The sequence below is a fragment of the Microbacterium sp. SCPM-O-B-15248 (M128) genome (assembly GCF_058214835.1).
On sequence record NZ_JBYQLI010000010.1, the window covers coordinates 111,801 to 157,648 of the forward strand.

Genomic DNA, 45,848 nt, shown 5'->3' on the forward strand with positions numbered 1-45,848 from the left:
TGATCCGCGTGCTGATCGTCGACGACGATGCCCTCGCCCTCGAACTGCACTCCGCCTACGTCGAGCGGCTGCCGGGGTTCGCGGTAGCGGGCCAGGCCGCGGGCGCTCGCGCGGCGCTGACCGCGATCGCCGACCCCCACCGCCCCATCGACCTCGTGCTGCTGGACATGACGATGCCGGACGGCGGCGGGCTCGACGTCGCCCGGCGCGTGCGCGCGATGGGCGCGGGCGTCGACATCATCGCGGTGACGGCGGTCCGGGATGCCGCGACCGTCCGCGCCGCGGTGTCGACCGGCGTCGTGCAGTACCTCATCAAGCCGTTCACGTTCGCCGCCTTCCGCGAGCGACTCGAGGCCTACCGCGCCTACGTCGAGGGGCTCGACCGCGCCGCCGGCGAAGCGACCCAGTCCGAGGTCGACGCCCTGCTGGGGACGCTCCGCACCGTCGCGCCGACGCTTCCGAAAGGCCTGAGCGACGAGACGCTGCAGGCCGTCGCCGAGCGTGTCCGCACCGCCGCTGCGGCGGTGTCCTCGACCGAGGTCGGCGAGCGCGAGGGCATGTCGCGTGTGACCGCACGCCGCTACCTCGAGCACTTGGCCGACGTGGGCCGCGTGCGCCGCGAACCTCGCTACGGCGGCCCCGGCCGCCCCGAGATCACGTACGCCTGGGTCCGCGGCTGACGCCGGGGACACGGCATCCCTCGCCCCCGCCCCCGCCCCGCGTCCAGATCACGTGAACTGGCCGACCGTACATGCGATGGCGTGCAACGCCGCGTCACTTCGTCCAGATCACGTGAACTGGCGGCGCCCCGCCCCCGCGCGACCCCGCGTCAGAGGTCGAACGCGGCGCGCACGCCCTCGTTCACGACGACGCCCGCACGCACATTCAGGCCGCGGGCGAGCGCCGGATCGGCGGATGCCGCGGCCTCCCAGCCCGCGTCCGCGATGCGGGTGATGTACGGCAGCGTCGCGTTGGAGAGGGCGCGCGTGGAGGTGTGGGGCACCGCCCCGGGCATGTTCGCGACGCAGTAGTAGAGGGAGTCGTGGACGCGGAACGTCGGGGCGTCGTGCGTCGTGGCGCGCGAGCCCTCGAAGCAGCCACCCTGGTCGATCGCGATGTCCACGAGCACCGAGCCCGGCTTCATCGCCGCGACCATGTCGTCGGTGACGAGCTGGGGTGCCGCCGCCCCCGGGATCAGCACCGACCCGATGACGAGATCGGCGTCGGCGAGCTGTTCGGCGATCTCGAGTCGGGTCGACGCGCGCGTCTGGATCGCGCCGCCGAAACGCTCTTCGAGCTGACGGAGCTTGGGCAGCGAGATGTCGATGACGGTGACGTCCGCCCCGAGTCCGAGCGCGTTGGCGGCGGCGTGCTCGCCGGCGACACCACCGCCGATGACCACGACCTTCGCCTTGGGAGTGCCGGGGACGCCACCGGGGAGGAGTCCCCGGCCGCCCGAGGCGCGGAGCAGATGATGGGCGCCCTCGATGATCGACAGGCGACCGGCGACTTCGCTCATCGGCGCGAGAAGGGGAAGCGCCCGATCGGCCGTCTGCACCGTCTCGTACGCGACCGCCGTCGTCCCGGCCGCCATGAGGGCGTCGGTGAGCGGTCGGTCGGCGGCCAGGTGCAGGTAGGTGAAGAGCGTGAGGTCGGCGCGGAGGAAGCCGTACTCGGGGGCGATCGGCTCCTTGACCTTGACCAGCAGCTCGGCGCGCGCCCATGTCTCGTCGGCGGTGGCGACGATCTCGGCGCCGGCGGCGCGGTACTGCTCGTCCGAGAACCCGCTGCCCTCGCCGGCGCCGGCCTGGACGAGCACTTCGTGCCCGCGCCGCGCCAGAGCATCGACACCGGCGGGCGTCATGGCGACGCGGTTCTCGTTGTTCTTGATCTCGGTGGGCACGGCGACGCGCATGAGTCTCTCCTCGGAGTGGGGGTGGCAGGAAGAATCGCAGAAAGTTGTGTTTCCGTGGCGTAAATCCGCAGAATCTTCGTTACGGATGCCATTCACCTCGGTATCGTCGGCATTCGAACGATTCTGCAGCCGAGAGACCCGAAGGATCTGCGATGGCCGACGACGATCTCCATCCGCTCGACGCGCGGATCATCGAGCTGCTCTCCGCCGATGCGCGCATGACCAATGCCGCCCTCGCCGACGCGCTCGGGGTCGCGGCATCCACCGCGCACACCCGCGTGCGGGGCCTCGTCGATCGGGGCCTCATCACCGGCTTCCACGCCGCGGTCGACCAGAGCCGGCTCGGGCGCGGTCTCCAGGCGATCGTCGGGGTCACCCTGCGACCCGGCCAGCGGCACGAGAGCATCCGCGCGTTCGCCCAGGACGTGCGGCAGCACCCCGACGTCATCCAACTCTTCTTCCTCGGCGGGGCCGACGATTTCCTCGTGCACATCGCGGTGGACGACTCCTCCGCCGTGCGCCGCTTCGTCGTCGATCAACTCTCAGCCCGGCACAGCGTGGCATCCACCCGCACGAGCATCATCTTCGAGTACCACCGCAACGGCCTGGCCGCCGATTTCACCTGACCTCGCGTCCCGTCGGGCTGCGGTTCTGCACGCGGAGCCGCAACGATGAGCACGGCAACGCCGCCGCGGCGGGCGACCGCGGACCGCGACTCCCGGCCGATAAGGTGGCGGAACCGTGCACCGCCGCTCGGGGAGGGGGAGAGCGATGCTGCTGACGATCGGCCTCGCCGCCATGTGCATCGGCGTCGCCGTCAGCGTGGTGGGTATCGCCCTGCCCCGCGCGTCCGCGCCCGTCCCGTTCACGACTTTCCTGCAGTACGCGACCATGGCCGGCATCCTCTCCATCGGTTCGACCGTGATGTACGTCGTGCACAGGTACGACGGCGCGCGGCTGGCCCTGTCCGTCGGGGACGCCGGCATGGTGCTCGCCGCCGGAACGATGACCGTCGCCGTCGCGGCGCTGTCGACGCGACGCCGACGTGCCGCCCTCGGCGTCGTCACGGCGATCGCGATCACCACGGCGATCGTCACGGCGAGCACCAGCGAGGACACGTCTCTCGTGATCAAGGCCGCGGTCCTCACGGTGGTGAGCGGCGCCTGCGCGCTCGCCGCCGCTCGTTCCCCGGTGGTTCCGCACACGCCCGCACGCCTGCTCGCCACCGCGATGGGTCTCTATGCCGTGTACTCGGCGGCGCGCGCCGTCGTAGGGGTGACGACCGGGTGGGCGGGTCCGGTGGGGGCGGTGTTCCGCTCCTTGGAGATCGGCGCGGCGATCGCCATCGCCACTGTTCTGGTCTGCGGGCTGACCGTCATCCTGTCCCTCGGGTCGGCGACACGACTGTCCGACAGCGATCCGCAGGAGCTCACGGTCATCGCGATCAGCGACGCGCGCCTCGTGGCGGCCGCGTACGGTCCCGACCGCCTGAGGTCGCTCGTGGACGAGCTGCGGGTCGCGGCCCACGCTCTCGATGACCGCGCCGTCGACGTCCGGCATGGCGTGGCGACGGCCCTGCCGTCGGCACTCTCGACCCTCGGCGACCAGATGCAGAACGCGTTCGGATGGAACCCTGAGGAGATCGCGCTCCTGAGCGAACGCGGCGGTCGGCGCGGCCGGATCGATCAGCGCTGAGGGTGCCGCGTCGGGTCGCGGCTCAGCTCAGAGCAGCGGCGAACGCGGCGATGTCCGCCGGAGTCGAGCGGCAGCAGCCGCCCACCAGCCGCGCGCCGGCGGCCACCCGCCGTCGAGGACGAGCGGCCGTGCGTCGAGGTCGATTACGCCTCGTGGGTCTCGCCGGCGGCGAGCACCCGCAGCACGCGCGCCAGCATCGCCTGATCGGCGCGATTCACGTCGCGGAGGGCGTCGGCTTCGAGCCGCACGAGTTCGGTCATCGCCGCGTCGACGCGTTCGATGCCCTCGGGAGTGATGGCCACGAGGATCGCCCGCCCATCCGAGGGGTTGGGGCGACGGTGCACGAGCCCGCGGTCCGCGAGCTTGTCGAGGCGATTGGTCATCGCCGCGCTGCCGATCATCGTCGCCGAGATCAGCCGCGTGGCGCTGAGCTCGGTGTCTGCGCGGCGGAGGACGGCGAGCACGTCGAACTCCCACACGGCGATGTCGGCGCTCGCGAAGGCGCGCGCGCGCAGCTTCGACAGGTGGAAAGCGGCACGGCGCAGCCGCGACATGACGTCGAGGGGGGTCAGATCGACGTCGGGCAGCAACTGCGACCACGCGTCGATGAGGAGATCGACCTCGTCGTCTTTGCTGCTGGACACGGTGGACACACCTCGACGGTACCGGAGCCGCGGGGGGCGACGGCTCCACCGCCCGCGAGTCGGGGGGCGATTCGGCGATCGTGCCGCGTCAGTCCCGCGTCGGAGCACCGCTGCGCGCCCCGAACCCGCGCGCCAGGGTCGCGCCGGCAGCGGTGAGCCACGCGCCCGGGGCCGACAGGGCCGCCTCGGGCGAACCGGCAAGGTCGGCGAGGGCGACCGCGTCGCGGAACGCCGAGGTGTCGGCATCCGGAGCGATGCGCCCGGCCACGAGCAGCGCGGGGCACGCCGACGCGCGAGCCAGGGCCGCCACCCGCTCGGGCACCTTGCCCGCACCGGAGCTCGCGTCGAAGGATCCCTCGCCCGTGATGACGACGTCGGAGGCGGTGATGGCGTCCGCGAGGCCGACGAGGTCGGCGATCCGCTCGGCCCCCGGCACCAGCTCGGCGCCCCACGCGAGCAACGCCGCGCCGGTGCCGCCGGCCGCGCCGCCACCGGGCTCGGTCGCATCGACGCCCAGGAGCGCCGCCGCCCGGGCGAGCGCCGCGTCGGCGTCGGCGATCTCGTCGGGCCCGAGGCCTTTCTGCGGCCCGAACACCGCCGCCGCGCCGCGCGGGCCGGTGAGGGGACTCCGCACGTCCGTCAGGACGAGCGCCCCGGAGGGTGGGAGCGGGCGCAGCCCGGAGCGGTCGAGGCGGGCGGCGTCGCGCATCCCCCGCAGCCCGGCGGCGACCTCGACGCCCGCGGCATCCGTGATCCTCGCCCCGAGCGCGGAAAGCGCACCGAAGCCGGCGTCGGTCGAGGCGCTCGACCCGATCGCCAGCACGAGCCGCGAGACGCCGTGATCCAGGGCCGCGGTGATCGCCTGTCCGAACCCGTGCGTACCGGCATCGAGCGGGCGCAGGGTGTCGCCGAGCAGCTCGATGCCCGAGGTCGAGGCCAACTCCACGACCCCCGTGCCGCGCGGGGCGTCCCCCGTCGCGGGGAGGAGGACCCAGGATGCCGCGACCTCGCGGCCGTGCGGACCCGTGACGTGCACCGGCATCCGGCGCGCCCCCGGCACGGCGACGAGGAAGGCATCGAGGGTTCCCTCGCCGCCGTCGGCCATCGGGAGCTCGACGATACGGTCGTCGCCCCGGACGCTCCGCCACCCCGCGGCGAGCGACGCGGCGGCATCGGCCGCGGAGATCGAGCCCTTGAACCCGTCGGGGGCGAGAAGCACAACGGTCACGCCGCGACCCTAGCCGCTCGGCATCCGGAGCACGACGCCGGTGGCGCGGCGACCGAACTCCTGAGGAACCGCACGTCGGACCGTTCCGCCACCGGGCTTCCCGCCGCCACGGCCGAGAACTCCGGAGTTCGGTCCGGCCGCGCGGCGCGCCGCCCCGCCGCGGCCGTGTCAGCGGGACGTCCGGCCGCCGCCCCGCCGCGGCCGTGTCAGCGGGACGGCGGGGCGGCGGTCGTGGCGCGGACGACGAGTCGAGTGGGCAGCTGAACGTGGGTCTCGGGCAGCTCTTCCCCCGCCATGAGGGCCAGCACGATCCGCACCGCCTCGGCGCCGAGGCGCTTCATCGGCTGCCGCACGGTGGTCAGCCCCGGCTGAGCGCGCGCGGCCTCGGGCACGTCGTCGAACCCGACCACCGAGAGATCGTCGGGCACCCGGAGCCCGCGTTCCCCGGCGACCTCGATGATCGACAGGGCCGACAGGTCGTTCGCGGCGAACACGGCCGTCGGCCGGTCGGGCAGGGCGAGCATGGTGTGCGCGGCTTCCCGGGCGACGTCCTGCTCGTAACGCCCGACCCCCACGAGGACCGGATCGAACGGGATGCCGGCCGCCGCGAGCCCCGCACGGTAACCGGAGGCGCGCGCCACCGCCGACCGCAGATCGGGGCGGCCGGCGATGAAGCCGATGCGGCGGTGTCCGAGCTGAGCGAGATAGTGGACGGCCTGCTGTGCACCGGTGTAGCTGTCGGATTCGACCGTGGGGAGGTCGGCCCGGCCGGTGTGCGGGTCGACCGCGACGATCGGCACCTCGCTGACGACGTTGACCACCGTGGGGGTCACGATGATCGCCGCATCGATGAGGGTGCCACTGAGCCGGCTGAGCGATCGCCGCTCCCAGCCCTCGCCGTCACGACGCGAACCGCTGTACGCCAACAGGTCGTAGCCGGTGCCGGACAACGCTCCGCCCACGCCCTTGAGGATCTCGGCCGAGAACGGTTCGATGTCGGCCACCAGGACGCCGATCACCCCGGTGCGGCGAGAGCGCATGCTGCTGGCGACCAAGCTGGACTCGTACCCGAGCGCCTCGACGGCGTCGAGGACGCGCGCCACGGTCTCGGGCGAGACACCGTACCGACCGTTGACGGCTTTGGACACGGTCGCCACCGAGACGCCCGCGGCCGTGGCGACGTCGTGGATGGTGGCGCGTCTGTTCACGGCTCGAGACTAGTCGTGGAAATCATTTTCGAAAACGTTTGACGATGGTCATCCCGCGGGTGACACTTCTGACACCCCGGACCGCACATCCGGGCGTGAACGACCGGCATCGCAGCCGAAAACCGGAGCATCCCGCGAGGGACGCACCTCGACGAAGAGAAACGGGAATCACATGAAAACGCGGAAGATCATCGCCGCAGCGGCCATCGCCGTCGCCGGCACCCTCGCCCTCGGCGGTTGCGCGGGCGGAGGCGGAGGACAGAACGCCGACGGCAGCGTCACCCTGACGTTCTGGCACAACTCCACCACGGGCGACGGCAAGAAGTACTGGGAAGACACCGCCGCCGCCTTCGAAGCGGCCAACCCCGGTGTCACCATCGAGATCCAGTCCCTGCAGAACGAGGAGATGGACGGCAAGCTCCAGACCGCACTGAACTCCGGAGACGCGCCCGACATCTTCATGGCGCGCGGAGGCGGCAAGCTCGCCGACATCGTCAAGGCCGGCCAGGCGATGGACCTCACCGACAAGATCTCGGCCGACGTCAAGACCGCGCTCGGCGGCTCGCTCGGTGCGTTCGAGGTCGACGGCAAGAACTACGGCATGCCCGTCGCCGTCCTCCCCTCGGGCATCTTCACCTCGCAGGACCTCCTCGCCGCCGCCGGCGTCACCGAAGCCCCCGCGACGATCGCCGACCTCGAGGCCGCCGACGAGAAGATCAAGGCCACCGGCGTCGCCCCGATCGCCGTGGGCGCCAAGGATGCGTGGCCCGCCGCGCACTGGTACTACAACTTCGCCCTCCGCGCCTGCGCCGAGAACGTGCTCACCGATGCCGCCGAGAGCCGCAGCTTCGACGACCCGTGCTGGCTGGAAGCGGGCGAGAACCTGCAGTCCTTCCTCGCCACGAAGCCGTTCAACGAGGGCTTCCTCACCACCGCCGCCCAGCAGGGCGCGGGGTCGTCGGCGGGTCTGCTCGCCAACCACCAGGCCGCCATGGAGCTCATGGGCGCCTGGAACCCGGGCGTCATCGCCTCGCTGACCCCCGACGAGCAGCCGCTCGCCGACCTGGGCTGGTTCCCCTTCCCCGAGGTCCCCGGCGGTGACGGAGAGCCCGGCGCCATCATGGGCGGTGTCGACGGCTACGCGTGCTGGGTCAACGCTCCCGCACAGTGCACCGACTTCCTGAACTTCATGGTGACCCAGGAGAACCAGGAGCGGTACGCCGACGCCTTCCAGACGATCCCCGCCTCCAGCGAGGCCACGAGCGCGGTCACCACGCCGGCTCTGCAGTCGGCCCTGGCCGCCTACACCGACGCCCCCTACGTGTCGGTGTGGCTCGACACCCTCTACGGCCAGAACGTCGGCAACGCGCTGAACGTCGCCGTCGTCGACATGTTCGCCGGCAAGGGCAGCCCGCAGGGCATCGTCGACGCCGTCAACGCGGCTGCATCGCGCTCCTGAGGAAGCTCCCGATGACCACCGTGCGTCACCCCGTCGCCACCGCGTCGGACGACGCCGCCGGTCGCCGCCTGGCCGAGGAGGGTGCCACCCGCACCCCCTCGGCCGGGCCGGCCTCCGTTCGGCGGCGCCGCGAGAACTGGCGCATCCGCGGCGAGCTCGCGATCCTCCTGGGGCCTGCCCTGGTGGTTTTCGTCTCGTTCGTCATCCTGCCGGTGGCCCTCGCCGCCTTCTACGGCTTCTACAGCTGGTCGGGATTTGGGGCCCCCACCGACTTCGTCGGCTTCCGCAACTACCTCACGATCCTCACCGACCCCGCCTTCCACGAGGCGCTCGGGCACAACGTCTTCATCGTGGTCGGCTCGCTCGTGCTGCAGGGACCGCTCGCCCTCGGGCTCGCGCTGCTGCTGAACCGCAAGATGCGGGCGCAGTCGCTCATCCGCGTGCTGATCTTCGTGCCCTACGTCATCTCCGAGGTCGTCGTCGGCCTCGGCTGGGGCCTGATGCTGCAGTCCGGCGGAGCGCTCAACGGGGCGCTGGAGAAGATCGGCCTGTCTTCCCTCCAGGCCGACTGGATCTCCGACCCCGCGCTGGCGATCTGGACCCTGCTGATCATCATCACGTGGAAGTACATCGGCTTCGCCGTCATCCTCTTCCTCGCCGGGCTCCAGGGAATCCCCGAAGAACTCTCGGAGGCCGCCGCCATCGACGGCGCCTCGTTCTGGCAGATCCAGCGCCACATCGTCCTGCCGCTGATGGGACCCACGATCCGCATCTGGGCGTTCTTGTCGATCATCGGCTCGCTGCAGCTGTTCGACCTCGTCTGGATCATCTGGGGCCAGTACGTCGCCTCGACGGCAGGGACCTCGACCATGGCCACCTACATGGTCGCCAACGGCCGCAACGCCGGCAGCTTCGGCTACGGCAGCGCCGTGGCCGTGGTGATGTTCCTCATCTCGCTCGCCGTCGCCCTCATCTACCAGCGCTTCGTGCTCCGTCGTGACACGGCCGGCGCCCTCACGGGAGACACCAAGTGACTGCCACCGCCACCCTCGTCGCGCCGAAGGCGCCGCGTTCCGTCCGCCGCGCCCCCGCGGGCCGCAACCGCTCGAGCTCTGTGATCGTGGGCTTCGTCGCGCTGCTCCTGATCGGCCTGATGCTCGCCCCCGTGGTGTACATCATCCTCGGCGGCTTCCGCTCGAACGCCGAGATCACGGTCGACCCGTCGGGCTTCCCCACCCAGTGGAACTGGCAGAACTACGCCGACGTGCTCGTCAGCGGCGTGTTCTGGGGACAGGTCGGGAACTCCGCGATCGCCGCGATCGCCACGACCGTCTTCGTCGTGGCCCTGGGGCTGATGGCGGCGTACGCCCTCTCGCGCTACCGCTTCCGCGGACGTGGGGCCCTGTACGCGCTGTTCACCGCCGGGCTCATGTTCCCCATGACCGTCGCGATCACGCCGCTGTACATCCTCGTGCGCAACATCGGACTGACGAACTCCCTCGCGGGGGTCATCATCCCGCAGATCGCGTTCGCGCTGCCCCTGACGGTCATCATCCTGTCGCCCTTCCTCGCGGCGATCCCCAAGGAGCTGCAGGAAGCCGCGTCGATCGACGGACTCGGACGCCTCGGGTTCTTCTGGCGCATGGTGCTGCCGCTGGCCGTTCCCGCGGTCGTCACCGTCGGCATCCTGGCCTTCGTGAACAGCTGGAACTCCTACATGCTCCCGCTGTTCATCCTCAACAACGAGGCCGCGTACACGCTGCCCCTGGGCACGCAGGCGTTCGCCTCGCAGTACTCCGTCGACACCGCCCGCGTGCTCGCATTCACCTCGCTGTCGATGATCCCCGCTCTGCTGTTCTTCAGCGTGTTCGAGCGTCGGATCGTCGGTGGCCTCACCGGCGCTGTGAAGGGCTGATCCCACATGACCATCCAGAACACCGATGTCGGCTCGGCGCTCACCCCGGGGATCTCGGACCGCGTCCAGGCGCTCGTGGCCGAGATGACCCTCGACGAGAAGCTCGCGCAGCTCGTGGGCTACTGGGTTGACCAGGGCGACGAGGTCGTGGCGCCTCTCTCGGGCGAGAAGGTCACCTCCACCGACTACGTGGATGCCACGGCGCACGGCCTCGGCCACCTCACGCGCGTCTACGGCACCCGGCCGGTCGACCCCGTCGAGCGCGCCGCGTGGCTGTGGGGCGAGCAGCGCCGGCTCAAGACCGAGACGCGTCTGGGCATCCCCGCCCTCGTGCACGAGGAGTGCCTGACGGGCTTCGCCGCGTGGAAGGCCGCGACCTTCCCCACCCCGCTCGCGTGGGGCGCCTCGTTCGATCCCGAGGCCGTCGAGCTCATGGCATCCGCGATCGGTCGATCGATGCGCGACGTCGGCGTGCACCAGGGCCTCGCGCCGGTGCTCGACGTCATCCGCGATCCGCGCTGGGGACGCGTCGACGAGTGCATCGCCGAGGACCCGTACGTCGTGGGCACGATCGGGACCGCGTACGTGCGCGGTCTGCAGTCCGCCGGGGTGCACGCCACCCTGAAGCACTTCGTGGGCTACTCGGCCTCGCAAGCGGGCCGCAACCACGCTCCCGTGCACGCCGGACCGCGCGAGATGCAGGACGTGTTCCTGCCGCCGTTCGAGATGGCGGTGCGCGACGGTGGCGTCCGTTCGGTCATGAACTCCTACGCCGAGATCGACGGGGTGCCCGTGGCCTCCACCCCCGAGCTGCTCACCGATCTCCTCCGCCGACGGTGGGGCTTCGACGGCACGGTGGTCTCGGACTACTTCGCCGTGGAGTTCCTCCGTTCCATGCACGGGGTCGCCGGCTCGCTCGGCGAAGCCGCCCAGCTCGCACTCGAAGCCGGGATCGACGTCGAGCTCCCCGGGCCCGACGCGTACCCGCACCTCGCCGAGCGGGTGGCATCCGGGGATCTGCTCGAGGCCGTCGTCGACCGCGCGGTCGCCCGCGTGCTCGCCGAGAAGGAGGACCTGGGACTCCTGGATGCCGACTTCGACGACGCCCCGACCGCGGTCGACCTCGACGATGCCGAGCACCGTGCGCTGGCGTACCGCCTCGCGATCGAGAGCGCGGTGCTGCTGCGCAACGACGGCGTGCTCCCGCTGGCCGCGCCCGGCCGGATCGCGGTGCTCGGCCCCAACGCCGACAGCGCCGAGGGCCTCATGGGCTGCTACTCGTTCGCCAACCACGTGCTCGCCCACCACCCCGGCACGCCGATGGGATTCGAGATCCCGACGGTGCGCGAGGCGCTCTCCGCGCGCTTCGGCGACGTCACCTTCTCCGAAGGGTGCGCGGTCGAGGGCGACGACGACTCCGGTATCGCCGCCGCCGTCGAGGTCGCTCAGGCGGCCGATGTCGCGATCGTCGTCGTCGGCGACCGCGCGGGCCTGTTCGGCCGCGGAACCGTGGGCGAGGGGAACGACGCCGATTCGCTCGAGCTCCCCGGACTGCAGCGTCGCCTGGTCGAGGAGGTCGTGGCCACGGGGACCCCCGTGATCATGGTGCTGCTCACCGGACGCCCGTACGCGATCGGGTGGGCCCTGGACGAGGCCGCGGGCCCCGCCGCCGTCGTGCAGGCCTTCTTCCCGGGCGAGGAGGGCGGACCTGCCCTCGCCGCGCTGCTGGCGGGGGATGCCGCCCCCTCGGGTCGCCTGCCGGTCTCGCTCCCCCGCGCCGCCGGCGCGCAGCCGTACTCCTACCTGCACCCGCTCCTCGGCGGCCCCTCGGGGGTGACGAGCACCGACCCGACCCCCGTGCGTCCCTTCGGCTTCGGGCTGTCGTACACGACGTTCCGTCGCGAGGGTCTCGCCGTGGACGGCGAGGTGCGCGCCGGCGACGCCTTCTCGGCGCGCGTGCGGGTGACCAACACCGGCGAACGCCGCGGTGCCGACGTGGTGCAGCTGTACGCGCACCGCGCGGTGGCGAGCGTGACCCGTCCGGTCGCGCAGCTCGTGGCCTATGCCCGCGTCGAGCTCGAGCCCGGCGAGAGCGCGGACGTGCGGTTCACAGTTCCGGCCTCCCGCCTGGCCTACAGCGACCGGGCGCTGCGCCGGGTCGTGGAGCCGGGTGAGGTCGAGCTGCGCGTCGGGCCGTCGTGCGCCGAGACCGACGCTTCGGCGCCGCTGCACATCACGGGCCCGACGTACGAGCTGCGGCCCGAGGACGCGCGCGTCGTCGGCATCGAGGTCGTCCGGGGCTGAGGCGCCGCATCACTCTCACGCCTCCTTTCCCGCGAGACTGCATCCGGCTGACGTCTCCACTGCACGCTGCTGTGGGTTTGTCAGTCGGCTGCAGTCTCGCGGCCGGTAGCGTGGACGGATGACGCTCTCCGCCGCGCCCACGGCCGCCTCGCGCGCGTACGACGAACGCGAGACCGTCGGCGCCGATCCGTGGTCGATCGACCTGGAGCGCATCCAGTTCTCGCCGTACTTCTCGCGTCTGTCGGCGGTGACGCAAGTGGTGTCGCCGTCGATCTCCGGCGCCCCCGTCCACAACCGCCTCACGCACTCGCTGAAGGTGAGTGCGATCGCACGCGTCGTCGCGTTGCAGTTGAACACGCGCGCCGGAGCCGACGTGTGCGACCCGACCGTCGTCGAGGCGGCGGCGTACGCCCACGACCTCGGCCACCCGCCCTTCGGTCACCTCGGCGAGACGACCCTCGACCGTCTGGCCCGCACCGAGCTCGGCCTGACCGACGGGTTCGAGGGCAACGCCCAGACCTACCGCATCCTCACCGCGCTCGACGTCGTCGAGAACGCCCCGCGCGGACTCAACCTCACCGCCGCGGTCCGCGCCGCCTCGGCGAAGTACCCGTGGTCGCCGTCGGTGTCGGCCGCCGAGATCGAGCGCATCGGGCCGCCCCGCGGCATCCGTCGGTCCCCCGACGGCGCGTACCGCGTGCACAAGTACTCGGTGTACGACATCGACCTCGCCGACCTCGAGCAGGCCCGCGCGGGGCTCGACGTGGAGCCGCTGCGGCAGAGCATCGAGGGCGCCGTGATGGACCTCGCCGACGACATCGCGTACTCGGTGCACGACGTCGACGACTTCTACCGCGCCGGGATCCTCGACCACGCCCCCATCGCGGCCGAGTTCCGCGGCTGGCTCGACGACGTGATCGAGTGGCGCTCCCGCGACGACGCCGAGGTGCGCGCCGAGCTCGTCCCGGGCGCCGCCCTCGAGCGCCTGCGCCGGAAGATGCGCCGCGACGACCCGTGGATCGCCGACGACGAGGCGTTCCTGGACGCGGTGAGCGACGTGGATGCCGAACTGGTCACCGACCTGCTCGCCCGCCCGTTCGACGGGTCGCTGTCGGCCGAACGACGTCTGGCCGCGTTCACCGACCGGTGGATCCGGCGCTTTCAGGAGTCCGTGCGGCTGCGGACCCTCGACACGCCCCGCTCGGGACCCGTGGCGCTGTCACCGTCGGCCTGGCACCACGTCGAGGTGCTGAAGTTCGTGCACAAGCGCTTCGTGCTCAGCCGCCCCGACCTGGCGATCCAGCAGCGCGGCATGAGCCGCATCCTCGCGCGGTCGGTGCGCGCCCTCGGCGAGTGGCTCGAGGACGATCTCGACCGCGCGCGGACCCCGCGCCGCCTGCGCGAACTCATCGCGCTCGCTCGCGAGCAGTACGCGCTCCTTCCAGCGGAACGTCGTCCGTCGGATGCCGAGGCCGAGACGCTCGCGCGCTCCCGCGGAATCGTCGATTACGTGGCATCCCTCACCGACGCCCAGGCGTTCACGCTGTCGGAGGCGATCTCCGGACGCGCCGACCGCCTGTGGTCGCTGGGACAGCGGCTGTAGCGGCGCCTCAGCACGGTTTGGGGCGCGTTCTTCCGGTTGGGGCGTGAAATTCCGCGCCCCGAACGCAAAACCGCGCCCCGAACCGGGATGCCACGAGCCCCGACGCCGAGGGCGTCGTGATGGAGTTCGCCTCGGCACCTGTGCACCTGGACGCCGCATCGGCCGAACTCGTCGGCGACACCTTGCTCGTGCAGCGCCCGTGACCCCCCTCGTGTCGTAGCGCTCGACGCCCGCCCCGAACGCGAGAATGCCCCGGATCCGCGGGCGTCCCACCACCGACGCGGATCCGGGGCACGGTTCGTGCCGGAGAACCGGAGCACGGTTCGTGGCCCCGGGGCCACATCTGTCGCCCCGGGGCCACGGGACGCGACCCGAACGGGACGCGTACGTGCCGCACCGCCCCGGGGCCGTGAGGCAACCCGGGGCGGCGGGGATCAGATGCCCTGGGCCAGGCGGTAGTACGCCTGGTTCCAGCGCAGCTCGCTCTGGAAGCCGCGGACCGTGGTGTCCTCGTCGATGACGACGAGCTCGGTCTTGGCGATCTCGGCGAAGTCGCGGAACACCTCGATGCCCACGGCCGTCGTCATGACGGTGTGGTGGGCGGCGCCGGCGGCGAGCCAGCACGCGGCCGAGGTCGCGAAGTCCGGCGCCGGCTTCCACACGGCGCGGCCGACGGGGAGCTTCGGCAGGTCGGGGGCGTCGACGTTCTCGACGACGGTGGCCACGAGCCGGAAGCGGTCGCGCATGTCGCTCATCGCGACGACGAGCGCGGCGCCGGGGTCGGCGGTAAAGACCAGGCGCACCGGGTCCTCCTTGCCGCCGATGCCGAGCTCGTGGATCTCCAGGCGCGGCTTGGCCGACGTGAGCGAGGGCGAGACCTCGAGCATGTGGGCGCCGAGGATGCGCTCGTTGCCGGGCACGAGGTCGTAGGTGTAGTCCTCCATGAGCGACGCGCCGCCGGCCAGGCCCGCGCCCATGACGTTCGCGACGCGGACGAGGATCGCCGTCTTCCAGTCGCCCTCCGCGCCGAAGCCGTAGCCCTCCGCCATGAGGCGCTGCACCGCGAGACCCGGGAGCTGCTTCAACGCACCGAGGTCTTCGAACGACGTCGTGAAGGCGCCGAAGCCGCCCTCCTCGAGGAACGAGCGGAGACCGAGCTCGATCGCGGCGCCGTCGCGGAGCGACTGGTGGCGCGCGCCCCCGGGGAGGAGCTCCTCCACGACGTCGTAGCTGTCGACGTACTCCTGCACGAGCGCGTCGATCTCGGCATCCGTGGCCTTCTCGACGGCTTCGACGAGTTCGTTGACGCCCCACGTGTTGACCTGCACGCCGAAGCGCAGCTCGGCCTCGGTCTTGTCGCCCTCGGTGACGGCGACGAAGCGCATGTTGTCGCCGAAACGCGCGAGCTTGAGGGTGCGGGCCGCGGTCCAGCCGGCGGCGGCGCGCTCCCAGTCCTCGATCTGCTGGCGCACGGCGGGGTTGGAGACGTGACCGACGACGGTCTTGCGGGCGACGCCGAGGCGCGTCTGGATGTACCCGAACTCGCGGTCGCCGTGCGCGGCCTGGTTGAGGTTCATGAAGTCGAAGTCGATGTCGTTCCACGGCAGTTCGACGTTGGCCTGCGTGTGCAGGTGCAGCAGCGGCTTCTGCAGGGCGTCGAGCCCGGCGATCCACATCTTGGCGGGGCTGAAGGTGTGCATCCACGCGATGACGCCGATGACGTCGTCGCGGCCGTTGACCTCGAGGGCCATGCGACGGATGCTGTCGGAGTCCTTCAGCACGGGCTTCCAGACGACCTTGACGGGCAGGCCGTCGAGGCCGGCGACGACGCCCTGCGACTGCTCGGCGACCTGCTGCAGGGTCTCCTCGCCGTAAAGGTTCTGGCTGCCGGTGACGAACCAGACCTCGTAGCCGTCGAGGTCGTTCTTGAGCTTCGTGCGGGTCATGACTGTTCCTTTTCGGGTGATCAGAGGGATGCCACGGCGGCCGCCTCGACGGCGAGTCCGGCGCGGTAGCGGTCGAGGTAGGACGAGAAGCCGGCGACGTCCGCCGGGTCGGGGTCGACGGTGACGATCGGCGCGTCGGCGAAGACCACCTCGGCGAGGTAGGTGTCGAGGTCGCGGCCCGCGCCGTCGGCGGCGTAGGCCGCCAGCACGGCCATGCCCCACGCCCCGCCCTCCGACGCGGTCTCGGCGACGGCGACCGGGGCGTCGAGCGCGGCCGCGAGGAACCGCTGGGCGACCCCGGCGGTCCGGAACATGCCGCCGTGGGCGTACATCTTGTCGAGGGCGACGCCTTCGCCGTGCAGCACGCTCATGCCGAGCGCCAGAGTGCCGAACACGCCGTACAGTTGCGCGCGCATGAAGTTCGGCAGGGTCAGGCGGCTGTCCGGCGTGCGCACGACGAGCGGGCGACCCTCGTCGAGACCCGCGATGGGCTCACCGGCGAGGTGGTTGTAGACCAGCAGCCCGCCGGCGTCGGCTTCGCCCGACAGAGCCGCGGTGAAGAGCGCCGCGTACGTGGCATCCGGAGTCGCGGGGGTGCCGGCCGCGGCGGCGAACGCCGTGAACATGTTCGCCCACGCCGCGAGCTCGCTCGCGCCGTTGTTGCAGTGCACCATCGCCACGGCGTCGCCCGAGGGCGTCGTCACGAGGTCGAGCTCGTGGTGCACCTCGGTCAGCGGCCGCTCGAGCACGACCATCGCGAAGATGCTCGTGCCGGCGCTGACGTTGCCCGTGCGCGGAGCGACCGCACCGGTGGCGACCATTCCGGTTCCGGCGTCGCCCTCGGGCGGAGCGAACGGGATGCCGGGACGCAGCGCCCCACTCGGGTCGAGCAACACCGCGCCCGAGGGGGTCAGCTCCCCGGCGTCGGCGCCGGCGACGAGCACGCGGGGCAGCAGGTCGGCGAGCGCGGGCACACGACCGGCGGCGAGGGCGTCGTAGCGCGCGACGAGGTCGGCGTCGTAGTCACGGGTCGCCGAGTCGATCGGGAACATGCCCGAGGCATCGCCCACGCCGAGCACCTTCTCGCCCGTGAGCGCCCAGTGCACGTATCCGGCGAGGGTCGTGAGGAAGCGGATCTCGGGAACGTGCGGCTCGGCGTCGACGACGGCCTGGTGCAGGTGCGCGATCGACCAGCGCAGCGGGATGTTCACGCCCAGGAGCTCGGTGAGCTCGGCCGCCGCCACACCGGTGTTGGTGTTGCGCCACGTGCGGAAGGGGGCGAGCAGCTCCCCGTCGGCGTCGAACGCGAGGTAGCCGTGCATCATCGCGGACACGCCCATCGCGGCGTACCGCTCGGGGGTGACACCGTACTTCTGCCCCACGTCGGCGACGAGGTCGGCGTACGCCGCCTGGAGGCCCGACCACACGGCATCCAGGGAGTAGGTCCACAGCTTGTCGGCGTAGACGTTCTCCCACTCGTGGGAGCCGACGGCGAGCACCTCGGCGTCGGGGCCGATGAGGCAGGCCTTGATGCGGGTCGAGCCGAGCTCGATGCCGAGCGAGGCCCGGCCTTCGGTGATGTGCGCGTTCATCGGCGGTCGTCCGTGCTCTGTCCGTAGACGTTCTGGTAGCGGTTGTAGAGGGCGTCGATCTTGTCCTGCGGGATCGGGATGAGAGGGCCCGCCTCGCGCGCGATGTGCACGGTGCGGGCGACGTCTTCGAGCATGACGGCGGCCTTCACGGCATCCTTCGCGTTCGTTCCGATCGTGAAGGGACCGTGGTTCTGCATGATGACGCCGCGCGAACGGTGTCCGCGGAGGGTCTCGACGATGCCGCGGCCGATCGAGTCGTCGCCGATGATCGCGAAGGGGCCGACCGGGATGGGGCCGCCGAACTCGTCGGCCATCGCGGTGATGACGCAGGGGATCTCCTCGCCGCGGGCCGCCCACGCGACGCCGTAGGTGGAGTGGGTGTGCACGACACCGCCGACCTCGGGCATGTTGCGATACACGTACGCGTGCGCGGCGGTGTCGCTCGAGGGGCTGCGCTCGCTGCCCGGCGTGCCGGGGATCGCGTTGCCGTCGAGGTCGCAGAGGATCATGTTCTCCGGCGCGAGGTCGTCGTAGGAGACGCCGGACGGCTTGATGACGAACAGCTCGGCCCCGGGGACACGGCCCGAGACGTTGCCGCCGGTCCAGACGATGAGGTTGTAGCGCACGAGCTCGGCGTGCAGTTTCGCGACGTCGGCGCGGACGGCGTCGATGGCCTCCTGCACCTCGGGGGTGAACGTCGGTGCGGCGTCGGACACTCGGGTCTCCTTCGACTCAGTCGGGTGGGGGTGCGGTCAGCCCCTTGGACGCGATGTTACCGGTAACATCGCGGGACCGCGACCCCCTGCCGACACCGGCTTACGGCCGGACGGCCGCCCAACTCCTGCAGTTTCGGCGGCGCGGGCCGGCCGCATGGCGTCATTCCGCGAGGCTCACCGGGCCGGATCCCCGAAGTGCAGGACTTGTGCTCGGCGGACCGCCGCCACCCGGTATCCGGGACCGCCCTGGCACCCGCCGCCCCGACATCCGGGACCGGACCGTCGGCCGTGGCATCGGCATCCGTACGGTCGGGGGACGGATGCCGCGGCCCCGACGCTGCCGTATCGCGTCGACGCGGTGCACCCCGGCCCTCAGCCGCGGCGGGGAGGCGCGGTCGACGCGCGCACGACCAGCACGGGGTCCGCGGGGCGCACCGGCGCCTCCCCCAGGACCGAGGCGACGGCCTCTTCGGCCTCGCCCTCGACGTCGAGGCGCACCGTCGTGAGCGCGGGCGTGTAGAAGGCGGCATCCGGGTTGTCGTCGAAACCCGTGACCGAGACGTCGCCCGGCACCGACAATCCCCGGGCGAGCAGCCCCGAGACGAGGCCGAGGGCCATCTGGTCGTTCGCGACGGCGACGGCACTGACGCCCTCGCGCACGGCCCGGGCGACCGCGTCGGCGCGCGCCTCGCCCGAACCCGCGCTCCAGTCCCCCGCCCCGCGCCACGCGACTTCGACTCCGCGCGCCCGGGCGGCGGATGCCACCCCCGCCGAGCGGGCGCGGGCCTCCCGCCAGTCCGCGGGGCCGGCCACCTCGGCGATGCGCCGGTGCCCGAGATCGGCGAGGTGCCCGACGACGAGGGCGACCGCGGCGCGCTGCTGATCGCCCGACTCGCCGTACAGCGGCACGATCGGCACGTCGTACCCGCTCAGGGGCGTCTGCGCGTGGGACGCGACGAGCACGATGCCGTCGACGCCCTGCGCGAGCAGGTGACGCACGGCTGCGTCGACATCGGACGGGTCGTCGGACGCGCTGTAGGCCGTCGTGATCCAGCGGCCGCGGGCGCGCGCCGCGCGCTCGAGCGCGGCGATGCCGGCGGACGGCCCGTGCAGCGACGCATCGGATGCCACGACCCCCACGGTCCGTGTGCGGCTGGTGCCGAGCGCGCGGGCGGCGTTGTTCACGCGGTAGTCGAGCGCGGCGACCGCGGCGAGGACGCGCTCGCGCGTGGCATCCCGGATACCGGGGTAGTCGTTGAGGACGCGCGACACGGTCTGGGTGGAGACCCCGGCGCGGGCGGCGACCTCGCGGACGCCCACGCGCTTGGGTCCTCCGGCGTCGCTCATGGTCCCTCACAGTAGCGGCGCGCGCGGCCCCCGGCGTCCGCCGCCCGCGCCCCACCCCCGCCCGACACGCCGAGACCGCACCCGGCCGACGAACCCACGGCAGCGTGCAGTGGGGTTGTCGGCGGAGTGCGGTCTCGGCGGTCAGCGACCGGGTCGGGTCACTCGAAATTGCGGTGGCGCGCCACGAGGTCTTCGAACTTCGCGCCGGTGCGGCGCACCAGCATGAGGTAGAGCACATCCCAGAAGATCCAGAGCGACTGCTCGAAGAGGCTCCCCATCGCCTGAATGGTCGGCACGAGGCCGGTCGGGTCGTCGGCGCCGTACGTGTGCGCCGGGACCGTCAGCACGATGTCGGCGAGCTGCGCGGTCGGTCCGTCCGGGACGGCCGTGGCCACGAGCAGCGTCGCGCCGGTCTTCTTCACCTGTTCTGCGATGTAGTGCAGGTGCGGGATGTTCGCCGGGCCCGAGGGCATGATGAACAGGTCGTCGGCGGTGACCGCGGGGGTGGTGTCGTCCCAGCCCCAGTGCACGGTCTTGCCGAAGTGCGTCAACCGCATGGCGAACGCCTTCGAACCCAGGCCCTCGCGGCCGATGCCGAGGACGAAGATGCGCTGATGCTTCTCGAGCGCGTCGAGGGCGGCGTCGATATTGTCGAGCGGAACCCGACGGAACACCTCCCCCAGCTCCTCGACGACGGTCGAGCTGATCTCGCGGAACTCCGACATGGGCGGTCCTTTCTGTGTCGGTGAGGTCAGCGGCCGGTGGTGCGGCCGCCCCAGCGGCCGACCAGCAGCGCGAGGAGGATGACCGCGCCGTAGACGGCGTTGATCCAGAAGGTGGGGACGCCGGCGAGCGTCAGCACGTTGGTCAGGGTACCCAGCAACAGGACCCCCATGAGCGCTCCGACGATCCGGCCCTGTCCGCCGTTGAGCTGCACGCCGCCGATGACGGCCGCCGCCAGGGCGCTGAAGATCAGGTTGTCGCCCATGCCACTGGTGACGGAGGCGAGACGACCGGCGAGCATCATGCCGGCGAAGGCGGCGAGGGCGCTGGCCACGACGAAGGCCGTGATGAGCACGGCATCCACGCGGATACCGGCGGCGCGGGCCGCGTCGGCGTTGCCGCCGATGGCGTAAAGCGCACGACCCCACGCGGTGTAACGCAGAACGAGACCGGCGATGAGGAACAGGATGCCGGTGATCCAGATCGCGGCGGGGATGCCCACCCAGCGGGCCGAGCCGACGTAGCGGAACGCCTCGGGGAGGCCCGCGAGCGTCTTGCCCTGGCTGACGCCGAGCGTGATGCCGCGCAGCAGGATGAGCATCGCGAGCGTGACGATGAACGGATCGAGCTTGACCTTCACGACGAGGAAGCCGTTGATCAACCCGATGACGACGCCGGTCGCGAGGGTGACCATGATCGCGACGCCGGGACCGATCTCGGACCCGAGACCACCCATCGCGGCGGGGACCATGAGCCACGCGGCGACCATCGGCGCCAAGCCCACGGTGGACTCGAGCGAGATGTCGAGCTTGCCGGTGATGAGGATGAAGGTCAGGCCGATGACGACGATCCCCAGCTCGGCGGACTGCCGCAGGATCAGGGTCAGGTTCGCCGCCGACAGGAACGCGGGGCTGACGACGGCCCCGACGATGGCGACGATGATGAGGCCCGGCAGGACGCTCAGCTCACGCACGTTCTTCACGACGGTGCGCACCACGGGGTTGGTCGTGGGGTCGGGGGTTCGGACGACGGTGGTACGCACGATGTTCACTCCAGGCCTTCGATGGCTCGAACGATGTCTTCTTCGGTAGGGTCGGCGAGCTCGGCCGACATCCGGCCCTCGCGCATGATGAGGACGCGGGAGCTGACGAGCAGCTCCTCCACGTCGTCGGAGATGAGGATCACGGCCACGCCGTCGGCGAGCGCGCGCAGCATGAGGCCGTAGATCGCGTCCTTCGCGGCGATGTCGACGCCGGCGGTGGGCGAGATCAGCACCAGGACGCGGGGCTTGCGAGCGAGGGCCCGAGCGAGAACCACCTTCTGCTGGTTGCCGCCGCTGAGGCCGGACACCGCCAGCGACGGATCCGCCGGCACGAGCGCGACGTCGGAGATGAGCTCGCGCGAGAGCGCGGTCTGCCGGCGCGGTGAGAACACGCCCGCCGGCGCGAGCTGGTCCATGATGCCCATGGTCATGTTCTCGGCGACGCTCAGCTGCGGGACGTAGCCGTCGCGGTGGCGGTCGGCGGGGACGAACCCGACCCCGGCGCGCTGGCTGGCCTTGACGTCACCGCTACGGATCGCGGCCCCGGCGACGACGACCTCGCCCGAGGACACGTCACGCAGACCCGCGATGGCTTCGCCGACGGAGTACTTGCCCGAGCCTCCGACACCGCCGATGGCGACGAGTTCGCCCGGGGCCACCGAGAGCGAGACGTCGGTGAACGCCCCATCCTTCGCCGTCGCCCCCCGCAGCTCCACGGCGGGCGCCGCATCCGGATCCGAAGCGAGGCTCTCGGCACGGTGCCGACGCTGCTCCTGCCCGGCGAGCAGTGCCTCGACGAGGTCGTCGGAGCGGATGTCGTCGCCGAGGCGCGACCACAGCAGCTTTCCGTCCCGCAGGACCGTCGCCGAATCGCAGATCGCCGTGACCTCGCGCAGGAAGTGCGAGACGAACACGAACGTCACGCCCGACTGCTGCAACTCCTGCACCTTGTCGAACAGACGGCGGATCGCCGCGCCCTCCAGCTGCACGGTCGGCTCGTCGAGCAGAACGATGCGCGTGCCGGACTCCAGCGCCTTGGCGATCGTGAGCATCTGGCGCTCCTCGATCGGGGCGTCCGAGAGCAGCATCTTCGGGTCGAGGCGGATGTTCCAGTCCGAGAGGATGCGCTCAGACTCGGACTGCATCTTCTTCCACGACACCCGCGCCCCCGAGGTGGGCAGGCGTCCCGCGAAGAGGTTCTCAGCGATGGTGAGGTTGGCGAACACCGAGGGGCGCTGGTAGACGCACGCCACGCGCTGCTGCCAGGCCTTGGGATCGGATGCCGGGGGCGCGGCCTCGCCGAAGAAGCTCACTGTTCCGGTGTCCGGCGTCTCCAGACCCGTGATCATGCGCAGGAGCGTGGACTTGCCGGCGCCGTTGCGCCCGATCAGCCCGTGCACCTGCCCGGGGAGGATCGAGACGGAGACGTCCTGAAGCGCCTTCGTCGCACCGTAGGTCTTGCTGACGCCGTCGATCTGGATGGCGGGCACGGTGGTCGATGGGGTGGTCATGACGTCTCCGTCTCGGGGGTGTCGTGGTGCGGCCGGATTACTTGGTGGCGCCGAACGCGTCGAGGGCGAACTGCTTGTTGCCCCAGAGGTTCGGGTCCTCCACGTTGTCCTTGGTCACGACCGGGGTGGGCAGCAGGTCGACGAGGTTGCCATTGCGCTCCTCGATGACGCTGCCGTGGTCGGTGTTGCCGGCCTTGAACGTCTCGCCCTTGATCGCGCGCGTGAGGTAGTCCACGCCGTAGTCGATGTAGTCGGTCATCGGCTGCGCGACAGCGGCATCCAGCCATCCGTCCCGGATAGCGGTCATGGCCATGGGGCTGGCGTCGACGGAGACCTGGACGATGTGGCCCGGCTGACCGGCGGCGACGAGCTTGCCCGCGGACTTGAGGGTGTCGAGGATCGTCGGGAAGAACGTCGCGTCGCTCTGGTTGTAGATGCCCGCGACGTTGCCGTACTGGTTGAGCGCGGTCTCGATTCCGGCTGCCGCCTTCGCGGGGTCCCACTCAGTGGCGACGTTGACGAGCTTGACGTTCGGGTACTTCTGCTTCATGCAGTCGTTGAATCCGTTGGTGCGGTCACGGCCGTTGGAGGTGACCGGGTCGCCGTCGAGGGTGATGACGACGGCGTCCGCGGCGACGCGCTTGCCCATCTCCTCGCACGCGAGCTCGCCCATCTTGACGTTGTCGGCGCGGACGATCATGGCGATCTTGCCCGAGGCGGGCGCCTCGTCGATCGCGACGATCGGGACGCTCGAGTCGTTGGCGTACTCGATGGCCGGGACGATGGCGTCGGCGTCGCCGACGGAGATCACGAGGCCCTTGGCGCCCTTGTTGATGAGCGTCTGGATGTCGGTGATCTGCTGCGCGGCGTCGCGGTCGGCGTTCGTCGCCGGGATCGTGGCGTAGCCGAGCTCGGCGAAGCGCTCCATGGAGCCGACGTTCTCGGCGTTCTGGAACGGGTCCGTGTGCGGCTGCGAGTAGCTCAGCGGAGTGTCGGCCGGGCTCAGGTCGCCGCCGCCGGCTCCCGAGCCGGTGGATGCCGCGCCGGAGCAGCCGGCGAGGAGCAGGGCGCTCGCGCCCAGGAGCGCGAGTCCGGTGATGGGTGAAGTTCGCATGCGTACTTCCTCTCTGAAGTGCAGAAGCCTCTGGGGCCGGTGACGATTCGGGATGCAGGACCAAAGCCCTGCACGTATCGTACGTGTTGTACGTACAGAATGTACACCGTAAATCGCAAAAGTGATCCATCGAGGCCTCGGGCCGCGACGATGCGGGTCGGGTATCCGCACCGTCTGTACAGTCGGAACCAAACGTACGACGAACGCGCGATGATGCGCACGACGACGAGGAGTATCACGTGGCGCACACCATCGAGCGGGTCTCCCCCGTTCCGTACTACGAGCAGCTCTTCGAGATCCTGCGCGACCGCATCGCCCAGGGCGACATTGCCGAGGAGGAACGCCTGCCCAGCGAACTCGAGCTGTGCCGCGAGTTCGGCCTTTCGCGCGCGACCGTCCGCCAGACCCTGACAAAGCTCGAGAACGAGGGCTACGCTCATCGGATCCCGCGCCGCGGGGTCTTCGCCAGCGTCCCGGGGCAGACCGCCGGGTGGACGGTGCAGGAAGGATTCCTCGAGTCGCAGCTGCGGCACGGCCGCACCGGGATCACCACCGAGGTCGTCGGTCAGGGCTACGTCACCCCCGACAGCCACGTCGCCGACGCGCTCCGCGTCGGCACCGACGACGTCTTCGCCCTGGAACGCATCCGGTCCCTGGACGGCACGAAGGCCATGTTCAGCACCAACTGGTTCCCGCGCGAGGTGGGGCGCACGATCGAGGCCGAAGCGGGCGTGCTCGATGGCTCCGCTTCGCTGAACAGCCACCTCCGCGCGGCCGGATTCGTCAGCAGCGGCGCGCAGCGCATCATCCACGCCCTCCCCGCCCCACCCGAGGTCGCCGCCCACCTCGGCGTCGGCGTCGATCACCCGGTGCTGCGCGTGCGCTCGCTGTCGTGGGCGGCAGACGGCACGCGCTTCGATTACTACGAGACGTGGGTCCTGACCGACGTCATCCCGCTCGAGGTCAGCGTCGCCGCGAGCTGACCCGCGTCAGCCCAGCATTCCGGTCGCGAATCCGCCGAGAGCGTCGATCGGGTCGGGATGCCAGCCCCGCGCCGTCGCGGCCAGCAGCGCCGCACCCACGGCAGTGACCTCCGGCTCGAGCACCGGCACCGCGGGCCCGCCGTTGACCGCCGATTTCAGCGCGATCCAGCCCGGCGAACGCACCCATCCGCCCGCGACCCGCACCGGGGCCGTCCCGCCGACGTCGTGCCGCACGGCATCCACCGCGTCGCGCCCGGCGACGGCGAGCGCCCCCAGCACCGCGGACGCGCGGACGATGGGATCGGCGGGCGCCTCCGCGGCGTAGGCCGGTTCTCCGCCACCCCGTTCCCCCGGGACGAACCAGCCCGAGTCCCACAGGTCGAGGGGCTCGGCGCGTCCGATGAGCAGATGGCGGATGCCGCGGGCCACATCGGGATCGCGTGAGGCCCACTGGACATTGCGGGCGAGCTCCTCGACGCGCAGGAGCGTGCTGCCGTCCGAGCGGATGCCGGGCGCCAGGTCCACGTGATCGTCACCGCGCCGCCGCTGAACGGGCGACTGCGCCACGACGACCTCGGCGGTGCCCATCGAGTCGAGGACTGCACCGGGGACCATGAGATCGACGCCCCATCCGCCGATCGGGTGATCGTGCCCGCCCGCCACGACCACGGCATCCGGAGCGAGGATCCCGGCCGCGCGCAGAGCGGCGGAGCGGATCGACCCGACGATCCCGCCGGTGCGCACGACGGGAGGGAGCAGTCGCTCGTCGCCGAGGGTCAGGGCGACCCGCTCGGCGTCCCAGGCACGGTCGCGGCTGCGCCACGCGGCGGTTCGCGGCGCAAGCGTGTCGCTGAGGAACGGACGCCCGGTCCACAGCACGGCGGGCAGGTCGGTGAGGGCTATCCACGCCGCTGCGCGGTCGGCGCCGAGTTGCTCCCGCGCCCAGCTCCAGCCGACGAGGGTGCGGACGGCATCCGTGTCGACGTCGAAGGTCGCGTCTGCGCGGAGGTCGGCGCGCAGACGCCGGAAGTACTCGTGGCGGAGTGGGTCGAACCACGCCAGGGCCGGAGTGAGGGGGACGAGGTCCTCGTCCACGAGCACGCCGTCCTCGCCGATGCCAGCGACGCTGAGGGCGTGCAGTTCACGGCCGCCCGCGCAGACCTCGATCACCATGTCCTCGATGGACGCGACGAGCGCCGCGGCGTCGATGGCGAGGTCTCCGCCCGCGCGACGGGTGGGTCTGCTCGCCCGGGCGACGACAGCGCCCTCTTCCGCGATCGCGACGACCTTGGTGTTCGTGCTGCCGACATCGACGCCCACGGCGACCGGCACGCGCGAACGAATGGTCACCGTCGAATCCTCCCCCGCGAAAAAAGGGCCGTCCGCGGTCCTCCTTCCGACCCTAGCGAACCTCCGGTTCAGACCGACGCGGGCACCGCGACACCGTCCGGGGCGGGGACGACGTACCCGAGCGCGACCTGCGCGTCGTGCTGTTGGCGTCGGACGTGGGGAGCCGCCGGGGCCGCCGGGATCCGATCGACCTCCACCGGCCATGCGGGGAAGTCCCCGGTCAACGCCATGGCGGCCTGCATCGCGGCTCCCTTCGCCACATACTCGTCGGGCGAGGGGACGAGAATCGGCAGGTCCACGAGTTCGGCGAGCACGCGCTGGACGGCGGCGTTCTTGGCCGCACCCCCGATCACCAGGAGGCGACGCGAGCGGATCCCGCACGCGTCCAACGCGTCGAGCATCGCGACTTGACTCGCCACCGTGCCCTCGACGATCGCGCGCGCCAGGTGCGGGCGGGTGAAGTTCGACAGTGTCGCGCCGATCACGGCGCCGCGAGCGTGCGGGAGGTCAGGGGTGCGCTCGCCCTCGAAGTACGGCAGCAGCGTCAGGCCGTCGGCTCCGGGTGGGGCCGACAGCGCGAGCGCGGCGAGCTCGTCGTGCGTGCAGCCCAGCATCTCGGCGCCGACCTGCAGATTGCGGGCGGCATTGAGCGTCGCGACGAGCGGCAGATGATCACCGGTGGCGTCGGCGTAGTTGCAGACGTATCCCGCGTAGTCGTGCACCGGGTGGGACGTGCGCGCGTAGACCACCCCCGAGGTGCCGAGGCTCAGCACCGCGTCGCCCTCGACGAGTCCGAGGGCGAGGGCGGCCGCGGCGTTGTCTCCGCTGCCCACGCCGATCGGGATGCCCGCCGGGATGCCCGGGAGTCCGGATGCCGTGCGGCCCGCCGTCGCGCGGGGCCCGAGAACGGTCGGCAGGACGACATCGTGCCCGAGTGCGTGCGCCACGAGATCGCGCTCGTACTCCCCCGTCTCCGGCGACCAGTACCCGGTGCCGGAGGCCTCGGACCGATCGGTGACCAACTGGTCGATCCCGCCGGCTCCGGAGCCGTATCCGCGCAGGCGCCACGTGAGCCAGTCGTGCACCACGGCGATTGCGGCGGTGCGAGCGGCGGCATCCGGATGCTCGTCACGGAGCCATCGGGCTTTGACGACCGTGTCCGAAACGGTCAGAGGCAGACCCGTGCGGCGGATCCAGGTGTCGCGGCCCAGCTCGGCGTTGAGTGCAACCATGTGCGGGTGCGAGCCGAGGTCGTTCCACAGCGGCGACAGCGTTGTGGGGGTGCCCTCGGCATCGAGGAAGATCGGCGTGTGCTGCTGGCCGCTCACCGAGACAGCGGCGACGTCGTCGAGGCCGCCCGCCGCGGCGACGGCCTCGAGGAGAGCCTCCCACCAGACCTCGGGGTCGACGACCGTCTGCGGCGGATGGGAGGCCGCGCCCTCGCGGACGGAGAGCCCCGTGTCGAGGTCGCGCACGGTGACCTTGCAGCTCTGGGTGGAGGAGTCGATTCCCGCGACGAGCGTCATCGCTGCGCCTTTCGTGAGGGGACGGAGAGGCGCCGAGCGACGTCGGTGATCATGAGGGCATCTCCGCGAGATGCGTCCAGCGCGCCGCGGTCCGCTCCCGCCAGTCGGCGAGGGCGGCGGTGCGACCGGCATCCGGCGGCACCTCCCGCGGTTCCGACGCGCTCCAGGGCGACCGGATGCCGTGCGCGAGAGCCTGCGCCCCGCGCGAGACCACTTCGGGGAAACCCGACACGCTCAACGGCACGCCCAGGTCGTCGGCCTTCAGCTGCAGCCACAGGGGGTTGGCGCTCGCCGGTCCGATGACCTTGACCCGGTCGAGCTCGAGACCGAACAGCGACCACACGTCGGCGACCTGCCGGACCATACCGAGGAAGCACGCGAGCACGAGTTCGACGGTCGTGGTGTCGGTGGACAGCCCGGCGATGGCGCCGCGCGCTGCGGCGTCCTTGCGCGGCGGAGGGCTGCCGCGGAACTGCGGGAGCACGAGCGGCAGCCGGTCGAGGTCGACGGCTCCCGTGATCCAGTCGCGGTGCGCCTGCGCGACGAGCGCGCCGAGCGCGGCGGCGTCCCGGTCCAGAAGGGTGCCCAGCGTCGCGAACGCCGAGCCGCCCGTGGGGATCGAGGCGAACAGCGTATAGGCGTCGCCGTCGCAGGCGAGGCCTCCCGCCACCTTTGTGGCGGCGGTCACGGAATCCAGGCGCGGGGCGTCCAGGAGCGCGAGCACGCCCTCGGTCGTACCGGTGGAGTCGAGCATCTCGCCGCGCCGCAGGTCGGCCCCGGCACCCCCGACCATGTGGTCGTGTCCGGCGACGTGCACCGTGGCCTCGTCGAGGCCCCACTCCCGCGCGGTCGCCGGCGTCATCGCGACACCCTCCGAAGCCGCCCGAAGCGGGGGGAAGACGCTCGGGTCGACGCCGAAGAGCCCGCAGACCTCGCGCGACCAGCGGCGACCGGTCAGATCGAGTGCCATCGTGCGGCTCGCCAGCGACTGCTCGGCCCAGCGGCGACCGGTCAGCAGCGCGGCGACGTACTCCGAGACGTTGAGCCACTGCGCCTCGCCCGTGGGTCCCTCCGCGTGCGAGAGCGCCCACGCGACCTTCGACAGCGCGTAGTTGGCGTTGACCGGCAGTCCGGTCACGGCGTAGACGCGCTCGCGGTCCGCCGTGGACAGCCCGGAGAGCAAGTGCGCGCCACGGTGGTCGTGCCACAGGATCATCGGCGACACGAGAGCGAGGTCGGGGTCGACGAGACCGCCGGACTCCCCGACACCCGCGATCGCGATGCACTGCACGCCGCGCCGCTCGGCCGGATCCAGCCCGTCGACGAAGGCGCGCACGGCATCCATCACCGCACCCATGTCGTAGATCTCCCCCCACGCGTCGCGCTGCGTCGGCGTCGCGCAACGATCTGCGGCACGGAGCGCTCCCTCGGCGTCGAACAGGCAGAGCTTGATGCTCGTCGTGCCGATGTCGACCGTGATCGTGGGGGTCATGGGCGTCACGCGGAGGGGTTGAGCATGCGGATGCGGCGCTCGACCACGTCGGTGATCGCGGAGACGGCGTCCAACGAGACGCGGATGAGCGAGTTCTCGTGGGGGTTCGCGGCATAAGCCTCGCCGAACGAACGGATCATGGCGTTGCGCAGGTCGCTGGCGACATTGACCTTGACCACACCGAACTCGGCGAGACGACCGAGCTGCTCGGCCGGGAGACCCGAACCGCCGTGAACGACGAGCGGTACCGGGCTCTGCTCGCGCACGCGGGAGAGGAGGTCGAAGTCGATGCGGGCGTTCGGTGCGTAGCCGTGGACGTTGCCGACCGATACGGCGAGCATGTCGCAGCCGACGGCCGCGACGAACTCGGCGACCTGGGCGGGGTTCGTCGTGCTCGCGAACTCCGGGGCGACATCGTCCTCCTTCCCGCCGATGCTGCCGAGTTCGGCCTCGAGGGCGACCTCGGTCCCGCACATCGTCCGGGCGATGGCCGACGTGGCGACGTTCTCCTCGAACGTCTCCTCCGAGGCGTCGATCATGATGGACGTGAAGTCGGCCGCGAGCGCCGCCTCGACGGCGTCCAGCGACTTGCCGTGATCGAGGTGCAACGCAACCGGTACGGGGCACTCCGCGAGCCGCCGGGCGACCATGTCGTAGATGTACTCGTAGCCCGAGAGCTTGACGTTGGTGGGGGCGACCTGGATGAAGGTCGGCACTCCGACGCGCTCGACGGCGTCGACGATTCCCATCGTCGTCTCGACGTTCGTGGTGTTGAACGCGCCCGCGACCAGCCCGCGGGCGGTGCACTCTCGGACGACTTCGTGACCGCTGACCAGTGCCATCGGCTTCCTTCCGTTGACGGGCGGCAGAGAGTCCTCAGCCCGTTCGACAGTCCGCGCCCCTCCGCGAGCGAGCCGCGCTCGCCCCGGAGTCAGCGTAATACGTAACGTCCATATCGTCCAGTCTGTACGTACAACTCATCCGACGGGTGTCCACCGTCGGTGATCCAGGCCGAGAACGCCGAAACTGCACCCCGCTGACATCCCCACGGCAGCGTGCAGTGGAGTTGTCAGCGAGATGCAGTCTCGCGGCTCGCGGTGGCGCGTCAGTCGGCGGCGCGAACCGCGGCCACCGCGTCGTACCGCTCGCGGATCTCGGGGCGGTGGTCGGGCTCGACGCGGCGCGTCGTCGCGATCGTCCAGTCCACCGGGCCGCCGGCGAACACGCCCGCGGCCTGGCGCGCGGCGCCGAGCGCGACGTACTCCCCCGCGGCGGGCACGACGATCTCGGCGTCGAAGACCTGCGCGGCGATGCGCGCGACGGCCTCGTTCGCCGCGGCACCACCGATGAGCAGCACCCGCCGCACCTCGACGCCCTGGGCCTGGATGGCCTCGAGTCCGACGGCGAGGCCGCTGAGCATGCCCTCGATCGCCGCGCGGGCGAAGTTCGGCCGGGTGGTGGATGCCAGGGTCAGACCCGTCAGCGATGCCTGCGCGTCGGGCAGGTTCGGCGTGCGCTCGCCCTCGAACCACGGCACGAGAACGACGCCGTCGGCACCCGGCTCGGCCTCCAGCGCGAGAGCGCCGAGCTCGTCGTGCGAGACGTCGAGCAGGCGCGCGAACGCGTCGAGCACGCGGGCGGCGTTGAGGGTCGCCACGAGCGGGAGGAAGCGGCCCGTGGCATCCGCGAACCCGGCCACGGCACCCGACGTGTCGCGCACGACGTGGTCGGTGACGGCGAAGACCGTGCCGGACGTACCGAGCGAGACGACGACGTCGCCCACGCCGGCGCCGAGGCCGAGCGCCGCTCCGGCGTTGTCTCCGGCGCCGGGTCCCACGAACGCGCCGCCCGGCAGGGTGCCGGCGCTGTCCCACGGCCCGAGGACTCGCGGCAGCACGGCGTCGTGTCCGAGGGCGCGTTCCAGCAGGGCACGGTCGTAGCCGTCCGCACCCCAGTACGCGGTGCCCGAGGCGTCGGAGCGGTCGGTGGTGAGCGCAGACAGGTCGGCGTTGCCCGGACCGAACCCGCGCAGGCGCCACGTCAGCCAGTCGTGCGGAAGCGCGACCGCGGCCACGCGCGCGGCGTTGTCGGGCTCGGCGTCCCGCAGCCAGCGGAGCTTCGTCGCGGTGAACGAGGCCACCGGGACGACCCCCGTGCGGTCGGCGTAGACGTCGGCGCCCACCTCCTCGATGAGGTCACGCGCGGCCTGCGCCGATCGGGTGTCGTTCCACAGCAGCGCGTCACGGATCACGCGCCCCTCGGCGTCGAGCACGACCATCCCGTGCTGCTGGCCGGCGATCGAGACCGCGGAGACATCGTCGAGGCCGCCCGCCTGCGCGATGGCATCCTGCAGCGCGATCCACCACGCCTCGGGGTCGACGGCGGTGCCGGCGGGATGCGTGGCGCGCCCCTCGCGCACGACCCGTCCGGTCTCGGCGTCGACGACCACGACCTTGCACGACTGCGTCGACGAATCGACGCCCATGACCAGAGTCATGCTCACTCCTTCTCCTCGTCGCGTCCACTTCGGCGCGACGCCTCGTCCGTTCCGTGTCCACGGCACGCCGTTCCCGATCGACGGGGCGGCGTGTCCTGGACACCCAGCGGCGGGTGCGGATACGGACCCGGATGCCGTGGCATCCGGGTCGCGCGAGAAGCGGGACCGGACGCCCCCCACGGGCATCCGGTCCCGCTCCGGCTCAGCGTGCGCCGAGCAGGTGCTCGGTGGCGAGCTGCTGCAGGCGGACGAAGCCGAAGCCCTTGCCGCCGAGGTACACGTCGGTGTCGAAGTCCTCGTAGGCGGAGCGGTCGGCGATGAGGTCGTCGTAGGTCTCGCCCTCGTTCAGCGTCGGCTGCGCGAGCTCGAGCACCTTCGCCGCCTCGAGCGCCTCCTGCACCTCGGGGTCGGCGCGGAAGGCCGCGGCGCGCTCCTTCAGCAGCAGGTAGGTGTTCATGTTGGCCGAGACCGAGTCCCAGACACCGGTCTCGTCCTCGGTGCGCGAGGGCTTGTAGTCGAAGTGCCGCGGGCCGTCGTAGGCCGGGACGCCGCCGGGGCCGCCGTTCTCGAGCAGGTCGACGAGGGCGAACGCGTTGTGCAGGTCGCCGTGGCCGAAGACGAGGTCCTGGTCGTACTTGATGCCGCGCTGACCGTTGAGGTCGATGTGGAAGAGCTTGCCGTGGTACAGCGCCTGGGCGATGCCGGCGGCGAAGTTCAGGCCCGCCATCTGCTCGTGACCGACCTCGGGGTTCAGGCCCACCAGTTCGGGACGCTCGAGCGAGTCGATGAACGCGATCGCGTGGCCGAGCGTGGGCAGCAGGATGTCCCCGCGGGGCTCGTTGGGCTTGGGCTCGATGGCGAAGCGGATGTCGTAGCCCTTGTCGGTGACGTAGTCGCCGAGCAGGTTCACGGCCTCGCGGTAGCGCTCGAGCGCCTGGCGGATGTCCTTCGCGGAGTCGTACTCGGCGCCCTCGCGGCCGCCCCACATGACGAACGTCTTCGCGCCGAGCTCGGCGGCGAGGTCGACGTTGCGCAGGACCTTGCGCAGCGCGAAGCGGCGCACGTCGCGGTCGTTGGAGGTGAAGCCGCCGTCCTTGAAGACGGGGGCCGAGAAGAGGTTCGTGGTCACCATCGGCGTGATGATGCCGGTGGCCTCCATCGCGCCCTTCAGGCGGTCGATCTGGGTCTGACGCTCGGCGTCGGTCGAACCGAACGCGAACAGGTCGTCGTCGTGGAACGTCAGGCCATACGCGCCGAGCTCGGCGAGCTTCTCGACGACGTGCACGACGTCGAGGGGCTTGCGGGTGGGGCCGCCGAACGGGTCGGTGCCGTTGTATCCGACGGTCCAGAGGCCGAACGAGAACTTGTCGTCACGGGTGGGGGTGGGCATTCCTGCTCCTTCGCATGGACGCGCACGGTCGGTTGCCGACGCACGGGGTTTTGTTGGTCTTCACAACATATACCCCGGATGCCGCGACGTCCAGCGTTCGGTCAGATCTCCCGTGCCTCATCGATCACAGCGAACACATCGGGGTCCCACGTGAGAGCCCGCTCCCAGGGCAGGCCGAAGCCCTCGGCGAAGAAGATGCTGTGCACGTGGTCGGGGAAGGAGTGCCGCGTCACGTCCGGCAGCACCGCGGCCGGCACCTCGTCGGCCCGGCCGCTCGTCATCGACACCAGACCGTCGTGCGGCCACAGCTGGCGCGGCTCGTCGGCCGCCGCGAAGTAGCCGGCTCCGATCGCGGTGACCGGGATGCCGTCGAGCACCCCCGCCTGGGCCTCGTTCCAGCCGCGCAGGAAACGGCGCGACACCTCGTCCGCGGCCCCCTGGGAGTTCGCGTCGGCGTAGGGGCGCGCCTCGGCGAAGATCTGCAGCGTGGCCGGGTCGCCGTGCGCGTCGTCCTCGGAGATCTCGCCGTCGAGGACATCGCCGAGCACCGACCCGTCCCACGGGGTGCCGAGGGTCACGAGTCGCTCGACGCGCGGACCCTCGGTGCCGAGTTCGCGGATCGCGGCGCGCGAGAACAGCCCGCCCATCGAGTGGCCGACGAGCGCGACGCTCTCCACGCCCTCCTCCGCCGCGAGGTGCCGCAAGAACCCGGCGAGCGCGACCCCGGCGTCGTCGACCCGTCCGACGGCGTTGATGGTGACCTCGGCCGGCAGCACCACCGGCACGTCGGCGAAGCCCTGCCACCCGGCATCCTCGCGGACCTCGCCCGCTCCGATGCGTGCCGGGGCGGTGAAGACCCGGATGCCGCGATCGAGGAAGTGCGCGCGCAGCGCGGTCATCGTATTGCCCGCCGCGAGGCCCGTCCCCGCGGCCCGCTCGGGGTCGGTGAAGGGGGTCACGGCGGCTCCGCCGGAGACGAGGACGACGGCATCGGCCATGGGGCGCCTTTCGAGACGGGTGGGGTTCCCGGCCAGGATAGGGCAGCGCCGCCCCGCGTGATCAGTGCGGGAGGGCGGCCTCGATCGCGGCGACGACCTCGGGCGCGTCGGGGTGGGTGCGCGGGCTGAAGCGCACGACCCGGCCGTCCGGCGCGACGACGAACTTCTCGAAGTTCCACGAGATGCGGCCCGTCTTGCCCTCGGCATCCGGGTTCTGCGTGAGCTCCTGATACAGGGGGTGGGCGTGGCGGCCGTTGACCTTGACCTTCTCGGACATCGGGAAGGTCACGCCCCACGTCGCCGAGCAGTACTCGGCGATCTTCTCTTCGTCGCTGAGCTCCTGCAGGAACTGGTTGCTCGGGAAGCCGATGACGGTGAACCCGCGGTCGGCGTACTTCTTGTGCAGCGCCTCGAGCGCCTCGTACTGGGGCGCGAGCCCGCAGCGCGAGGCGACGTTGACCACGAGCGCCGCCTTCCCCTCCGTGAGCGCCCCAAAGGTGGTCTCTTCGCCGCGGATGGTCGTGATCGGGATGCCGGAGAGGTCCATGGTCCGATCCTGGCACCGCTGCTTATGCCCCCGCCCCATTCCCGATAAACGCTTCCTGCACTGAGACACGTTCGCAGAGCGCGTTTCCCGGTGCAGGAAGCGTTTATCGCGGAGGGGCACGGGCGGGAGCGGGCGGCGGCGCGCGCATGGCACAGTGGTCGGATGGTCACAGCGAGCAGGGGCGACGGGATGCGACGCGCCAATCTGGCGCTCGTGCTGCGCACCGTGCACCGCGAGGGTCCGCGCTCGCGCGCCGCCCTCACCGAGGCCACGGGCTTGAACCGCTCGACGATCGCCGACCTCGTCGGCGAACTCGTGGGCGACGGCCTCGTCGTCGAGCGCGCCCCCGATCCGGTCGGCCGGGTGGGGCGCCCCTCCCCCACGGTGGCGCCGGACCCGCGCGTCGTCGCCCTCGGCGTCAACCCCGAGGTCGATGCGCTCGACATCGGCGCCTTCGCCCTCGACGGCACGCCCGTCGCGCGCGAGCGGCTGCCCCAGACGCGGCTGCTCACGCCCGAGCGCACGGCCGAACTGGTCGGCGAACGGCTCGCGGCCTGGCGCCGCGGACCCCTGCGCGGCCGCCGTACGGTGGGCATCGGGGTCGCCGTCCCCGGTCCCGTGCGCGCCGCCGACGGACTGGTGCGCACCGCTCCGCACCTGGAGTGGACGGATGCCGCGATCGGCGGCCTCGTGACCGCCGCGACGGGTCTGCCGTCCCGCGTGGGCAACGATGCCGCGCTCGGCGCGCTGGCCGAGTACCTCTTCGGCGCCGCCCGCGGAGCCCACGACGTCGTCTACCTCAACGGCGGCGCGAGCGGTATCGGTGGCGCCGTCATCGTCGGCGGAGTGCCCCTGGGTGGCGCCGGCGGCTACGCGGGCGAATTCGGACAGAACCGCCCCGGGATCGTCGATGCGGCCGACCGCCGCGCCGCCGACGGCGTGCTCGAGGACGAGGTGAGTCGCGCGCGCCTGCTCGCCGCGCTGGACCTCGAGGCGGCCGACGACGCCACTCTCGCCGAGGCCCTGCGCACGACGACCGCGCCGGCGGTGCACGCCGAGACCGCGCGCCAGCGACGCATCCTCGCGACGGCCCTCGCGAACGCCGCGAACGTCCTCAATCCCGCCGTCGTCGTCCTCGGCGGGTTCCTCGCGACCCTGGCCGCGCTCGACCTCGACGGACTGGACCGCGCCGTGCGGGCCCAGACGATGCCGGCGTGCGCCGAGGACCTGCGTCTGCGCGTCGCCGAGCTCGGCGAGAACCGCCTGCTCGTGGGCGCCGCCGAGGCGGTCTTCGAGGCCGAGCTGTTCCCCGCGCACTGAATCCCGGCATCCGCACCCCGTCGGGGTCCGCGCGGGAGAGGATGGACCCGGACCGACGGAGGACTCCATGACCCACACTCGCCCCTCCGGCACGAACTGGTCGGGAAACCACCGCTACCGTGCCGCCGAGACGCTGCTGCCCGCCGACCTCGACGAGCTCGCCGCCGCGATCCGGAGCGCCGACGCCCTGCGCGTGCAGGCGACGCGCCACACCTTCAACGACGTCGGCGACACCGACGGCGCGCTGATCTCGCTCGAGCAGCTGCCCGTCCGCATCGAGGTCTCCGGCGACCGCGTGCGCGTCGAGGGACTCGTCACCTTCGCGCAGCTCGCCCCGGTGCTCGAAGCCGAGGGACGCGCGCTGCACAACCTCGGCTCCCTCCCCCACATCTCCGTGGCCGGCGCGACCGCGACGGGAACACACGGTTCCGGGAGCGCCAACGGCAACCTCTCCAGCGCCGTGACGGCGGTGGAGACGATGGATGCCACCGGCACCGTGCAGCGCATCGACCCGACGCACCCGTGGTTCCCGGCCGCCGCCCTCGGCCTCGGGGCCCTGGGCGTCGTGACGGCGGTGGAACTGCGCACCGTCCCGACCTACACCGTGACCGCACAGGCGTACACGGGCGTCGCATGGGAGGACCTGACCGCGGATCCGCGACGATTGTTCGCGAGCGCGCACAGCGTCAGCGTCTTCACGACGTGGGGCGACCCCGCGCACGACCTCGTCTGGATCAAGGCGACGGATGCCGATGCGGAACCCGGCTACGTCCGCGACATCGGGGGCGTCGACGTCGGGGCCGACCTGCATCTCGGGCGCATCCGGACCGTGGGCAACACGACCGAGCGGGGAACACCGGGCCCGTGGCACACGCGGCTTCCGCACTTCCGCGCCGAGGCTCTCCCGAGCGACGGCGACGAGATCCAGTCCGAGTACTTCGTGCCCCTCGACGCGGCCGCCGAGGCGCTCGCGGCGGTACGGGCGGTGGCATCCACGATCGATCCCGTGCTGCTGGTGTCGGAGCTGCGCACCGTCGCGGCGGACGACCTCTGGCTCAGCCCGGCGTCCGGCCGGGACGTGCTCGCGATCCACTTCACCTGGCGGAACGACAATGCGGGAGTGGCGGCCGTGCTGCCCGCGGTCGAGGACGCGCTCGCTCCGTTCGCGGCCCGTCCCCACTGGGGCAAGGCGTTCACGATGCCGGGCGAGACCGTTCGCGCGACGCTGGCCCACGTCGACGACTTCGTCGCGGTGGCGCGGGCGGCCGACCCGCGCGGCGTCTTCCGCAACGCCTTCCTGGGTCGCACGCTCGGGCTCTGAGGCGGCCCCTCGGAGCGGAGGCGGCTCGCGATCCCCACGTGAGAATCGCGAGCCGCTCGGGCGATCGATGGGGTGAAGGATCGCGGTCGGACCGCCGTCCGGGCGGGAGGCGGTGCCGCGCGCACCGCGCCGCGGTCCAGAGTGGACGGCGCCCGTCCCCCACCCGAGAGGTGCCATGACCGCTGAGTCGCCCCGCTCGGCCGGCTGGGTCGCGATCGCCTCCGGCGCTCTCGACGTCTCCGCGTCCGATCTGTTCACCCCGGATGCCGAGATCCTCCTCCTACCCGCGCAGCCCGGCGAGCCGTTCTGCCTCACCGGCGACGGGGCGCGGACGTGGCGACGGCTCGTGACCGACGGGCCGCTGTCTCCGGCGGACGACGGAGAACGGCACATCCTCGACGACATGGCCGCCCTCGGTATCGCGTCGCCCGATCCGACGCACCCGGCCCGGATCACCCGCCTCGATCCCCCGCGGCTCTCCTCGCCGTTCCACGAACTGGCGTACGCCCTCACCGCGCGGCTCGCCGCGGAGCGCGGCATCCCGTGCGTCTTCGTGAAGGGCCCCGCCCTGCACCACCAGGGCCTCCGGGAACGCGAGCACTCGGGCGACGTCGACGTCTGGTGCCGCCCCGAGCACGGGGACGCGCTCGCCGAAGCCCTCGCGGAGTGGGGATGGCGTCGCGAGCCGGATCCGTGGCGGGGCACGTCGGTGCACCACACCGCCACCATGACCCCCGGCGACTGGGGATGCGAGATCGACGTGCACCGGCGCATCCCGGGTCTCGTCCTCGACGACGCCGACGCGTTCGAGGCGGTCGCGGGCCGATCGGACCCGGTCGTCTACGCGGGGGTGGCCGTGTCGATTCCCCGCACCGACGTGCACGCCGTCCTGGCCGCGGTGCATGCCGTGCGCCCCGAGATCGGAGCCGGTGCGCGATCGGCCGCGGCGTCGGCGACCGCTACGGCGATGCTCGCCGTCGCCCCCGGCAGCGGCGAACGGGCGTGCGAACTCGGAGCGGTGCCGGTGCTCGAACGCGAGCTGGCGGGCCTCCTGCCGGAGCAGACGATCCGGCAGTACCGCGGCGGCATCCCGCACGACTGGGCGTGGCGCGGCGCGCCGGACCCGGTTCGCGCGTACTGGAGAGCGCTGCGGGAAGAGCCCTTGGCCACCCGCGTACGTGTGCTGTGGCGGTTCGTGTGGCCGCCCGACGACATCGCTCTCGCGTCGGCTCGCCATGCCGGCGACGTCGCCGCGTCGCCCACGACCGCGCGCTGGCGACGACTGGCACGGGGCCTGCGGAGCGTGCGAGGAGCGTCGCGCTGACGAGAGACGTCGCAGCCGGTGGCGTCAGCTCCAGCGGACCCGGCGCTCGGCACGGGTCAGGGGAACGGCACCTCCCAGGTCCGCCTCTTCGCGTTCGAACCACCGCCGCGTGGCGAAGACGAACAGGGGCACGAGCGCCGAGGCCGACAACGGCCCCCAGCCCACCAGGGGGAAGGGCGTCTCGGTGGCCCCCATGGCGAGAAGTCCCACGATGAACGCGATTCCGGCCACCGACGACGAGCGCACCGGGTCCGTGGCCGCGCCCCTCAGTGCGGCCACGATGACCGCGAGCCAGGCCACGAGGACGATGGCCCCGCCGATCACGAGCGTCGTGAGGACGAGGTTGTGCGCGTGGCTCGCGGCGCTGGAGAGCACCTTGCGCAGCACGGCGTAGTTGTCGGCGTACCAGTGGGCCCCGAGGCCGAACAGCCCGTGGTCGCCGAGCGCTTCGCGGTTGTAGATCCAGATCGCCCCGCGCGACGTGAAGGCCTCGGGATCGGTCTCGGTGAAGGGAATGCGGACGACCGCGATGAGCGCGCCGACGGCGCCGATCGTGCCGACGACGACGAACCCCGTGCGCGGGAGGAGGCGTGAGAGCACGACGATCGCGAGCATCACGCCGGCGCCGACGAGCGCGGTGCGCGACGAGCTGAGGACGAGGGCCCACACGACGACGGCCAGGAGCGTCCAGCGCACGAGCGGTCGGCGGACCAGGAATATGCACGGCATCGACAGCGCCAGGAACATCCCGAACGTGTTCGAGTGGGAGAAGATCCCGGCCAGCAGCGGCGCCCCGGTGAGCGACTTGTCGAAGGTCCCCGTGCCGCCGGAGATGACCACCGCCGCGGGCGCCGCGTACATCGCGACGATCGATCCCGCAGCGACCGCGGCCCCCGCATAGCCGAGCACCGCGAGATCCGCCGGTTTCACCCGCACGCTCACCAGGAGAGCGCCGGCCGCGGCGGTCAGGAGAAGACCGAACGTCGGGGTCCGACCGTGGACGAACTCGTTGGCCGCGAGGACCAGACCGGGCGCCACGACCAGGAGCAGGCTCGGTCCGGAGACCCGCGCGAACAGGACGACGAGCAGCACCGCCGCCGCGGCGATGACCGGCACGACGATGCTGCCGGCCTCGTCGATCGCCGCCACGACGGGGTTCGTCGCGGTCGCGCCCTCCTTGTAGTGGGCGCGGTCGGTGAGGACGGTCTCGATGAGCGGCCCCAACAGCGAGTACACGGCCAACACGAGCACCATCAGCCGCCGCGCCACGGGCGAGTCCACTAACCCGGTCGGACCCGCGGACGGCGCGACGGCGGTCTCTCGTCGGCTGGCTAGCGTGCTCACGGCCGACACCGTACAACCCCAGGAGCGCGCGATGACCACGAGCACCGTCGTCGCTCCCCGGCGCCGCGGGGCCGCCCTGCTGCTCGGCGCGCAGTGGGTGCGGTACCTGTCCCAGCTCGCGGGCCTGGTCCTGCTCGCGCGCCTGGTGGGCCCGGCGGACGCCGGCATCGTCGCTCTGGCGGGAGCGCTCGCGGGACTCGCGGCGGTCCTCGGCGACTTCGGACTCAGCATGGCGGCCCTGCGCGCCCCGACCCTGACGGCGGCGCAGCGCACGTCCCTGTTCTGGGCGAACACGGTGATCGGGCTCATCGCCACGGGCCTGGTCGTCGCCGTCGCCCCGGCCTTCGCCGCGTTCTACGACGACCCGCGGCTGATCCCCGTGCTCGCCGTCCTGGCACCCGCCTTCGTCCTGCGCTCGGCCAGCGCGCAGTTCCGCGTCGAACTGAACCGGTCGGGGCGCCTGGGGCGCCTGGCGGCGGCCGAGCTCGCCGGCGACCTCATCGGGCTGGCGGCGGCGATCGTGCTCGCTCTGCTGGGCGGCGGTGCTCTCGCCCTGGCCTCGCAGGGCGGCGTGGCGGCTCTGGTCACGCTCGGGGCGACGGTGATCCTCACCCCGTGGCATCCGGGTCTGCCTCGCCGCGGGTCCGACATGCGGGGATTGCTCACGTTCGGAGGCCACACGTTCCTCGTCCACGCGCTGAACTACGTCTCGACCAACATCGGCACGCTTGCCGTCGGGAGGGTGGCGAACGATCGGGCCGTCGGTCTCTTCAGCCGGGCGACCCAGCTGGTGAATCTCCCGATCGATCAGCTCGTGACGCCGCTCACGCGCGTGGTCGTCCCGACCCTCGCGGATGCCTCAGACCCGACACCCCTCGAGGACCGCCTGGCGAAGTACCAGACGGCGCTGAGCTATCCCGTGCTGGCCTACGTGAGCCTGTTCGCGGTCACGGCGGAGCCGGCGATCCGCGTCGTGCTCGGAGCCCCGTGGGCAGGGGCGGCGGCGTACGTCCCGATCTTCGCCATCGGGGCGGTGTTCCAGACGCTCGGCTACCCGCAGTACTGGGCGTTCGTGGCGACCGGCCGATCGGGCCTCCTGCTGTGGTGCGAAGCCACGGGCCGGATCCTCATGATCGCCCTCGTCGTGGCGCTGTCCGCCCTGGGCCCGGCCGGAGTGGCGGTCGCGATGTCGATCGGGCAGTTCGCCCTGTGGGCAGCGGCGTTCCTCGTGCTGCCGCGGACCGGGGTGTCCTCGGTGCGGCTGCTGCGCGCCTCGCTGCGTCCCGTGGGGGTATTCACGGTCGGCGCGATCGTGGCATCCGTCGTCGACGTGTCGTTCTTCACCCCGCTCGATCCCGGGCTGCGGCTGCTCGCGGCCGGTGGAGCGTGGGCGATCGTCGTGGGCACGCTGCTTCCGCTCGTGGCACGCCGCGACCTCCGATCCCTGTGGGGCGCCCTCCGCCGGCGGTGACGGCGACACCCGACCCGCCGACCCGACGAGAGGGCCCCATGCTGCGCACCCACCGAGACACGGGCGAGCGCTGATGGCGCGCTGCCTCGTGATCGGCGCCAACGGCTTCCTCGGGTCGCGGCTGACCGACGCACTGTCCGCCGCCGGGCACGACGTCACCGGCTTCGACCGCTTCCGCGACGGCATCCACTCGTACACGTCTCCGGACGTCGTCCCCGTCGCGGGCGACTTCCTCGACCCCGACGACGTCGCGGCGGCGGTGTCGGGCCACGAGTACGTGTTCCATTTCCTCTCGACCACGACACCGGCCAGCGCCGACCGCGAACCCACCGTCGATCTGCGCACCAACGTCAGCGCGAGCGTCGAACTGCTGTCGCTGTGCGCGGCGGCGGGTGTGCGACGGGTGTTCTTCGCGTCGAGCGGCGGAGCGATCTACGGCCCGCAGGCGCGACGCACGTTCGACGAGGACGCCCCGCTGCGGCCGGTATCGCCCTACGGCATCGGCAAACTGACCATCGAGCGGTACCTCGACTACTACGCCACCACCGCAGGCTTGGAGTCCGTCGCCCTGCGCATCTCGAACCCGTACGGACCCCGCGCACGACCGGCGACGGGGCAAGGGATCATCCCGATCACGCTGGAGCGCATCCGGCGCGGGGAGCCGGCGGTCCAGGTCGGCGACGGCTCGATGATCCGCGACTACATCCACGTCGACGACCTCGTCGGCCGGATCCTGCGCATGCTCGACCACGCGCCACGCCACCGCGCGTACAACCTCGGCAGCGGACTCGGGCACTCCGTCGCCGATGTCTTCGCCGCGATCCGCACGGTGGTCGGGCACGACTTCGCGATCACCCGCGCACCGCAGCCGGCCACCTTCGTCGATCACGTCGTGCTCGAGGTCGGCCGCTTCCGCGCCGAGTACGGCACCGACCGCGACCGGACCCTCGCCGAGGGCATCGCCGACACCTGGACGAGGATGACCACGCCATGACGAGAGTGCTGCACGTGACCGAAGCGATGGGCAGCGGCGTGCTGAGCCTGGTCGACAGCATCAGCCGCCGCCAGGCCGAGCAGGGCGCCGACGTGGAGGTGCTGTTCGCCCCGCGCCCCGAGACCCCGACCGACGAGGCGCTGCGCGCACGTTTCGACGCCCGCGTCGCGCTGCGGCGCGTGTCGACCGGGAGCCGGATCGGCGATCTGCGGGCTCTGTCCCGTGCCGTGGCCCGCGCGGCCGACGGCGTCGACGCGGTGCACGCGCACTCGAGCATCGGAGGGGCCGTCGCCCGCCTCGCGGTGCGTCGCCGGCTCCCGGCCGAGCGTGTCTTCTTCTCGCCGCACGGGTTCGCCTTCCTGCGGCTCGACCTGCCCGGGCCCCTCCGGTACACCGCCCGCATCGTGGAGCGGACCCTTGCCCGCCGCTCGACGCTCGTGCTCACCTCGCCGTCCGAGTTCGCGCTGGCGACCGCAGAACTCCGACCCGCGCGGGCGCACCTGCTCCAGACCGGGATCCCCTCCGAGACCGTCTCGCGTACCGCACGCGTCGCCGACCCGGGGCGACGGCCGGTCGTCGGGATGGTCGGGCGGGTCGTCCACCAGAAGGCGCCGTGGCGGTTCGCCGCCGCCGCGCGCGCACTCGGCGAACGGGCCGACTTCGTGTGGATCGGCGGGGGCTCCGCCGACGATGAGCGGCGCTGGTTCGGCGACGCCCCCGTGCGGGTGACCGGGTGGGTCTCGCCCGGCGAGCTGGCCGAGCTGATCGACGACATGGACGTCCTGCTGTTCCCCTCCCTCTGGGAGGGGATGTCGCTCTCGCTCATCCAGGCGCAGGCGCAAGGGATCCCCGCCGTCGTCTCGAACGTCGTCGGCAATCGCGACAGCGTCCTGGATGGCGTCACGGGCTACGTCTGCTCCGACGACGACGCCCTCATCGCCGCCACCGGACGACTGCTCGACGATCCGCGGCTCCGGGAGCGGATGTCGGCCGCCGCACTGGAGTGGGCCCGACGCGCGCTGACCGACGACGCCCTCGGGCGCGACTCGCTCGCGCTCTACCGGAGAGCGGCAGCGGACGGGACCGCGGCGGAGACGGAGCGGAGTCGGGTCGGATGATCGTCGTCAACGCCCGGTTCCTGACGCAGAGCACCACCGGCATCCAGCGCTTCGCGACCGAGATCGCGCGCGAACTCCTCCGCCTCCGCGCGGACGTCGTGCTCGCCGTCCCGCGTGGGCCGATCGACCCGCGCGGTCTCGATGAGACGCGCATCGTGCGCGTCGGACGTCTCGCGGGACACGCCTGGGAGCAGATCGACCTGCCCCTGTTCGCCCGGCGCCGAGGCGCGGTGGTGCTGGGTCTCGCGAGCACCGGCCCCGTCTGGTACCGCCCCCAGGTGTCCACCCATCACGACGTCACGTGGCTCCGGCATCCCGACAGCTTCGGTCGGCGCTTCCGTGCGGTGTACGGACTGATCGTCCCGCGGCTCATCGACCACAGCGAGCGGCTGCTCACCGTCAGCGCATTCTCGAGGGGCGAGATCGCGGCGCACTTCGGCATCTCCCCCGAGAGGCTCACGATCGTCCCCAACGCGGCCGATGCCCGGTTCCGACCGGCGGACGACGACGCCCCGCGCGCGACGGAACGGTACCTGCTGGCGGTGTCGTCGCCCAACGCCCACAAGAACTTCGCGCGGATGATCGACGGCTTCCGCCGGTTCTCCCGTGCGCACCCCGACGTCGAACTACGGGTCGTGGGCAGTCAGACACGCAGCTTCGCCCGTCAGGAGTACGACGCGTCCGACGCGCGCGTCCGGTTCCTCGGCCGGGTCGACGACGCCGCGTTGGCCGAGCTGTACCGCGGAGCTCTCGCCTTCGTCTTCCCCTCGCTGTACGAGGGTTTCGGCATCCCTCCCCTCGAGGCTCAGCAGTGCGGGTGCCCGGTGATCGCCGCGCGCGCGGCATCCCTGCCCGAAGTGCTCAGCGACTCTGCCCTCTTCGTCGACCCGTACGACGTCGACGACCTCGCCGCGGCGATGGCGCGGATCGTCGACGACGACGGGCTGCGGGCACGACTGTCGGACGAAGGGCTCCGCAATGCGGGGCGTTTCTCGTGGCGCACGTCGGCCGAACGCGTCTCGCGCGTCCTCGACGACGTCGTGGCCGGGAGGGCGCCCCGTTCCCGCGAACCGCACCGCGTCGGGCTCTGACGCGTCATCGCGCACGCGTCAAGGGCGCGCATCGGGAGCCCGCCTCTGCCTAACGTCGCTGCATGACCACCGATCGCGACCAGTTCACTTTCGACAACCCCGTCACGCGCTACGCCCGCGTCGAGCCTCCGGTCCAGCACCAGCCCGAACCGGGTCTCCAGGCCGACATGACGCCCGTCCCCGATCTCGGCGAGAAGACGTATCGCGGGCTCGGGCGTCTCACCGGCCGGAAGGCGCTCATCACCGGCGGGGACTCGGGCATCGGCGGCGCCGTCGCGATCGCGTTCGCGCGCGAGGGCGCCGACGTGGCGATCGTGCACCTCCCCGACGAGCAGCGCGACGCCGACCACGTGCTCGCGCAGATCCGGGATGCCGGCCGCACCGGCGTCTCGATCGCGACCGACATCACCGACCCCGGCGCGTGCCGTGCCCTCGTCGCCGACGCCGCGGAGGCGCTCGGCGGGCTCGACATCCTGGTGAACAACGCCGGCAAGCAGGTGATGGTCGAGAAGGTCGACGACCTGTCCGATGAGCAGTTCGAGCTGACCTTCCGCACGAACGTGTTCGCGCCGTTCTGGATCACCAAAGCGGCCCTCGCTCACTTGCCCGAGGGCGGCTCGATCATCAACACCGCGTCGCTCGAGGCGTACGTCCCCGCCCCGGACCGGCTCGACTACGCGGCCACCAAAGCCGCGATCAACAACCTGTCCAAGGGGCTGGCGCAGCAGCTGGCGTCCCGTGGCATCCGAGTCAACGTCGTGGCTCCCGGGCCGACGTGGTCGGCGCTGCAGGTGAGCCAGGGCGTCTCCGACGACCAGATGGAGCACTTCGACGACGAGAGCACCTACCAGCGCGCCGGGCAGCCCGCCGAGATCGCGCCCGCGTTCGTGTTCCTCGCCTCGGCGGAATCCAGCTACGTCTCGGGCGAGACCCTCAACGTCAACGGCGGCATGGTCACGCCGTAGCCCCGGGTTGTGGCATCCGCCCGCCCCCGCACAACTCCGGCGGATGCCACACCCCGACGCCCCGCCCACCCCACCCGCCACTGATCTGCAGGAGTTGTGCCGCCCCCACCCCCGCCCGCACATCTCCGGCGGACACCACACCCCGACGCCCCACC

Annotated in this window: 40 protein-coding genes (2 of these 40 cut by a window edge); 18 read left to right on the forward strand and 22 right to left on the reverse strand. The window is 71.8% G+C overall.

Translation table 11 applies throughout. From position 1 onward, the window contains the following. Nucleotides 1-3, forward strand: partial view of a sensor histidine kinase gene (locus AC3E6M_RS15505; protein ID WP_138175027.1) — the final stretch only. The gene continues 1,602 nt to the left of window position 1, outside the view; the window shows 3 of its 1,605 coding nt (coding positions 1,603-1,605); its start codon lies beyond the left edge, outside the window; the stop codon is at nucleotides 1-3. Then, on the forward strand, nucleotides 1-680 hold the 3' portion of the coding sequence (locus tag AC3E6M_RS15510) for a response regulator (RefSeq protein WP_394529741.1). The gene continues 1 nt to the left of window position 1, outside the view; the window shows 680 of its 681 coding nt (coding positions 2-681); its start codon straddles the left edge of the window (only 2 of its three bases are visible, at nucleotides 1-2); its stop codon occupies nucleotides 678-680. Before AC3E6M_RS15505 ends, AC3E6M_RS15510 begins: the two co-directional genes overlap by 4 nt. Nucleotides 681-829: 149 nt before the next feature. Here AC3E6M_RS15510 and ald read toward each other — a convergent pair whose 3' ends face one another. After that, nucleotides 830-1,915 (reverse strand): alanine dehydrogenase, encoded by a 1,086-nt coding sequence (gene ald / locus AC3E6M_RS15515; protein ID WP_138173247.1) that lies wholly within the window; start codon nucleotides 1,913-1,915, stop codon nucleotides 830-832. A gap of 152 nt (nucleotides 1,916-2,067) precedes the next feature. On the opposite strand from ald, the gene AC3E6M_RS15520 reads away from it, so the two are divergent. Then, nucleotides 2,068-2,541: an Lrp/AsnC family transcriptional regulator gene (locus tag AC3E6M_RS15520; protein WP_138173245.1), complete on the forward strand. Its 474-nt coding sequence runs from the start codon at nucleotides 2,068-2,070 to the stop codon at nucleotides 2,539-2,541. A gap of 145 nt (nucleotides 2,542-2,686) precedes the next feature. Further along, nucleotides 2,687-3,610 carry a hypothetical protein gene (locus AC3E6M_RS15525; protein ID WP_138173243.1) on the forward strand — a complete coding sequence of 308 codons (924 nt, stop codon included), beginning with the start codon at nucleotides 2,687-2,689 and terminating at the stop codon, nucleotides 3,608-3,610. 22 nt (nucleotides 3,611-3,632) lie between these two features. Here AC3E6M_RS15525 and AC3E6M_RS15530 read toward each other — a convergent pair whose 3' ends face one another. From AC3E6M_RS15530 to AC3E6M_RS15545, 4 genes are all read right to left on the reverse strand, one after another. Next, a complete protein-coding gene (locus AC3E6M_RS15530) occupies nucleotides 3,633-3,824 on the reverse strand; it encodes a homocysteine S-methyltransferase family protein (RefSeq protein ID WP_490530472.1) in 192 nt (63 codons plus the stop codon). Beyond that, nucleotides 3,754-4,263, reverse strand: coding sequence for a MarR family winged helix-turn-helix transcriptional regulator (locus AC3E6M_RS15535; protein ID WP_252370899.1), 510 nt, complete (start codon nucleotides 4,261-4,263; stop codon nucleotides 3,754-3,756). The genes AC3E6M_RS15530 and AC3E6M_RS15535 overlap by 71 nt, the downstream gene beginning before the upstream one ends. A 79-nt stretch (nucleotides 4,264-4,342) precedes the next feature. Next, nucleotides 4,343-5,482, reverse strand: a complete 1,140-nt coding sequence (locus AC3E6M_RS15540) for a glycerate kinase (RefSeq protein WP_138173241.1) — start codon at nucleotides 5,480-5,482, stop codon at nucleotides 4,343-4,345. A gap of 206 nt (nucleotides 5,483-5,688) precedes the next feature. Beyond that, entirely contained in the window at nucleotides 5,689-6,690 is a 1,002-nt protein-coding gene (locus tag AC3E6M_RS15545; protein ID WP_138173239.1) for a LacI family DNA-binding transcriptional regulator, read from the reverse strand. Nucleotides 6,691-6,862: 172 nt separating this feature from the next. Here AC3E6M_RS15545 and AC3E6M_RS15550 point away from each other — a divergent pair, with 172 nt between their 5' ends. The 5 genes from AC3E6M_RS15550 (at nucleotide 6,863) to AC3E6M_RS15570 (ending at nucleotide 13,971) form a co-directional block, all read left to right on the forward strand. After that, nucleotides 6,863-8,149 carry an extracellular solute-binding protein gene (locus tag AC3E6M_RS15550; protein WP_138173237.1) on the forward strand — a complete coding sequence of 429 codons (1,287 nt, stop codon included), beginning with the start codon at nucleotides 6,863-6,865 and terminating at the stop codon, nucleotides 8,147-8,149. An 11-nt stretch (nucleotides 8,150-8,160) separates the two neighbouring features. Next, nucleotides 8,161-9,183 (forward strand): carbohydrate ABC transporter permease, encoded by a 1,023-nt coding sequence (locus tag AC3E6M_RS15555; RefSeq protein ID WP_138173235.1) that lies wholly within the window; start codon nucleotides 8,161-8,163, stop codon nucleotides 9,181-9,183. Beyond that, on the forward strand, nucleotides 9,180-10,064 hold the full coding sequence (locus AC3E6M_RS15560; protein WP_138173233.1) for a carbohydrate ABC transporter permease: 885 nt from the start codon (nucleotides 9,180-9,182) through the stop codon (nucleotides 10,062-10,064). Before AC3E6M_RS15555 ends, AC3E6M_RS15560 begins: the two co-directional genes overlap by 4 nt. A 6-nt stretch (nucleotides 10,065-10,070) precedes the next feature. Then, the gene (locus AC3E6M_RS15565) at nucleotides 10,071-12,368 is read left to right on the forward strand and encodes a beta-xylosidase/alpha-l-arabinosidase (RefSeq protein ID WP_138173231.1); all 2,298 of its coding nucleotides are present in this window, start codon (nucleotides 10,071-10,073) and stop codon (nucleotides 12,366-12,368) included. 118 nt (nucleotides 12,369-12,486) lie between these two features. Beyond that, a complete protein-coding gene (locus AC3E6M_RS15570; protein WP_138173229.1) occupies nucleotides 12,487-13,971 on the forward strand; it encodes a deoxyguanosinetriphosphate triphosphohydrolase family protein in 1,485 nt (494 codons plus the stop codon). A gap of 434 nt (nucleotides 13,972-14,405) precedes the next feature. On the opposite strand, the gene araA is transcribed toward AC3E6M_RS15570, so the two are convergent. The 8 genes from araA to AC3E6M_RS15610 form a co-directional block, all read right to left on the reverse strand. Further along, nucleotides 14,406-15,917, reverse strand: coding sequence for an L-arabinose isomerase (gene araA, locus AC3E6M_RS15575; protein WP_490530456.1), 1,512 nt, complete (start codon nucleotides 15,915-15,917; stop codon nucleotides 14,406-14,408). Nucleotides 15,918-15,937: 20 nt separating this feature from the next. Continuing rightward, nucleotides 15,938-17,509, reverse strand: coding sequence for a xylulokinase (locus tag AC3E6M_RS15580; RefSeq protein WP_138173225.1), 1,572 nt, complete (start codon nucleotides 17,507-17,509; stop codon nucleotides 15,938-15,940). Then, on the reverse strand, nucleotides 17,506-18,225 hold the full coding sequence (locus tag AC3E6M_RS15585) for an L-ribulose-5-phosphate 4-epimerase (RefSeq protein ID WP_138173223.1): 720 nt from the start codon (nucleotides 18,223-18,225) through the stop codon (nucleotides 17,506-17,508). The genes AC3E6M_RS15580 and AC3E6M_RS15585 overlap by 4 nt, the downstream gene beginning before the upstream one ends. 372 nt (nucleotides 18,226-18,597) lie before the next feature. Continuing rightward, nucleotides 18,598-19,572: a LacI family DNA-binding transcriptional regulator gene (locus AC3E6M_RS15590; protein ID WP_138173221.1), complete on the reverse strand. Its 975-nt coding sequence runs from the start codon at nucleotides 19,570-19,572 to the stop codon at nucleotides 18,598-18,600. 158 nt (nucleotides 19,573-19,730) lie between these two features. Further along, nucleotides 19,731-20,297: an SIS domain-containing protein gene (locus AC3E6M_RS15595; protein WP_138173219.1), complete on the reverse strand. Its 567-nt coding sequence runs from the start codon at nucleotides 20,295-20,297 to the stop codon at nucleotides 19,731-19,733. Nucleotides 20,298-20,323: 26 nt separating this feature from the next. Next, nucleotides 20,324-21,337 (reverse strand): ABC transporter permease, encoded by a 1,014-nt coding sequence (locus AC3E6M_RS15600; RefSeq protein WP_212743476.1) that lies wholly within the window; start codon nucleotides 21,335-21,337, stop codon nucleotides 20,324-20,326. A 5-nt stretch (nucleotides 21,338-21,342) separates the two neighbouring features. After that, on the reverse strand, nucleotides 21,343-22,848 hold the full coding sequence (locus tag AC3E6M_RS15605) for a sugar ABC transporter ATP-binding protein (protein WP_138173217.1): 1,506 nt from the start codon (nucleotides 22,846-22,848) through the stop codon (nucleotides 21,343-21,345). Nucleotides 22,849-22,885: 37 nt separating this feature from the next. Continuing rightward, the gene (locus AC3E6M_RS15610) at nucleotides 22,886-23,962 is read right to left on the reverse strand and encodes a sugar ABC transporter substrate-binding protein (protein WP_138173215.1); all 1,077 of its coding nucleotides are present in this window, start codon (nucleotides 23,960-23,962) and stop codon (nucleotides 22,886-22,888) included. A gap of 239 nt (nucleotides 23,963-24,201) precedes the next feature. Between AC3E6M_RS15610 and AC3E6M_RS15615 the strand changes: the two genes are divergently transcribed. Next, nucleotides 24,202-24,945 carry a GntR family transcriptional regulator gene (locus tag AC3E6M_RS15615; RefSeq protein WP_394529739.1) on the forward strand — a complete coding sequence of 248 codons (744 nt, stop codon included), beginning with the start codon at nucleotides 24,202-24,204 and terminating at the stop codon, nucleotides 24,943-24,945. Between the two features lie 6 nt (nucleotides 24,946-24,951). Here AC3E6M_RS15615 and AC3E6M_RS15620 read toward each other — a convergent pair whose 3' ends face one another. From AC3E6M_RS15620 to AC3E6M_RS15655, 8 genes are all read right to left on the reverse strand, one after another. After that, entirely contained in the window at nucleotides 24,952-26,295 is a 1,344-nt protein-coding gene (locus AC3E6M_RS15620) for an FGGY-family carbohydrate kinase (RefSeq protein ID WP_171024337.1), read from the reverse strand. Nucleotides 26,296-26,363: 68 nt separating this feature from the next. Further along, nucleotides 26,364-27,821, reverse strand: a complete 1,458-nt coding sequence (locus AC3E6M_RS15625) for an FGGY-family carbohydrate kinase (protein WP_490530462.1) — start codon at nucleotides 27,819-27,821, stop codon at nucleotides 26,364-26,366. 49 nt (nucleotides 27,822-27,870) lie between these two features. Continuing rightward, nucleotides 27,871-29,313 (reverse strand): FGGY-family carbohydrate kinase, encoded by a 1,443-nt coding sequence (locus AC3E6M_RS15630; RefSeq protein WP_138176398.1) that lies wholly within the window; start codon nucleotides 29,311-29,313, stop codon nucleotides 27,871-27,873. Between the two features lie 5 nt (nucleotides 29,314-29,318). Beyond that, on the reverse strand, nucleotides 29,319-30,155 hold the full coding sequence (locus tag AC3E6M_RS15635; RefSeq protein ID WP_138176400.1) for a class II fructose-bisphosphate aldolase: 837 nt from the start codon (nucleotides 30,153-30,155) through the stop codon (nucleotides 29,319-29,321). A 263-nt stretch (nucleotides 30,156-30,418) separates the two neighbouring features. After that, nucleotides 30,419-31,810, reverse strand: a complete 1,392-nt coding sequence (gene xylB, locus AC3E6M_RS15640; RefSeq protein WP_138176402.1) for a xylulokinase — start codon at nucleotides 31,808-31,810, stop codon at nucleotides 30,419-30,421. A gap of 202 nt (nucleotides 31,811-32,012) precedes the next feature. Then, a complete protein-coding gene (gene xylA / locus AC3E6M_RS15645; protein ID WP_138176404.1) occupies nucleotides 32,013-33,200 on the reverse strand; it encodes a xylose isomerase in 1,188 nt (395 codons plus the stop codon). Nucleotides 33,201-33,301: 101 nt separating this feature from the next. Next, the gene (locus tag AC3E6M_RS15650; protein ID WP_138176406.1) at nucleotides 33,302-34,198 is read right to left on the reverse strand and encodes a lipase family alpha/beta hydrolase; all 897 of its coding nucleotides are present in this window, start codon (nucleotides 34,196-34,198) and stop codon (nucleotides 33,302-33,304) included. 61 nt (nucleotides 34,199-34,259) lie between these two features. Then, entirely contained in the window at nucleotides 34,260-34,745 is a 486-nt protein-coding gene (locus AC3E6M_RS15655) for a glutathione peroxidase (protein ID WP_138176407.1), read from the reverse strand. 162 nt (nucleotides 34,746-34,907) lie between these two features. On the opposite strand from AC3E6M_RS15655, the gene AC3E6M_RS15660 reads away from it, so the two are divergent. The 3 genes from AC3E6M_RS15660 to AC3E6M_RS15670 all read left to right on the forward strand — a co-directional run bounded on the left by AC3E6M_RS15660 (nucleotide 34,908) and on the right by AC3E6M_RS15670 (nucleotide 38,710). Further along, nucleotides 34,908-36,065, forward strand: coding sequence for an ROK family transcriptional regulator (locus AC3E6M_RS15660; protein WP_138176409.1), 1,158 nt, complete (start codon nucleotides 34,908-34,910; stop codon nucleotides 36,063-36,065). 67 nt (nucleotides 36,066-36,132) lie between these two features. Continuing rightward, nucleotides 36,133-37,386: a D-arabinono-1,4-lactone oxidase gene (locus AC3E6M_RS15665; RefSeq protein ID WP_138176411.1), complete on the forward strand. Its 1,254-nt coding sequence runs from the start codon at nucleotides 36,133-36,135 to the stop codon at nucleotides 37,384-37,386. 175 nt (nucleotides 37,387-37,561) lie between these two features. Continuing rightward, on the forward strand, nucleotides 37,562-38,710 hold the full coding sequence (locus AC3E6M_RS15670) for a nucleotidyltransferase family protein (protein WP_138176413.1): 1,149 nt from the start codon (nucleotides 37,562-37,564) through the stop codon (nucleotides 38,708-38,710). Between the two features lie 24 nt (nucleotides 38,711-38,734). Here the strand turns inward: AC3E6M_RS15670 and AC3E6M_RS15675 are convergent, their stop codons facing one another. After that, nucleotides 38,735-40,054, reverse strand: coding sequence for an O-antigen ligase family protein (locus AC3E6M_RS15675; protein WP_171024338.1), 1,320 nt, complete (start codon nucleotides 40,052-40,054; stop codon nucleotides 38,735-38,737). Between the two features lie 31 nt (nucleotides 40,055-40,085). Between AC3E6M_RS15675 and AC3E6M_RS15680 the strand changes: the two genes are divergently transcribed. From AC3E6M_RS15680 to AC3E6M_RS15700, 5 genes are all read left to right on the forward strand, one after another. Beyond that, nucleotides 40,086-41,525, forward strand: coding sequence for an oligosaccharide flippase family protein (locus tag AC3E6M_RS15680; RefSeq protein ID WP_171024339.1), 1,440 nt, complete (start codon nucleotides 40,086-40,088; stop codon nucleotides 41,523-41,525). Nucleotides 41,526-41,598: 73 nt separating this feature from the next. Continuing rightward, nucleotides 41,599-42,519, forward strand: coding sequence for an NAD-dependent epimerase/dehydratase family protein (locus tag AC3E6M_RS15685; protein ID WP_138176420.1), 921 nt, complete (start codon nucleotides 41,599-41,601; stop codon nucleotides 42,517-42,519). Further along, a complete protein-coding gene (locus AC3E6M_RS15690; RefSeq protein WP_138176422.1) occupies nucleotides 42,516-43,637 on the forward strand; it encodes a glycosyltransferase in 1,122 nt (373 codons plus the stop codon). The genes AC3E6M_RS15685 and AC3E6M_RS15690 overlap by 4 nt, the downstream gene beginning before the upstream one ends. Next, complete coding sequence (locus AC3E6M_RS15695; RefSeq protein WP_138176424.1) at nucleotides 43,634-44,728, forward strand: glycosyltransferase family 4 protein; 1,095 nt, start codon at nucleotides 43,634-43,636, stop codon at nucleotides 44,726-44,728. The genes AC3E6M_RS15690 and AC3E6M_RS15695 overlap by 4 nt, the downstream gene beginning before the upstream one ends. A 62-nt stretch (nucleotides 44,729-44,790) precedes the next feature. Further along, the gene (locus AC3E6M_RS15700; protein WP_138176426.1) at nucleotides 44,791-45,693 is read left to right on the forward strand and encodes an SDR family oxidoreductase; all 903 of its coding nucleotides are present in this window, start codon (nucleotides 44,791-44,793) and stop codon (nucleotides 45,691-45,693) included. Nucleotides 45,694-45,848: the final 155 nt, after the last annotated feature.

What these genes read in the sequence shown, in the direction of transcription:
- ald (WP_138173247.1), bottom strand. Translation starts at nt 1,915, where the DNA reads ATGCGCGTCGCCGTGCCCACCGAGATCAAGAACAACGAGAACCGCGTC.
- AC3E6M_RS15520 (WP_138173245.1), top strand. Translation starts at nt 2,068, where the DNA reads ATGGCCGACGACGATCTCCATCCGCTCGACGCGCGGATCATCGAGCTG.
- AC3E6M_RS15525 (WP_138173243.1), top strand. Translation starts at nt 2,687, where the DNA reads ATGCTGCTGACGATCGGCCTCGCCGCCATGTGCATCGGCGTCGCCGTC.
- AC3E6M_RS15550 (WP_138173237.1), top strand. Translation starts at nt 6,863, where the DNA reads ATGAAAACGCGGAAGATCATCGCCGCAGCGGCCATCGCCGTCGCCGGC.
- AC3E6M_RS15555 (WP_138173235.1), top strand. Translation starts at nt 8,161, where the DNA reads ATGACCACCGTGCGTCACCCCGTCGCCACCGCGTCGGACGACGCCGCC.
- AC3E6M_RS15565 (WP_138173231.1), top strand. Translation starts at nt 10,071, where the DNA reads ATGACCATCCAGAACACCGATGTCGGCTCGGCGCTCACCCCGGGGATC.
- AC3E6M_RS15570 (WP_138173229.1), top strand. Translation starts at nt 12,487, where the DNA reads ATGACGCTCTCCGCCGCGCCCACGGCCGCCTCGCGCGCGTACGACGAA.
- araA (WP_490530456.1), bottom strand. Translation starts at nt 15,917, where the DNA reads ATGACCCGCACGAAGCTCAAGAACGACCTCGACGGCTACGAGGTCTGG.
- AC3E6M_RS15580 (WP_138173225.1), bottom strand. Translation starts at nt 17,509, where the DNA reads ATGAACGCGCACATCACCGAAGGCCGGGCCTCGCTCGGCATCGAGCTC.
- AC3E6M_RS15590 (WP_138173221.1), bottom strand. Translation starts at nt 19,572, where the DNA reads ATGAGCGACGCCGGAGGACCCAAGCGCGTGGGCGTCCGCGAGGTCGCC.
- AC3E6M_RS15595 (WP_138173219.1), bottom strand. Translation starts at nt 20,297, where the DNA reads ATGTCGGAGTTCCGCGAGATCAGCTCGACCGTCGTCGAGGAGCTGGGG.
- AC3E6M_RS15605 (WP_138173217.1), bottom strand. Translation starts at nt 22,848, where the DNA reads ATGACCACCCCATCGACCACCGTGCCCGCCATCCAGATCGACGGCGTC.
- AC3E6M_RS15610 (WP_138173215.1), bottom strand. Translation starts at nt 23,962, where the DNA reads ATGCGAACTTCACCCATCACCGGACTCGCGCTCCTGGGCGCGAGCGCC.
- AC3E6M_RS15625 (WP_490530462.1), bottom strand. Translation starts at nt 27,821, where the DNA reads ATGACGCTCGTCGCGGGAATCGACTCCTCCACCCAGAGCTGCAAGGTC.
- AC3E6M_RS15630 (WP_138176398.1), bottom strand. Translation starts at nt 29,313, where the DNA reads ATGACCCCCACGATCACGGTCGACATCGGCACGACGAGCATCAAGCTC.
- AC3E6M_RS15635 (WP_138176400.1), bottom strand. Translation starts at nt 30,155, where the DNA reads ATGGCACTGGTCAGCGGTCACGAAGTCGTCCGAGAGTGCACCGCCCGC.
- xylB (WP_138176402.1), bottom strand. Translation starts at nt 31,810, where the DNA reads ATGACTCTGGTCATGGGCGTCGATTCGTCGACGCAGTCGTGCAAGGTC.
- xylA (WP_138176404.1), bottom strand. Translation starts at nt 33,200, where the DNA reads ATGCCCACCCCCACCCGTGACGACAAGTTCTCGTTCGGCCTCTGGACC.
- AC3E6M_RS15650 (WP_138176406.1), bottom strand. Translation starts at nt 34,198, where the DNA reads ATGGCCGATGCCGTCGTCCTCGTCTCCGGCGGAGCCGCCGTGACCCCC.
- AC3E6M_RS15655 (WP_138176407.1), bottom strand. Translation starts at nt 34,745, where the DNA reads ATGGACCTCTCCGGCATCCCGATCACGACCATCCGCGGCGAAGAGACC.
- AC3E6M_RS15660 (WP_138176409.1), top strand. Translation starts at nt 34,908, where the DNA reads ATGGTCACAGCGAGCAGGGGCGACGGGATGCGACGCGCCAATCTGGCG.
- AC3E6M_RS15665 (WP_138176411.1), top strand. Translation starts at nt 36,133, where the DNA reads ATGACCCACACTCGCCCCTCCGGCACGAACTGGTCGGGAAACCACCGC.
- AC3E6M_RS15670 (WP_138176413.1), top strand. Translation starts at nt 37,562, where the DNA reads ATGACCGCTGAGTCGCCCCGCTCGGCCGGCTGGGTCGCGATCGCCTCC.
- AC3E6M_RS15680 (WP_171024339.1), top strand. Translation starts at nt 40,086, where the DNA reads ATGACCACGAGCACCGTCGTCGCTCCCCGGCGCCGCGGGGCCGCCCTG.
- AC3E6M_RS15685 (WP_138176420.1), top strand. Translation starts at nt 41,599, where the DNA reads ATGGCGCGCTGCCTCGTGATCGGCGCCAACGGCTTCCTCGGGTCGCGG.
- AC3E6M_RS15690 (WP_138176422.1), top strand. Translation starts at nt 42,516, where the DNA reads ATGACGAGAGTGCTGCACGTGACCGAAGCGATGGGCAGCGGCGTGCTG.
- AC3E6M_RS15695 (WP_138176424.1), top strand. Translation starts at nt 43,634, where the DNA reads ATGATCGTCGTCAACGCCCGGTTCCTGACGCAGAGCACCACCGGCATC.
- AC3E6M_RS15700 (WP_138176426.1), top strand. Translation starts at nt 44,791, where the DNA reads ATGACCACCGATCGCGACCAGTTCACTTTCGACAACCCCGTCACGCGC.